Annotated in this window: 50 protein-coding genes (2 of these 50 running past the window's edge); 30 read left to right on the top strand and 20 right to left on the bottom strand. The window is 66.0% G+C overall.

Going from position 1 to position 57,095, the window contains the following annotated elements; translation table 11 throughout:
• The 3 genes in view from AC3WJB_RS15035 to AC3WJB_RS15025 are tightly spaced (at most 1 nt apart) and all read left to right on the top strand, a layout consistent with a single transcriptional unit that may run on beyond the window.
• A protein-coding gene (locus tag AC3WJB_RS15035; RefSeq protein ID WP_492682952.1) for an ABC transporter permease crosses the window boundary here: on the top strand, positions 1-1,019 show its 3' portion. 202 nt of this gene lie to the left of the window's left edge; only the last 1,019 of its 1,221 coding nucleotides appear in the window; its start codon lies beyond the left edge, outside the window; it ends in the stop codon at positions 1,017-1,019.
• Positions 1,019-2,326, top strand: coding sequence for an ABC transporter permease (locus AC3WJB_RS15030; protein ID WP_492682950.1), 1,308 nt, complete (start codon positions 1,019-1,021; stop codon positions 2,324-2,326). The genes AC3WJB_RS15035 and AC3WJB_RS15030 overlap by 1 nt, the downstream gene beginning before the upstream one ends.
• A gap of 1 nt (position 2,327) precedes the next feature.
• Positions 2,328-3,557 carry an ABC transporter permease gene (locus AC3WJB_RS15025; protein ID WP_492682948.1) on the top strand — a complete coding sequence of 410 codons (1,230 nt, stop codon included), beginning with the start codon at positions 2,328-2,330 and terminating at the stop codon, positions 3,555-3,557.
• Between the two features lie 26 nt (positions 3,558-3,583).
• Here AC3WJB_RS15025 and AC3WJB_RS15020 read toward each other — a convergent pair whose 3' ends face one another.
• Together AC3WJB_RS15020 and AC3WJB_RS15015 are read right to left on the bottom strand one after the other, a co-directional pair.
• The gene (locus AC3WJB_RS15020) at positions 3,584-3,826 is read right to left on the bottom strand and encodes a type II toxin-antitoxin system HicA family toxin (RefSeq protein ID WP_492682946.1); all 243 of its coding nucleotides are present in this window, start codon (positions 3,824-3,826) and stop codon (positions 3,584-3,586) included.
• Complete coding sequence (locus AC3WJB_RS15015) at positions 3,823-4,029, bottom strand: hypothetical protein (protein WP_492682944.1); 207 nt, start codon at positions 4,027-4,029, stop codon at positions 3,823-3,825. Before AC3WJB_RS15015 ends, AC3WJB_RS15020 begins: the two co-directional genes overlap by 4 nt.
• A gap of 58 nt (positions 4,030-4,087) precedes the next feature.
• Here AC3WJB_RS15015 and AC3WJB_RS15010 point away from each other — a divergent pair, with 58 nt between their 5' ends.
• The 9 genes from AC3WJB_RS15010 (at position 4,088) to AC3WJB_RS14970 (ending at position 16,324) form a co-directional block, all read left to right on the top strand.
• Positions 4,088-5,425 carry an ABC transporter permease gene (locus AC3WJB_RS15010; RefSeq protein ID WP_492682942.1) on the top strand — a complete coding sequence of 446 codons (1,338 nt, stop codon included), beginning with the start codon at positions 4,088-4,090 and terminating at the stop codon, positions 5,423-5,425.
• 10 nt (positions 5,426-5,435) lie between these two features.
• Complete coding sequence (locus AC3WJB_RS15005; RefSeq protein WP_492682940.1) at positions 5,436-6,680, top strand: ABC transporter permease; 1,245 nt, start codon at positions 5,436-5,438, stop codon at positions 6,678-6,680.
• A gap of 76 nt (positions 6,681-6,756) precedes the next feature.
• Positions 6,757-8,082: an ABC transporter permease gene (locus AC3WJB_RS15000; protein ID WP_492682938.1), complete on the top strand. Its 1,326-nt coding sequence runs from the start codon at positions 6,757-6,759 to the stop codon at positions 8,080-8,082.
• A gap of 13 nt (positions 8,083-8,095) precedes the next feature.
• Positions 8,096-9,355 (top strand): ABC transporter permease, encoded by a 1,260-nt coding sequence (locus AC3WJB_RS14995; RefSeq protein ID WP_492682936.1) that lies wholly within the window; start codon positions 8,096-8,098, stop codon positions 9,353-9,355.
• A gap of 81 nt (positions 9,356-9,436) precedes the next feature.
• The gene (locus tag AC3WJB_RS14990; protein ID WP_492682934.1) at positions 9,437-10,762 is read left to right on the top strand and encodes an ABC transporter permease; all 1,326 of its coding nucleotides are present in this window, start codon (positions 9,437-9,439) and stop codon (positions 10,760-10,762) included.
• A gap of 73 nt (positions 10,763-10,835) precedes the next feature.
• Positions 10,836-12,056 (top strand): ABC transporter permease, encoded by a 1,221-nt coding sequence (locus tag AC3WJB_RS14985; RefSeq protein WP_492682932.1) that lies wholly within the window; start codon positions 10,836-10,838, stop codon positions 12,054-12,056.
• A gap of 128 nt (positions 12,057-12,184) precedes the next feature.
• The gene (locus AC3WJB_RS14980; RefSeq protein ID WP_492682930.1) at positions 12,185-13,525 is read left to right on the top strand and encodes a sigma-54-dependent transcriptional regulator; all 1,341 of its coding nucleotides are present in this window, start codon (positions 12,185-12,187) and stop codon (positions 13,523-13,525) included.
• Positions 13,526-13,574: 49 nt separating this feature from the next.
• On the top strand, positions 13,575-14,957 hold the full coding sequence (locus AC3WJB_RS14975) for a sensor histidine kinase (RefSeq protein ID WP_492682928.1): 1,383 nt from the start codon (positions 13,575-13,577) through the stop codon (positions 14,955-14,957).
• Between the two features lie 86 nt (positions 14,958-15,043).
• Entirely contained in the window at positions 15,044-16,324 is a 1,281-nt protein-coding gene (locus AC3WJB_RS14970; RefSeq protein WP_492682926.1) for a threonine/serine exporter family protein, read from the top strand.
• An 82-nt stretch (positions 16,325-16,406) separates the two neighbouring features.
• Here AC3WJB_RS14970 and AC3WJB_RS14965 read toward each other — a convergent pair whose 3' ends face one another.
• The 3 genes from AC3WJB_RS14965 to AC3WJB_RS14955 form a co-directional block, all read right to left on the bottom strand.
• Positions 16,407-16,730: an H-NS histone family protein gene (locus AC3WJB_RS14965; RefSeq protein WP_492682924.1), complete on the bottom strand. Its 324-nt coding sequence runs from the start codon at positions 16,728-16,730 to the stop codon at positions 16,407-16,409.
• A 241-nt stretch (positions 16,731-16,971) separates the two neighbouring features.
• A complete protein-coding gene (locus AC3WJB_RS14960; protein ID WP_492682922.1) occupies positions 16,972-18,669 on the bottom strand; it encodes a proline--tRNA ligase in 1,698 nt (565 codons plus the stop codon).
• A 91-nt stretch (positions 18,670-18,760) separates the two neighbouring features.
• Positions 18,761-19,210, bottom strand: a complete 450-nt coding sequence (locus AC3WJB_RS14955; protein WP_492682920.1) for a DUF4124 domain-containing protein — start codon at positions 19,208-19,210, stop codon at positions 18,761-18,763.
• A gap of 107 nt (positions 19,211-19,317) precedes the next feature.
• Between AC3WJB_RS14955 and AC3WJB_RS14950 the strand changes: the two genes are divergently transcribed.
• Genes AC3WJB_RS14950 through rimI form a run of 3 tightly spaced genes read left to right on the top strand, consistent with a single transcriptional unit; the run spans position 19,318 to position 21,104 of the window.
• Positions 19,318-20,088, top strand: coding sequence for a CDP-alcohol phosphatidyltransferase family protein (locus AC3WJB_RS14950; protein WP_492682918.1), 771 nt, complete (start codon positions 19,318-19,320; stop codon positions 20,086-20,088).
• Complete coding sequence (locus AC3WJB_RS14945) at positions 20,085-20,582, top strand: hypothetical protein (protein ID WP_492682916.1); 498 nt, start codon at positions 20,085-20,087, stop codon at positions 20,580-20,582. Before AC3WJB_RS14950 ends, AC3WJB_RS14945 begins: the two co-directional genes overlap by 4 nt.
• Positions 20,583-20,588: 6 nt before the next feature.
• A complete protein-coding gene (gene rimI, locus AC3WJB_RS14940) occupies positions 20,589-21,104 on the top strand; it encodes a ribosomal protein S18-alanine N-acetyltransferase (RefSeq protein WP_492682914.1) in 516 nt (171 codons plus the stop codon).
• A gap of 51 nt (positions 21,105-21,155) precedes the next feature.
• On the opposite strand, the gene AC3WJB_RS14935 is transcribed toward rimI, so the two are convergent.
• Positions 21,156-23,975: a valine--tRNA ligase gene (locus AC3WJB_RS14935; RefSeq protein ID WP_492682912.1), complete on the bottom strand. Its 2,820-nt coding sequence runs from the start codon at positions 23,973-23,975 to the stop codon at positions 21,156-21,158.
• A 431-nt stretch (positions 23,976-24,406) separates the two neighbouring features.
• On the opposite strand from AC3WJB_RS14935, the gene AC3WJB_RS14930 reads away from it, so the two are divergent.
• On the top strand, positions 24,407-26,197 hold the full coding sequence (locus tag AC3WJB_RS14930) for an FAD-binding oxidoreductase (RefSeq protein ID WP_492682910.1): 1,791 nt from the start codon (positions 24,407-24,409) through the stop codon (positions 26,195-26,197).
• Here the strand turns inward: AC3WJB_RS14930 and AC3WJB_RS14925 are convergent.
• The gene (locus AC3WJB_RS14925) at positions 26,181-27,284 is read right to left on the bottom strand and encodes a T6SS phospholipase effector Tle1-like catalytic domain-containing protein (RefSeq protein ID WP_492682908.1); all 1,104 of its coding nucleotides are present in this window, start codon (positions 27,282-27,284) and stop codon (positions 26,181-26,183) included. The genes AC3WJB_RS14930 and AC3WJB_RS14925 overlap by 17 nt on opposite strands.
• A gap of 240 nt (positions 27,285-27,524) precedes the next feature.
• Between AC3WJB_RS14925 and AC3WJB_RS14920 the strand changes: the two genes are divergently transcribed.
• From AC3WJB_RS14920 to AC3WJB_RS14910, 3 genes are read left to right on the top strand one after another with little or no spacing between them, the layout of a single operon-like run.
• Entirely contained in the window at positions 27,525-28,364 is an 840-nt protein-coding gene (locus tag AC3WJB_RS14920; protein WP_492682906.1) for an isocitrate lyase/PEP mutase family protein, read from the top strand.
• 43 nt (positions 28,365-28,407) lie between these two features.
• Positions 28,408-28,872 carry a carboxymuconolactone decarboxylase family protein gene (locus AC3WJB_RS14915; protein WP_492682904.1) on the top strand — a complete coding sequence of 155 codons (465 nt, stop codon included), beginning with the start codon at positions 28,408-28,410 and terminating at the stop codon, positions 28,870-28,872.
• Positions 28,873-28,903: 31 nt separating this feature from the next.
• Positions 28,904-29,500, top strand: a complete 597-nt coding sequence (locus tag AC3WJB_RS14910; protein ID WP_492682902.1) for a DNA-3-methyladenine glycosylase — start codon at positions 28,904-28,906, stop codon at positions 29,498-29,500.
• 48 nt (positions 29,501-29,548) lie between these two features.
• On the opposite strand, the gene AC3WJB_RS14905 is transcribed toward AC3WJB_RS14910, so the two are convergent.
• The 5 genes from AC3WJB_RS14905 to AC3WJB_RS14885 all read right to left on the bottom strand — a co-directional run bounded on the left by AC3WJB_RS14905 (position 29,549) and on the right by AC3WJB_RS14885 (position 32,671).
• Positions 29,549-30,025 carry a hypothetical protein gene (locus AC3WJB_RS14905; protein WP_492683229.1) on the bottom strand — a complete coding sequence of 159 codons (477 nt, stop codon included), beginning with the start codon at positions 30,023-30,025 and terminating at the stop codon, positions 29,549-29,551.
• 74 nt (positions 30,026-30,099) lie between these two features.
• Positions 30,100-30,414 carry a cell division topological specificity factor MinE gene (gene minE / locus AC3WJB_RS14900; protein WP_492682900.1) on the bottom strand — a complete coding sequence of 105 codons (315 nt, stop codon included), beginning with the start codon at positions 30,412-30,414 and terminating at the stop codon, positions 30,100-30,102.
• 5 nt (positions 30,415-30,419) lie between these two features.
• Positions 30,420-31,235 (bottom strand): septum site-determining protein MinD, encoded by an 816-nt coding sequence (gene minD, locus AC3WJB_RS14895; protein WP_492682899.1) that lies wholly within the window; start codon positions 31,233-31,235, stop codon positions 30,420-30,422.
• A 45-nt stretch (positions 31,236-31,280) separates the two neighbouring features.
• Positions 31,281-32,054 (bottom strand): septum site-determining protein MinC, encoded by a 774-nt coding sequence (gene minC / locus AC3WJB_RS14890; RefSeq protein WP_492682898.1) that lies wholly within the window; start codon positions 32,052-32,054, stop codon positions 31,281-31,283.
• Positions 32,051-32,671 carry a GNAT family N-acetyltransferase gene (locus AC3WJB_RS14885; protein ID WP_492682896.1) on the bottom strand — a complete coding sequence of 207 codons (621 nt, stop codon included), beginning with the start codon at positions 32,669-32,671 and terminating at the stop codon, positions 32,051-32,053. The genes minC and AC3WJB_RS14885 overlap by 4 nt, the downstream gene beginning before the upstream one ends.
• A 182-nt stretch (positions 32,672-32,853) precedes the next feature.
• Between AC3WJB_RS14885 and AC3WJB_RS14880 the strand changes: the two genes are divergently transcribed.
• The 7 genes from AC3WJB_RS14880 to AC3WJB_RS14850 all read left to right on the top strand — a co-directional run bounded on the left by AC3WJB_RS14880 (position 32,854) and on the right by AC3WJB_RS14850 (position 41,526).
• Positions 32,854-34,101 (top strand): sensor histidine kinase, encoded by a 1,248-nt coding sequence (locus tag AC3WJB_RS14880; RefSeq protein ID WP_492682894.1) that lies wholly within the window; start codon positions 32,854-32,856, stop codon positions 34,099-34,101.
• Positions 34,102-34,261: 160 nt separating this feature from the next.
• Positions 34,262-34,903, top strand: coding sequence for a response regulator (locus AC3WJB_RS14875; protein WP_492682892.1), 642 nt, complete (start codon positions 34,262-34,264; stop codon positions 34,901-34,903).
• 261 nt (positions 34,904-35,164) lie between these two features.
• Positions 35,165-36,577 carry an SRPBCC family protein gene (locus AC3WJB_RS14870; RefSeq protein WP_492682890.1) on the top strand — a complete coding sequence of 471 codons (1,413 nt, stop codon included), beginning with the start codon at positions 35,165-35,167 and terminating at the stop codon, positions 36,575-36,577.
• A 178-nt stretch (positions 36,578-36,755) separates the two neighbouring features.
• Positions 36,756-37,706 (top strand): ABC transporter ATP-binding protein, encoded by a 951-nt coding sequence (locus AC3WJB_RS14865; RefSeq protein ID WP_492682888.1) that lies wholly within the window; start codon positions 36,756-36,758, stop codon positions 37,704-37,706.
• A complete protein-coding gene (locus AC3WJB_RS14860) occupies positions 37,703-38,437 on the top strand; it encodes an ABC transporter permease subunit (RefSeq protein ID WP_492682886.1) in 735 nt (244 codons plus the stop codon). The genes AC3WJB_RS14865 and AC3WJB_RS14860 overlap by 4 nt, the downstream gene beginning before the upstream one ends.
• A 3-nt stretch (positions 38,438-38,440) precedes the next feature.
• On the top strand, positions 38,441-40,348 hold the full coding sequence (locus AC3WJB_RS14855; RefSeq protein ID WP_492682884.1) for a Gldg family protein: 1,908 nt from the start codon (positions 38,441-38,443) through the stop codon (positions 40,346-40,348).
• Positions 40,349-40,647: 299 nt separating this feature from the next.
• Entirely contained in the window at positions 40,648-41,526 is an 879-nt protein-coding gene (locus tag AC3WJB_RS14850) for a cytochrome c oxidase assembly protein (RefSeq protein ID WP_492682882.1), read from the top strand.
• 31 nt (positions 41,527-41,557) lie between these two features.
• Here the strand turns inward: AC3WJB_RS14850 and AC3WJB_RS14845 are convergent, their stop codons facing one another.
• Entirely contained in the window at positions 41,558-42,064 is a 507-nt protein-coding gene (locus AC3WJB_RS14845) for a copper chaperone PCu(A)C (RefSeq protein WP_492682880.1), read from the bottom strand.
• Positions 42,061-42,702, bottom strand: coding sequence for an SCO family protein (locus AC3WJB_RS14840; RefSeq protein ID WP_492682878.1), 642 nt, complete (start codon positions 42,700-42,702; stop codon positions 42,061-42,063). Before AC3WJB_RS14840 ends, AC3WJB_RS14845 begins: the two co-directional genes overlap by 4 nt.
• 154 nt (positions 42,703-42,856) lie before the next feature.
• Here AC3WJB_RS14840 and AC3WJB_RS14835 point away from each other — a divergent pair, with 154 nt between their 5' ends.
• Positions 42,857-43,510, top strand: a complete 654-nt coding sequence (locus tag AC3WJB_RS14835) for a rhomboid family intramembrane serine protease (RefSeq protein WP_492682876.1) — start codon at positions 42,857-42,859, stop codon at positions 43,508-43,510.
• 13 nt (positions 43,511-43,523) lie between these two features.
• Here AC3WJB_RS14835 and rapA read toward each other — a convergent pair whose 3' ends face one another.
• The 6 genes from rapA to trxA form a co-directional block, all read right to left on the bottom strand.
• Entirely contained in the window at positions 43,524-46,376 is a 2,853-nt protein-coding gene (rapA, locus tag AC3WJB_RS14830; protein ID WP_492682874.1) for an RNA polymerase-associated protein RapA, read from the bottom strand.
• Between the two features lie 232 nt (positions 46,377-46,608).
• Positions 46,609-48,744: a M13 family metallopeptidase gene (locus tag AC3WJB_RS14825; RefSeq protein WP_492682872.1), complete on the bottom strand. Its 2,136-nt coding sequence runs from the start codon at positions 48,742-48,744 to the stop codon at positions 46,609-46,611.
• Positions 48,745-48,856: 112 nt separating this feature from the next.
• The gene (locus AC3WJB_RS14820) at positions 48,857-49,567 is read right to left on the bottom strand and encodes a DUF502 domain-containing protein (RefSeq protein WP_492682870.1); all 711 of its coding nucleotides are present in this window, start codon (positions 49,565-49,567) and stop codon (positions 48,857-48,859) included.
• A 156-nt stretch (positions 49,568-49,723) separates the two neighbouring features.
• Entirely contained in the window at positions 49,724-51,691 is a 1,968-nt protein-coding gene (locus tag AC3WJB_RS14815; RefSeq protein WP_492682868.1) for a chloride channel protein, read from the bottom strand.
• A 131-nt stretch (positions 51,692-51,822) separates the two neighbouring features.
• Complete coding sequence (locus AC3WJB_RS14810; RefSeq protein ID WP_492682866.1) at positions 51,823-52,878, bottom strand: tellurite resistance/C4-dicarboxylate transporter family protein; 1,056 nt, start codon at positions 52,876-52,878, stop codon at positions 51,823-51,825.
• 254 nt (positions 52,879-53,132) lie between these two features.
• Positions 53,133-53,996, bottom strand: a complete 864-nt coding sequence (trxA, locus tag AC3WJB_RS14805) for a thioredoxin (protein ID WP_492682864.1) — start codon at positions 53,994-53,996, stop codon at positions 53,133-53,135.
• Between the two features lie 125 nt (positions 53,997-54,121).
• Here trxA and AC3WJB_RS14800 point away from each other — a divergent pair, with 125 nt between their 5' ends.
• The 3 genes in view from AC3WJB_RS14800 to AC3WJB_RS14790 are tightly spaced (each overlapping or abutting the next) and all read left to right on the top strand, a layout consistent with a single transcriptional unit that may run on beyond the window.
• On the top strand, positions 54,122-54,754 hold the full coding sequence (locus AC3WJB_RS14800; RefSeq protein ID WP_492682862.1) for a paraquat-inducible protein A: 633 nt from the start codon (positions 54,122-54,124) through the stop codon (positions 54,752-54,754).
• Positions 54,751-55,404 carry a paraquat-inducible protein A gene (locus AC3WJB_RS14795; RefSeq protein ID WP_492682860.1) on the top strand — a complete coding sequence of 218 codons (654 nt, stop codon included), beginning with the start codon at positions 54,751-54,753 and terminating at the stop codon, positions 55,402-55,404. Before AC3WJB_RS14800 ends, AC3WJB_RS14795 begins: the two co-directional genes overlap by 4 nt.
• A protein-coding gene (locus AC3WJB_RS14790; RefSeq protein ID WP_492682858.1) for a PqiB family protein crosses the window boundary here: on the top strand, positions 55,397-57,095 show its 5' portion. Its footprint extends 23 nt past the window's final position; 1,699 of the gene's 1,722 nt are visible here — the first part of the coding sequence; the start codon lies at positions 55,397-55,399; its stop codon lies beyond the right edge, outside the window. The genes AC3WJB_RS14795 and AC3WJB_RS14790 overlap by 8 nt, the downstream gene beginning before the upstream one ends.

Raw genomic sequence — 57,095 nt, 5'->3', positions numbered from 1 at the left:
TCGCCGCCGCCGATGTGCCACGCAATCTCGTCGCGCTGCGGGAGATTCCCGGGGTCACCGCCGCTGCCGCGATCAACATCGTGCCGCTCAGCCAGAGCGGCTGGAACTCCAACGTCGCGACCGGGCCGGGCGAGCTGCTGGAGAAGAACACCCCCAACGTCGCGCAGTACCTGTTCTCCAGGGGCGGCCCGGAGGCGCTCGGCATGCGCCTGCTGCGGGGGCGGTTCTTCGATGACGCCGAATATGCGGACAGCCAGCTTGGCGTGAGCTACCTGCCGGGCGGGCACGTCGCACTGGTCACGCAAAGCCTGGCCGAACGCCTGTGGCCCGGCCAGGACGCACTCGGCAAGCAGGCCTGGATCGGCAACGACAACCACTACACGGTGGTTGGCGTGGTGGCCGACATCCTGCGGCCCGACCGCAACGGCGAGGGCGCGGCTGGCTTCCATTGGGCGATCTTCCTGCCGCTGAGCCCGTCCTCCGTGCTCAGCACCTACATCGTGCGCAGTGCGCCCGGCGAGCGCGGGCGCGTGTTGCGCGATGGGATCGGGAAACTTGAGGCGCTGTCGCCGAATGCCGTGGTCAAGGGCGAGAGTTTCACCGAGGTCCGCGACAAGTACTTCGCCGACACCCGCAGCATGGTTGGCATGCTGGCCCTGGTGTGCGTGGTGATGCTGGCGGTGACCGCCTTCGGCATCGTCGGCCTGACCAGCTTCTGGGTCGGCCAGCGGCGCCGGCAGATCGGCATCCGCCGCGCCCTGGGCGCCACGCGCGGCCACATCATGCGCTACTTCCAGGCCGAGAATTTCCTGTTGACCGCCGCCGGCGTGCTGTGCGGCATGGCCCTGGCCTTCGGCATCAACCTGTACCTGATGCAGCACTACGAGATGCAGCGCATGCCGGCCTACTACCTGCCTGCGGGCGCCGTGGCGTTGTGGCTGTTGGGCCAGCTCGCGGTCATGGGTCCGGCACGCCGCGCCGCCGCCGTGCCGCCCGTGGTGGCCACGAGGAGCGGCTGATGTTTGCCTACTACCTCGATCTCGCGCTGCGCAGCCTCAAGCGCAACAAGGCGCTCACCGCGCTGATGGTGCTGGCGATCGCGCTCGGCATCGGCGCGGCCATGACCACGCTGACCGTGCTGCACGTGCTTTCCGGTGACCCGCTGCCAGGCCGCAGCGGCACGCTGTATTACCCGCAGGTCGATCCGCGCGACAACAGCGGGCTGTTTCCTGGCGCGGAACCGCCTGAGCAGGTCACCCTGATCGATGGCCAGAACCTGCTGCGGGCCAAGCGCGCGGACCGCCAGGCGCTGATGACCGGCGGCTCGGTGCCGATCCAGCCTGATTCCTCGACGCTGGACCCGTTTTACGTGGAGGCGCGTTACACCAGCGCCGATTTTTTCCCGATGTTCGACACGCCGTTCCTGTATGGCCAGGGTTGGAACGCCGCCGATGACGAGGCGCGGGCGCGCGACGTGGTGATCAACAGCGAGCTGAACCAGCGGCTGTTTGCCGGCGCCGACAGCGTGGGACGCACGCTGCGCATTGCCAACACCGCGTTCCGCATCGTCGGCGTGCTGGATCACTGGGCGCCCAGCCCGCATTTCTACGATCTCAATGCCGGCTCCTATGGCTATACCGAGCAGGTATTCGCCCCGCTGCAGACGGCGCTGGGACTGCACATGGACCACAACGGCTCCAACGATTGCTGGGGCAATGGTGCCGGCGGCGTAGGACGCATCTACCCGTCGGAGGAGTGCGTGTGGCTGCAGTTCTGGGTGCAGCTGGATACTCCGGCCAAGGCCGCGGCCTACCGGCAGTTTCTTGTGCGCTATTCGCAGCAGCAGAAGGACCTGGGACGTTTCGTGAAGGCGCCGAATGTGCGTCTGCGCAATGTGCGGCAGTGGTTGGCATTTGAACGCGTGGTACCCGACGACGTGCGCCTGCAGACCAGTCTGGCGTTCGGCTTTCTGCTGGTGTGCCTGGTCAATACCGTGGGCTTGATGCTGGCGAAGTTTCTGCGCCGCGCCGGTGAACTCGGCATACGCCGCGCACTGGGAGCGTCGAAGCGAGCGTTGTTTACGCAGTTGCTGGTGGAGTCGGGGGTGGTGGGACTGGTTGGCGGCGCGGGTGGCCTGCTGTTGGCGCTGCTCGGCCTGTGGCTGGTGCGACACCGGCCATCCGACTATGCGCCGCTCGCGCATCTGGATCCGACGATGCTGCTGGTCACCTTCCTGCTTGCGGTGGGCGCCAGCCTGCTGGCGGGCCTGTTGCCGGCATGGCGTGCCTGCCAGATCACCCCGGCCCTGCAATTGAAGAGCAATTGACATGGAATGGCGCCCCATACTTTCCACTTTGCGCCGACACCGGATCCCGGCCAGCCTGCTGGTCCTGGAGATCGCGCTGACCTGCGCCATCGTGTGCAATGCGGTGTTCCTGATCGGCCAGCGTTTGCAGCACATGGACATGCGCACCGGCATCGACGAGCACGCGCTGGTGCAGATCCAGTTGGCCGAGATCGAACCGTCGCCGGACATCTACGCGCGGGCCAGGGAGGATCTCGCCGTGCTGCGGCAGGTGCCGGGGGTGCAGGCGGCGGCGTTGACCAACCAGCTGCCGCTCGGGAGATCCTCCTCGAATTCGAGCATCAAGCTCGACCTTGCGCAGCGCCAGCCCACGCTCAACGCCGGCACCTATTTCGGTCTGGATCTGACGCAGACCATGGGTGTGCGCCTGGTGGCGGGACGGCACCTGCAGGCGGATGAAGCCACGAACGCGGACATCGTGCTGAAGGCGCTCGCCACGGGCGACACCAAGCAGCTGCCGGCGGTGACGGTGATCACCCAGGCCATGGCGCAGCGCCTGTGGCCGGGGCAGAACCCGCTGGGCAAGACGCTCTACATCGGCCCGGTCGGCGTGCGCGTGGTCGGTGTGCTGGCTGACCTGGCGCGCGCCAATGCGTACGACGATGCCACCGCGCATTACTCGATGGTCCTGCCGCTGTTCATGGGCGCCGGCCAGGACCAGAGCTACATCATCCGCACCCGTCCGCAGGATCGCGAGGCCGTGCTCAAGGCTGCGGTCGCCGCGCTGAAGAAAGCAGACCCGCAGCGGGTGGTGACCAGGCAACAGACCTACGACCAGGTACGCAGCAAGTTCTTCGAGAACGACCGTGCCATGGCCGGCATCCTGGTCGGCGTGATCATCGCGCTGCTGACGGTCACCGCGCTCGGCATCGTGGGTCTGGCGAGCTTCTGGGTCGCGCAGCGCCGGCGCATGATCGGCGTGCGCCGCGCGCTGGGCGCCACGCGCCGCAACATCCTCAACTACTTCCAGGCCGAGAACTTCGTGCTGGCCACGTTCGGCATCGTGCTCGGCATGGTGATGGCCTACGGCATCAACCTGTTCCTGATGCTGCACTACGAATTGCCGCGGCTGCCGGCCGTCTATTTCCCGGTCGGCGCCATCGTGCTGTGGGTGATCGGGCAACTGGCCGTGCTTGGCCCGGCACTGCGCGCTGCCGCGGTGCCGCCGGTGGTGGCGACGAGGAGCGTGTGATGACGGTCAGGATGCCGGTGGCGGATCTACCCGAACAAGATGCGGACCAGCGCGGATTTCTCCACGCGGTGATGCGCCGCAACTTCGGCAAGGATGGCATTGAGGGTGCCCGGCTTGATGGGCGAATGGTTCGGTATGGTGACCGAATGGGTGCTTGGGACGGAGCAGGTCACGCGCAGGTGCGAGCCGCTTTGCCGGGTGACGCTGTAACCGAGTACCGCAAGTGCTTTCACCAATTGCCGCGCATCAACATCACGCGGCAGCTTCATGCCGCCAGCACTTCGTCCCGGACGAAATGCAGCCGGATCAACTTTGGCCCGGTGCCTTCATCGAAATGGCAACGCACTGCGTCGCGAACGTTGTCGCGCAGTTCGTCGAGGGATTCGGCTTCGGTGAAGATCGCGTGGCCCAGCGCACGGGCCATGTATCCACCCTCGTCCGCCTCCTCGACCTGGAAAATGACTTCGCTCATGTTCCACCTCATCAAGGCCTCTGAGTCTACTTCAAAGCCGATGGCGGGGGAGCTGTAAATGTTCGGCTATTACCTCCACCTGGCGTTCCAGAGCCTGCGGCGGAGCCCGGGGCTGACGGCGTTGATGATGTTGTCGATCGGCTTCGGCGTGGCCGCCTCGATGACCACCTGGTCGGTATTCCGTGGGGTGTCGGGTGATCCGATTCCGTGGAAGTCGTCCCGGCTGTTCGTGCCACAGATCGACGCCTGGGGGCCGGTGCAGATGTCCGGGCAGGGCGCGCGCAGCGAGGGCTACGAGCCGCCCGATGCCCTGGTCTACACCGATGCCATGGCGCTGATGCACGACCATCGCGCCCGCCATCAGTCGGCGATTTTCGCCGTGGCGCCCACGGTGTTGCCGGCGGGCGCGGGGCGCAGTCCGATCCCGGCCCTCGGCTTCGGCGTGTACAGCGAATTCTTCCCGATGGTGGACGTACCGTTCCGCTACGGCGGCAGTTGGCAGGCCGGCGACGACACGGACGGCGGCCCGGTGGTGGTGATCAGCGCCGCACTCAACCAGCAGGTGTTCGGCGGCGAGGACAGCGTGGGCCGCAGCATCGACATGGACGGCAAGGACTATCGCGTAAGCGGCGTCATGCAGCCATGGAATCCGCAGCCGATGTTCTTCGACGTCGTCGACACGGGCGGTTTCGGCGGCAACGGTCCCGACGTTTTCGTGCCGTTGCAGCGGGCCATCGCCAACGGCATGGAGAACGCCGGCGCGGTGAACTGCCCGAAGGGCGTGCAGCCGGGTGCGGGCTACGCCGGCCTGCAGCGTTCGAACTGCGTCTGGCTCGCCTTCATGGCCGAGCTCGACGACGCCGACGCCGTGCGCGCGTACCGGCAGTACCTCGACCACTACGCGCGTTCGCAGCAGGACCTCGGCCGGTTTGCATGGCCTCCGAACAACCCCCTGCGCGACGTGCGCGCTTTCATGGCCTTCGAGCAGGTGGTGCCGCCCGACACCCGGGTATCGCTGCTGGTCGCGCTGGGCCTGCTGCTGGTGTGCCTGGTCAACACCATCGGTCTGTTGCTGGCCAAGTTCCTGCGCCGCAGTGGCGAGATCGGTGTGCGCCGTGCACTGGGTGCATCGCGCCGGGCGATCCATGTGCAGTTTCTCACCGAGGCCGCCGTGGTCGGAGTCGGTGGTGGTGTCCTGGGACTGGTGCTGACCGCCATCGGTGTGCTCGGTGTGAACCAGGTGTTGCCACCGCGGCTCGCCGATCTGGCACGCATCGATCCGGCCTTGTTCGTGCTCACGGTGGTGGTGGCGATTGCCGCCAGCGTGCTGGCAGGCGTGTATCCGACCTTGCGTGCGGCGCGCGTGCAGCCCGCATGGCAGCTGAAGAGCCAGTGAGGATGCGACCATGAGCCTCCATCCCACGCTTTCCGCATTGCGCCGGCACAAGGCCGGGGTATTGCTGATCGTGCTGCAGATGGCCTTGACCTTGGCCATCGTATGCAACGCCGTGTTCGTGATCAGCCAGCGCGTCGAGCGCGTGAACCGTCCCACCGGCGCGGTCGAGGAGGGCCTGATCCGGATTTCACAAAGCTGGTTCGGCGCGCCCACCGGCACGGATGCCGCGTCGGTGGAAAAGCTCGATGCCCTGCAACGCGCGGATCTGGCCGCGTTGAGGAACCTGCCCGATGTGCAGGACGTCGCCGCAGCGACCAGCATGCCGCTGCAAGGCATGATCTACAGCGGTTCCCTCAGCCTGAACCCCGCGCAGACCGGGGTGACGGTGAACGCCGCCTACTATTACGGCGACGAACGCCTGCGCCCGGTACTGGGTCTGCGCTTGATCGCCGGACGCGATTTCACGGCCGGCGAGATCCTGCATCACCCGCTCAGCAGTGATGTCGTGGCGCCGGTGGTCATCGTCAGCAAACCCGTCGCGGACCAGCTGTTCCCTACTGGCGATGCACTGGGCAAGACCATCTATCAGGACGGCAAGCCGGCGACCATCGTCGGTATCGTCGAGCGGCTGCAGACGCCGACCACGGCCAAGTGGGGCAGCACCTGGGAGTACAACTCGGTGCTGGAGCCGGTGCGCCTGGACGGTGCTTCCGCCAGCTACGCGGTACGCGCGAGGCCGGGCCGCGAGCAGGCGGCCATGCGTGAGGCGCGCAAGGCGTTGCTGGCGGTCGATCCGTTGCGGGTGATGCCGGAGAGCTGGGGTATCCAGTCGCTGTCGGAGATCCGCGGCAAGGCTTACCGCGCCGGTCGCGGCATGGCGCTGGTGATGGCCACGGTCTGCCTGATCCTGCTGCTGGTGACCGCCGCCGGGATCACCGGACTCACCAGTTTCTGGGTCGAGCAACGGCGCAAGCAGATCGGCGTGCGGCGTGCGCTCGGCGCCAGGCGGATCGACATCCTGCGCCATTTCCAGGGCGAAAACCTGTGTATTGCCGCTGTCGGTGCGGGGCTGGGCGTGCTGCTCGCCGCCGGGCTCAATCTCTGGCTGATGACGCACTACGAGATGCAGCGCCTGCCCTGGGCCTGGGCAGTCGCCGGCATCGTGGCCCTGCTGGCCATCGGCCAGGCGTCGGTATGGGTGCCCGCGCGCCGTGCATCCAGGGTGCCGCCGGTGGTGGCGACGCGAAGTGTGTGATGCGTGAACCCTCTCTCCCGGCTTTGCCGGAGAAGAGGCGGAAGGTGGAGAGGAAGTTCAAACAAGGGAGCGGATCATGTTCGGCTACTACCTCGATCTCGCGCTGCGCAGCCTGAAGCGCAACAAGGCGCTCACTGCGCTGATGATCTTGACCATCGGTTTTGGCGTCGCCGCGTCGATGACGACGTGGTCGGTGTTCCGCGCGGTATCGGGTGATCCGATACCGCAGAAGTCCGCGCAGTTGTTCGTGCCGCAGATCGACAACTGGGGACCGACGGGCCACGAGCCGGGCAGCAACAGTACCGAGCCGCCCAGCGCCATGAGCTACACCGATGCGATGGCGCTGATGCGCGCGCATCGCGCCAAGTACCAGGCGGCGATGTACCAGATTGCCGATTCGGTCGCCCCGAAGAACACCAGCCAGTCTCTGACGCTGGTTTCTGGCGAAGCCGTGGGCAGCGAGTTCTTCCCGATGCTGGATGTGCCGTTCGCGTATGGCAGCGGCTGGAGCGACACAGATGACGCGAACCGCGCCCAGGTCGCGGTGATCAGCAGCCAACTCAACGCAATCTTGTTCGGCGGCGGCGACAGCGTCGGCAAGACGCTCACCTTCGGCCAGCACGACTACCGCGTAGTCGGCGTTACCGACGACTGGCATCCGCGGCCGGTGTTCTATGACGTGGTGAATACAGGCGGTTTCACCCCATTGGCCGCCGACATCTTCCTGCCGTTCGACACCGCCATCGCCAACGACGCCAACATCAACGGCAGTACCAATTGCAACAAGCCGCCGGCGGAGTCGGGCTTCAAGGGCCTGCAGAAATCCGAGTGCGTGTGGATTTCCTTCATGGTGCAACTGGATGACGCGGCGGCAGTCCGCGACTATCGCCAGTTCCTGGTCAACTACTCGCTGGAGCAACAGCGTGCGGGCCGTTTCAACTGGCCGCCCGAGGTGCGCCTGCGCGGGCTGATGGCGTGGCTGGCCGAGCGGCACGTGGTGCCGTCGGATACGAAGGTTTCGCTGTACGTCGCGGTAGGCCTGCTGCTGGTGTGCCTGGTCAACGTGATGGGCCTGCTGCTGGCCAAGTTCATGCGCCGCAGCGGCGAGATCGGCGTGCGTCGCGCGTTGGGTGCTTCGCGCGGCGAGATCTACCGCCAGTTCCTGGTCGAGGCCGGCATGGTCGGGCTGGCGGGCGGCGTGCTGGGGCTGGCGCTGACCTGGCTGGGCATTGCCGGTGTCGGCTGGGTGATGCCGCCGGAGATTGCCGTGCTGGCGCACATGGACGTGTCCTTGCTGGCCACCACGCTGGTCGTCGCGATCGTGGCGACGATGCTGGCCGGCCTGTATCCCACCTTGCGCGCGGCGGCGGTGCAGCCGGCGTGGCAATTGAAAAGTAATTAGGAGGACACGTCCGATGAAATTGCCACCGATCATCGCCGCATTGCGGAAACACAAGTCCGGCGTCGTGCTGATCGTGCTGCAGATCGCGCTGACCCTGGCGATCGTGTGCAACGCGGTGTTCATCATCGGCCAGCGCGTCGCCACCGTGCAGCGGCCGACCGGCATGGACGAGCAGAACCTGTTCGTGATCCAGCAGCAGATCGTCAACGCGCCGACCGGCAACGATGCGGCGTCGCTGGAGCGGCGCTACGCGATGATCCGCAGCGACCTCATGACCCTGCGCGGCCTGCCCGATGTGGATTCGGCGGCCCCGGTCCGATCGCTGCCGTTGCTGCAATCCTCGAACAATGGCGGGGTCGGATTGCAGCCGAACCAGAACCACGGCACAGCCACAAGCACGTTCTACGGCGGCGATGAGCAGCTGCTGAAGACCTTGGGCGTGCACCTGGTCGCGGGCCGTAATTTCACCGCCAGCGAAATCACCCACGGCGACCACGGTGGCGACTACGAGCCGCCGGTGGCCATCGTCACCAAAGCGCTGGCGGACAAGCTGTTTCCCGCGGGCGATGCGCTGGGCAAGGCCGTGTACTTCAACGGTGGCGCCACCCCGACGACCATCATCGGCATCGTCGCGCGCCTGCAGACGCCCAACGTCGGCTGGGGGAGCGACTACAACTGGAACTCGACGCTGGTGCCGACGTTCCCCAACGACACCTATACGCGTACCGCGGTGCGCGCCAAGCCGGGCCAGCTTGATGCGGCCATGCGCGATGCCCGCCGGGCTCTGGTTGCGGCCAACCCGCAGCGGGTCATCCGCAACGGGTTCGCTGGCTTCATCGGCATCTATCCCTACTCCGACATCCGCGCGCGTGCCTATCGCGCCGACATCGGCATGGCAATCCTGATGGGCGTGATCTGCGTGGTCCTGCTGTGCGTCACCGGTGCCGGCATCGTCGGACTCACCAGCTTCTGGGTCGGCCAGCGGCGCAAGCAGATCGGCATCCGCCGTGCGCTGGGGGCGACACGTACCGACATCCTGCGCTACTTCCAGGCCGAGAACCTGTTGCTTGCCGGAGTGGGCGTGGTGCTTGGTGCGATTTTGGCGGTGGGCCTGAACCTGTGGCTGATGCAGCAGTTTGCGATGGACCGGATGTCGCTGCTGTACGTGCTGGCCGGCGTGGTCGCGCTGCTGGCGCTGGGGCAGGGCGCGGTGTTCGCGCCGGCGCTGCGCGCCTCGAAGGTGTCGCCGGTGGCGGCGACCAGGAGCGTGTGATGTACAGCGGCGCGAAGAATGTTCTTGAACCCTTTTCCCCGATGCAGGGGGAAAGGGTGGTTGCACTGACGGAGTGAAATCATGCTTGCGTACTACCTCGACCTGGCCTTCCGCAGCCTGAAGCGCAACAAGGTGCTCACCGCGCTGATGGTGCTGGCGATCGCCGTTGGCATCGGCGCCTCGATGACCACGCTGACGGTGATGCACCTGTTGTCCGGCGATCCGCTGCCGGGCAAAAGCGCGCAGCTCTTTTTCCCACAGGTGGATCCCACCCCTGCCGATTGGAACAACCCGAGGCATCCGCTCGCCATGATGGACGATCGCTCCGCGGTGGATCTGTGGAGCGCGCATCGGGCGGATCGCCAGGCACTCATCGTGCAAAGCCCGGTAAAGGTCAGCGCGCCTGGCGCGGACCGGGCGCCGTTGATGTTGTCGATGCAATCCACCACCTCGGACTTCTTCCCGATGTTCGGCGCGCCGTTCGAATACGGCGGCGCCTGGACGCCAGCGGACGAGACCGGTCGGTTGCGGGTGGCGGTGATCTCCAGCGACCTCAACAACAAGCTGTTCGACGGCAACAACAGCGTGGGCAGGAATCTGCGTATCCGCGACAGCGACGTGCGCATCGTGGGCGTGCTGAAGCCCTGGCGGCCGCATCCGATCTTCTACGATCCGGTGGGCAGCATTACCGGAAACATGGCCTCCACGGGTTTTTACGGCCAGCCGGAAGACGTGTTCATGCCATTCTTTGCCGGCCTCGAAGTCAATGACGGCAATTTTTTCCAGTACACCTGCTGGGGCGGCGGCGCGTCGACGCCGGGACATCTGCGGGAATCGCCGTGCCTGTGGGTCGCGCTGTGGGTGCAGCTGGACAGCGCGGCCAAGGTGGCCGGCTATCGCGCGTTCCTCGACAACTACGCCGAACAGCAGAAGACGCTCGGGCGTTTCGCCAACACCGATACCCGCATGCTGGATTTGATGCAGTGGCTGGATCATCAGCAGGTGATTCCAAAGAACGTGAAACTGCAGGCCTGGTTGGCATTCGCGTTTCTCGCCATCTGCCTGTTCAACACGGTGGGCCTGCTGCTCGCGAAGTTTCTGCGCCGCGCCGGCGAGATCGGCTTACGCCGTGCGCTGGGGGCGTCGCGCCGGTCGGTATTCGCGCAATGCCTGACCGAAGCGGGCCTGATCGGCTTCGTCGGTGGCGTGGGGGGCTGGCTGCTGACGCTGGTCGGCCTGTGCCTGGTGCGCCGGCAGCAGGCGCCATATGCCGACCTGGTGTACATGGACGTGTCGATGTTCGTGGTCACCTTCGCGCTGGCCGTCGCGGTGAGCCTGCTGGCCGGTGCGCTGCCCGCGCTGCGCGCCAGCCGCATCGCGCCGGCGCTGCAACTCAAGACCCTGTAGTGCGCTGCCCCTGCGCGTGAAAGCGGCCATCCGTAGCCGCACCACTCACAAGAGCTTATCCAGGACACCTGTCATGCAAATCCAACCTATCCTTGCGGCACTGAAGAAACACAAGCTGGCGACCTTCCTCATCGCTATGGAAATTGCGCTGGCCTGCGCGGTATTGGTGAATGCCGTATTCCTGATTGCCGGCCGGCTGTCGGCCATGCAGATCGACAGCGGCGTGGACGAGGCCGCGCTGGGCACCATTGTGGTCACGGGTTTCGAACCCAGCCAGGCAGCCGATCTGAATGCGCGGATGGTCACGGGCCTGCAAGCGGTTCCCGGAGTGGAATCGGTGCACGTGATTTCATCGGTACCCTTCGGCCCGCAGGCGGGCGTTTTCGGCACCACGCTGGACTCGGCCGGCAAGCAGGCCGGCGCGGTGATCGAAGGCTACCAAGGCGGCCCGGGTACGCCCGAAGCCTTGGGCTTGCGGCTCGTGGCCGGGCAGATGCCCTCCGCAGACGATTACCAGCCGATACCGGAGCAGGGCTATTTTCCGTCATCTTCCCGCGTGCTGATCACGCGGGCGCTCGCGGAAAAATTGTGGCCAGGCCAAGACCCGCTGGGCAAGGTGCTGTGGAGCACGCCATACCAGTTCCGCGTGACCGGCGTGGTCGCGAACCTGTCGGTGTCGCAGTACACCGAAAATGGCGAGCGCGGCGCCGGATGGTGCATGTTCGTGCCGACGCAACCCGGCGGGCTGCTTGCCGGCACCTACCTGATCCGGGCCCAGCCGCAGGTCCTGGAACGCGTGATGACCGAGGCGCGCGCCGCGATCCGGAAGATCGCGCCCAACGTGGTGCTCAACCATGACGACAGCCACACGATTTCGTTCCTGCGGGACCGCTTCTTCGCCACCGACCGGTCGATGGCGGGCCTGCTGATCGGTGTCATCGTTGCCCTGCTCGGCGTCACCGCCTTCGGCATCGTGGGGCTCGCGAGTTTCTGGGTGGCGCAGCGGCGCAAGCAGATCGGCATCCGCCGCGCGCTGGGTGCATCGCGCGTGGACATCCTGCGTTACTTCCAGACCGAGAATTTCCTGATCGTCACGTTCGGGATCGTCGTGGGCATCGTGCTGGCGGTCGGGATCAACCTCGCGTTGATGAAATGGTTCGAAGTGTCGCGCCTGTCGTCATGGTACCTGCCGGTCGGGGCACTGGCGTTGTGGTTGCTGGGGCAACTGGCGGTGCTCGCCCCTGCCTTGCGCGCTGCGGCGGTGCCCCCGGTCGTCGCCACGCGCGGCGTGTGAAAACCGGGGTCAGAGTGCATTTTCGGCGGAGGTGACCTGAACCACCGATACCGGCGTCGAAAGTGCACTCTCGCCCCGGTTTTGTCACCATGACCATCTGTCGCCATCCGTCCACCAGGTAAGCAGACATGCGTACGGTGCTGATCATCGATGACAACCCGGCCGTCGGCGAAGCCCTGTCGCTGGCGCTGTCGCTGAACGAGATCTCGGCGCGCACGGCGGCAAGCCCGGAAGAAGGGCTTGCCCTCCTGGCGCGCGAACACGTCGACGTGGTGATCCAGGACATGAACTTCACCGCCGATACCACTTCGGGCAAGGAGGGTGAGGCCTTGTTCCGCGCCATTCGCGAGCAACACCCGGACCTCCCGGTGATACTGCTCACCGCGTGGACCCACCTGGAAACCGCGGTGGAGCTGGTGAAGGCCGGCGCAGCGGATTACCTGGCCAAGCCCTGGGACGACAACAAGCTGCTGACCGTGGTGGAAAACCTGCTTGAGCTGGGGGAATCCACGCGCGCGGCGACGCACGCACGTCGCGAGCAGCGCCGCCGGCGCGAGGCGCTGCGGGAGAAATACGACCTCGACGGCCTGGTATTTGCTTCCAACGGCATGGCGCGCACCCTGGAGCTGGCCTGTCAGGTCGCGCGTTCGGACGTCCCGGTGCTGATCACCGGCCCGAATGGCAGCGGCAAGGAGCGCATCGCGGCGATCGTGCACGCCAATTCGGCGGTGAAAGACGGGCCATTCGTCGCGGTCAACTGCGGTGCCTTGCCGGGCGAGCTGATCGAGGCGGAGTTGTTTGGCGCCGACGCTGGCGCCTACACCGGGGCCAACAAGGCACGCGAGGGACGGTTCGAGCTGGCTAACGGCGGCACGCTGTTTCTCGACGAGATCGGCAATTTGCCGCTGGCTGGGCAGATGAAGCTGCTGCGCGTGCTGGAAACCGGCGAGTACGAGCGCCTCGGCTCCGGACGCACGCGCCGCGCCAAGGTCCGGGTGTTGTCGGCGACGAATGCCGACCTCAAGGCGATGATCAAGGCCGGCACGTTCCGCGAGGACTTGTACTACCGCTTGAACGTCATCGAGGTGAATCTGCCCCCGCTGGCCGAGCGCGGCGACGACATCCTGCCGTTGGCCGAGCATTTCCTTGCCGGGCGCGCCGAACTGGGCGATGCCGCGCGCGAGGCGCTGCTCGACTATCCCTGGCCGGGGAACGTGCGGGAGCTGAAGAATGCGATCGAGCGCGCGGCGCTGCTGGCCGGTGGCGGGACGGTGGTGCCGGAGCTGTTCAATCTCGCGTTGGACCATGCGGCCGTGCCACGCAGCCTGGACGAGCCGAGTCGCGAGGCGGTGGAGGCCGCGTTGCGTGGGGCCGATGGCGTGGTCAGCCGCGCGGCGCAGGATCTCGGCTTGTCACGCCAGGCGCTGTATCGACGCATGCAGCGCTACGGACTGGATGCATCGACTTGAGCGGGCGCGGCGTGCAGACCGGGCTGCGGGAAGGAGTGGGGATACTCCAATGAGATTGGCCGTGATCTCCCTGCAAACCCGTCTGGCCCTGCTGTTGGCGGCGGCGGCACTGGTGGGCGCCATGGTCTATACCGGCGTGACCCGTTGGCCGCTGCCACAGCTTTTGGCTGCGGTGCGCGCGGGCGTGGGCGTGGACCGCCAGCCGGCCATACCGATCGGCATTTATGCCGGCTTGCTGGTCAGCGCCTTGATCGTCCTGGTCCTGTCCTGGTGGTTTGCGCACGTCGCCATGGCGCCGGTGGTGCGATTGTTGCGGGCGCTGGAAGGCTCGGTGGCCAGCTATCGCGATGGCGATTTCAGCCTGTCGATCGCGATTGACCGCCGCGACGAGCTGGGCCGGCTGATCCGCATGCACAACGAGCTGGGCCAGACCTTGCGTGAGCAGCGCCAGAACCTGGTGCAGCGCGAACTCCTGCTGGACACCGTGGTGCAGAACACGCCGGTGGCCCTGGTGCTCACCGATGCGGTCGGCCGTGTCGCCTACGCCAATATTGCCGCACGGCACCTGTTCAACGATGGCCGAAGCCTCCTCGGCCTCGACTTCATGCAGGTGTTGTCCGGTGCGCCGGAAGGCTTGCGCGATGCGGTGGCGGCCGGTGGCGATGCCCTGTTCAGCGTAGAAATGGACGGCAGCGAAGAGCGCTTCTACCTGTCCCAGCGGGCCTTTCGCCTGCAGGGCCGGCCGCATCGCCTGCAGTCGTTCCGGCGCATGACGCGCGAGCTGTCACGCCAGGAGGTGGCCACCTGGAAACGGGTGATACGCGTCATCAGCCACGAATTGAACAACTCCCTGGCGCCGATTTCCTCACTATCGCATTCTGGTGCGGAGCTGGCGCGGCGCGGCGACGTGGCGCGCCTGCCGGGCGTGTTTTCCACCATTGGCGAGCGGGCCCAGCACCTGCACGATTTCATTGCCGGCTATGCGCGCTTTGCCAAGCTGCCGGCGCCGCAAGTGGCCGCCGTCGACTGGGGGCAGTTCGTGAACGCGCTGGTCCTGCAATGTTCGTTTCGCCAGCTTGGGCCGTTGCCGGTGCACCCAGGGTACTTCGATGCCGTGCAGATCGAGCAGGTGATCATCAACTTGGTCAAGAACGCGCACGAGGCGGGAGGGCCAGCCGAGGAAGTCACGCTGGCGATCGTCGAGCACGGCCGAGAGTGGCACATCGAGGTATGCGATCGCGGCAGCGGCATGACCGACGTGGTGCTCAAGCAGGCCTTGTTGCCGTTTTATTCGACCAAGCGTTCGGGCACGGGGCTGGGGCTGGCCTTGGCGCGCGAGATCAGCGAGGCGCACGGTGGGCGCGTGCTGCTCGCCAATCGCGAAGGCGGCGGCTTGCGGGTCAGCCTGTGCCTGCCCAAATTCGCCGGCTGAGACGATGGCTCACCTATACTGGCAACTCCAGCGATTTTGCGGATACGCACGATGCGTTGCGTCCTGGTGTCGGTGAGCCACGCGGCATGAGCACGGGATTTCCCAAGCCGCCGGGGCCGCTGACCGCGACGGACGCCCAGACGCGCATCAGCTTCCTGCTCGAACTTGCCCGACGCCTGCATCAGTACGGCACGAGTTCGCCGCGCCTGGAGATGGCGGTGGCGGGTGCTGCGCAGGCCCTTGGCCTGGTGGCCGACGTGTGGTCCAGCCCGACCGCGCTCATCGTTTCCTTTGCCGATGCCGCCCATGGCGATGAAGGGCTGGCACAAAGCACGCAGGTGATGCGCATGCCGGTGGGGGAGGTGAACCTGGCGCGCCTGTGCGAGGCCGACACCATTGCTGACCGGGTCATTGCCGGCGAGCTCGATCTGCGCGAGGGCTTTCGCCGTCTGCGGGCACTGTCGCGTCCCGAATCCTGGCGCTCGCATGCGGCCATGGTCCTCAGCTACGGGCTGTCGGCCGCCAGTATCGCGGCGTTGTTCCTGCACAGCGCGTGGGCGGACCTGGTGGTGGCCGGAGCGATCGGCCTCATCATTGGCTGGATCACTGTATTGTCCGCGACCCGGCCACGCCTGGCGGTGGCCAGCGACCTGATCAGCGCGATGGTGGCGACGACAGTGGCGACGGTGATCAGTGCATTCGTGGTGCCGCTGGCGATCAAGTCGGTGGTGTTGTCCGGCCTGATCATCCTGATCCCGGGCATGTCGCTCACCACTGCAGTGCGCGAGATTTCAAGCCAGCACCTGGTGTCCGGCATGGCCCGCCTGGGCGGGGCCATGGCGACCCTGCTCAAGTTGACGTTTGGCACCGTGGCGGCAGCGCAGGTCTGTGTGGCGGTTGGCATCCATGCGCGTGATTATGCCCTGCCGCCATTGCCGGCATGGACTGATTTTCCGGCCTTGCTGGTGGGTGCGGTGGCGTTTGCCATGCTGTTCCGTACCGCTGCCCGCGATTATCCGGTGGTGATTGTCGCGGTGGCGCTGGGATATGTCGCCACGCGCTGGGGCGGGCTTATTTCCGGATCCCTTCCGGCGGCTCCGTTTGGCGTCTTCATCGCCGCCTTGCTGGTCGGGGCCATGGCCAATCTGTATGCGCGGTTTGCCCATCGGCCTGGGGCCGTGATCCGCGAACCTGGCATTCTGCTGCTGGTACCGGGCAGTGTAGGTTTTCGCAGCATGTCATTCCTCATGGAACACGACACGCCGCTCGGCCTCGACACCGCGCTGCTGCTGTTCACTCTGCTGGTGTCCATTGTCGCCGGCTTGATGTTTGGCGATCTGCTGGTTTCCGCCCGCCGCTCGCTGTAGGGCAATGGGAAAAGTCCGCGGTCCGCGCATGAAAAACGCCGGCACGGGGCCGGCGTTTCCGTTTGCGTAAATGGCGTCGCGCTCAGATCGCCAAGTCTTTTTCTTTCTTGCCCGCCTTCAATGCAGCGCTGAACCAGTGCGGGCGCTTGCCGCGGCCGGACCAGGTCTGCGTCGGATCGGCCGGGTTGCGATATTTCGGCGGTACCGGGACGCCGGCACGCTTGCTCTTGCCGCGCGCATGCCCGAATACGTCTTCAAAGGTATAACCCTCGGCTTTCAGCAATGCGTGCACCTTCTCACGCAATTTTGTGACGCGTTCCTTGCGCAGCTCCACCTGACGGACCTGCGCCTTGCTGATCAGTTCGTTGAGCTGCGCGTTGTTGAGGCTTTTGATGTCAACTGCCATGTGCCACTCCCGGCTGGATATGTGATTTGCGGATTTGCATTGGACAATCGCCGCCTGCGTTGGCTTTCGCATACCCGCAGGGTCACTACGTACAGATTTTCGCCCATTCGTGGAATGGTTGTAAAGGGCCAGCACGGTGCCGGGGCAATGCTGATAATGATCCGGGTATCTCCTGCGGAAAGTATGAATCAAATGTGAAAGCAAATGAAACGCCCGTTTACATGCATTAGTGCCGACTGACTCAGCCGAGGAGGGCAAATAACTGTTCCTCACTGAGAGTCTGGCTGGTCTCTGCTTCGCGGGCGCGATATTCCAGCGTGCCCGCCGCGACGCCACGCTCGCTGACCACGATCCGATGTGGGATGCCGATAAGCTCCATGTCCGCGAACATGGCACCTGGGCGCAAGCCGCGATCGTCCAGCAATACCTCGATGCCGCGTGCCTGCAATGCTTCATATAAGGCCTCGGCAGTGGCGCTGACCTCGTTGGCCTGGCGCGAATTGATGACACAGATGACGACGCGCCATGGAGCCATTGCGGTCGGCCAGATGATGCCCTTGGCATCGTGGCACTGCTCGATCGCCGCGGCGACGATGCGGCTGATGCCGATGCCATAGCAGCCCATGCTCATGACACGGTTGTTGCCGGCATCGTCCAGCACCGTGGCATGCATGGCCTGCGCGTACTTGGTGCCGAGCTGGAAGATGTGCCCGACCTCGATCCCCCTGGCGACATGCAGTCGGCCGTGGCCATCGGGGGACGCGTCGCCCTCGACCACGTCGCGCAGGTCGGCAACCCGGGTGATGCGGGCGTCGCGGTCCCAGTTCGCGCCGGTGAAATGCTGCCCGGCGACATTGGCGCCGCAGACGAAGTCAGCGAGCACGGCGGCGTCGCGATCGACGATGACGGAGACCTCTGCCGGCAGCCGCACCGGGCCGATGAAGCCGACGGTCGCGCCGGCGATCGCGTGTACTTCCTCTTCGCTGGCGAACGCGACTTCACCGCCCAGTTCGGGGAGTGCGGCGGCCTTGATTTCGTTGAGCGTGTGGTCGCCACGCAGGCACAGTGCCACTAGGCCAGCGGGCCCGCGGAGCAGCAGGGTCTTCACGCATTGGCTCGCCACCACCCCAAGCAGGGCGGCGACTTCGTCGATGGTGCGCTGGGTCGGCGTAGCCACCAGCTCGAGCGCTGCATTTGGCAGCGGACGGGCCTGGACTGGCGGCAAGGCTTCGGCTTTTTCCAGGTTGGCGGCGTAATCGGAGCCATCGGAAAAGGCGATGGCATCCTCCCCGGAATCGGCCAGCACCTGGAATTCGTGGCTGGCGTTGCCGCCAATGGCGCCGGTGTCGGCCTGCACGGCGCGAAAGGTCAGGCCGAGGCGGCTGAAAATGCGTGAATAGGCCTCGTACATCACCGCATAGGTTGCGGCCAATGACTCGGTACCGAGGTGGAACGAGTACGCATCCTTCATCAGGAACTCGCGCGCACGCATTACACCAAAACGCGGCCGGATTTCGTCCCGGAACTTGGTCTGGATCTGGTAGAAGGTGATTGGCAGTTGCTTGTAGCTCTTGAGTTCGTTGCGCGCGAAATCGGTGATGACTTCCTCGTGCGTGGGGCCGAAACAAAAGTCCTGCTGCTTGCGGTCCTTGAGCTTGAGCAACTGGTCGCCGAATTTGTCCCAGCGGCCGCTCTCCTCCCACAATTCGCGCGGCTGGATTGCCGGCATGAGCATTTCGATGGCGCCGGCCCGGTTCATTTCCTCGCGCACCACGTTTTCCACCTTGTGCAGCACGCGCAATCCCAATGGCGACCAGATGTACATGCCGGCGGCGAGCCGGCGGATCATGCCTGCGCGCAACATCAACTGGTGGCTGACGATTTCCGCGTCGGCAGGCACCTCCTTGACGGTTGCCAGGTGGAATTGGCTCAGGCGCATGACTCGACTTCCGGCAGGGAGAAAGCGCCCATTGTAATGGCAGCCGGCGGCGCGGCAGGGTGGCGTCCTGCGATGGGCGGTGCGGATGCCGCTATTGGGAGTTCTGGCAATACCGCTGGTATTGCGTTTCCGTCGAGCTCAACTGTGCCTGGCGCTGGTTATTTGGCAGCACCACGTCCACGCCATCCTTGTTCACCACCAGCGGCGCACTCCCGCGGAGTTGGGCCAGGTTTGCGGTCAGCGTCGCGCACATTCGGGCGCGGTTGTCCGGGGTGTCGGCCGTGGGCGCTGGCGGTACCGTCGTCGCCGTCGTCGTGCCGGCCTCGGCGTCCGCTGCCGTCGTCGCCGTGGCTGCCGCGGGGGATGTGCCGGCTGGCGTCGTGCTCGTGCCGGCCAAGGATATTTGCTTGTAGTGGACGCCTGCTTCGGGCGGGCTTTCCGAGTAATGCACCGTGCCGCCGGCGTCAGTCCAGCTGTAGATCTGGGCAAACGCCAGGGGTGCCAACATCAGCAAAACGATGGCAAGAGGCAAACGCTGCATGGGTGGCTCCGGCAATTGCGGGCAGGTGGCACTCTTGTTAGCACCAGTGGGCACCGGACTCAAGACCCGATGGTCTACACTTTGCGCACTAGATCACGGATAAGCCCATGGGCGTTTCAGTACCGGTCAACCCGCCTCGGCACAAGGGCATCTACCTGCTGCCGAACCTGTTCACCACGGGGGCAATGTTTGCCGGTTTTTTTGCGATCATCGCCGGCATTGACGCGCGTTTCACCGAGGCTGCCGTGGCCGTGTTCGCCGCTGCCTTGCTTGATGGCCTGGATGGACGCGTGGCGCGGCTGACCGGCACGCAGACTGATTTTGGCGTGCAATACGACTCGTTGTCGGATCTGGTGAGTTTTGGTTTGGCGCCGGCCCTGGTGATGTATACGTGGTCACTTTCGGCACTGGTCCATTACGGCGAACCCTGGGGCAAGGTGGCGTATGCGGCCGCCTTCATCTACGCCGCTTGCGCCGCATTGCGCCTGGCGCGCTTCAACACCCAGGTGGGCGTTGCCGACAAGCGCTATTTCCAGGGCTTGGCCAGTCCGGCCGCGGCTATCGTGTGCATGTCTTTCGTGTGGAGCGCGGAAAAGACCGGGTATACCGGGGCGGAGCTGTGTTTTGTCACGCCGTGGATTGCGGTGATCGTGGGCTTGCTCATGGTCAGCCGCTTTCGCTATTTCAGCTTCAAGGCGCCGCCGGGTGGCGAACGCGTGCCCTTTGTGTGGATGGTCGTCGCCGTGCTGCTGTTGGCGCTGCTGGTGCTGGATACGGCGCGGGTGCTGCTGGTCGGCTTCACCGTGTACCTGCTTTCCGGACCGGTATGGACCATTTGGAGCCTGGTGGCGCATCGCCGCGCGCGGCGCGCCAAATGAACGTGCGCAGCTGCACCCCGGTGGATGCGGGCCATCGGGCACGGGTGTTGCGCGCGCTGGGGCTCGTGCCATGGACCAGGCGGACGCGGCCGCAGCTGGAGCGGGCGGATGGGGTGACCGGGATGCAGGGATTGCAGTCGGCGCCGGCCCCCGGCGTGGCCTGTGTGATCGTGCTGGCTGAGCATTGCAGCCCAGCCGCGCTGGATCTGCTGGGGCGGGTGATGCGAACGGGAGGGCCATTGTTGGCGCGTGCCGGGCGCATCCAGGCCCATGCGGGCAAGCTGGACCGGGTGCCGGCTGCGGCGACCTATCTCGTGTTTGGTGCGGCGCAGGCCGAAATATTGCGGCAAAGCCTGCCCGCGGCGCTTGCGGCTTCCGCATCCCTGGTGGTGGTGGACGAGCTGGCCGCCGTGCTTGCCGAGGGGCGCGCCAAGCAACGTTTATGGGTGGCATTGCGCGGCTTGCGCGCCAGGCTGGCTGCGCCAGGCGCCTGACAACCCGTGGCCAGCGTACCCAAGCCGCAGCCCAGGATACGTGCCATGTGCCCGGGCGACGTGGCGGCGGTCAGTGCCATGGAAACCGCGTCCTATGAGTTCCCGTGGACGGCGGGTATTTTTTCCGACTGCCTCAAGGCAGGGTATTCCTGCTGGGTGCTGACTGTGGACGAGATGACCGCAGGCTACGGCATCCTGTCCATTGGGGCCGGCGAGGCGCACGTGTTGAATCTTTGCGTGGATCCCTCGCGGCGCAGTCAGGGGCTGGGCTGGTACCTGCTCGCGCGGTTGCTGGATGTCGCGCGCTGGCATCACGTGCAGCGCATCTTCCTGGAAGTCCGGCCGTCCAATCTGCACGCCATCGCGCTTTACCACGCTGCCGGTTTCGCCGAGATTGGCCGGCGTTCGGGCTATTACCCCGCACGCGGCGGTCGCGAGGACGCGATCGTGATGGCGCGCGACATGGGGTCCGAGATGGGGTCCGAGATGGGGTCAGGTAGATTTCTCGATCCCCTTTGCTGAATTTCCCAGCGGCTACCGGTCGAAAAATGTACCTGACCCCGTTTCCACAGTTCAGAGTCTTTCCGCCTGCGTGCGCAGGCCGTTCAGCGTGACGTTCCAGTCGGCGATGCGTTGGTGCTCCTGGGCGACCACCTCGGCCGGCGCGTGGGCGAGGAAGTTGGCATTGCCGAGCTTGCCTTCGCACTTCCTGATCTCGCCTTCGACACGGGCGATTTCCCTGGCCAGGCGGGCCCTTTCTGCATCGAGATCAATGAGGCCGGCGAGCGGCAGCAGGATGCGCAGGCTCCCGACCACCGCGGCCGCTGAGGCGGGTTCGGTGGCACCGCGGTCGATCCACCGGGGTGCTTCGGTGTGCGCCAGGAAGCTGATCTGCGGTGCGAACTTCCCGACCCGCGCCCGGTCGTCGGCGTCGCCATCGGCGAGCAGCAGGGGAATGGTCTTGGCCGGGGAAATATTCATTTCCGAACGAATCCGGCGGATGCCGGAGAGCGCGCTCTTGAGCCACTCGATCTCCGCCGTGGCCTTCTCGTCCGCCGTATAGTCCGCTGCCACCGGATACGTGGATTCGATGACCAGCCCTTGCCCCTTTTTCAACTCACACCAGATTTCCTCGGTGATGAACGGGATGATCGGATGCAGCGCACGGAGCACGGCCTCCAGCACCGCCAGCAAGGTATGCCGGGTCGAGGCAGCGGCCGCGACATCGTTTCCGTTCAGCGCTGGCTTGGACAGTTCCACGAACCAGTCGCAGTATTCATTCCAGACGAACTCGTAGAGTGTCTGGGCGAGGTGGTCGAAGCGGTAGCTGGCAAAGTGTTGCCCGGTTTCGACCAAGGTCTGCCGCAGGCGGGTGAGGATCCAGCGCTCGGCCTCGGTGGCCGGTACGCCGCCAGCCAAGGGCTCAGGGACGGCTTCGTCCCCCACGTTCAGCATCACGAAACGCGCCGCGTTCCACAACTTGTTGCAGAACGCCTTGTAGCCTTCGGCGCGCTTCAAGTCGAAGTTGATGGTGCGGCTGTAACTGGCCAGCGCGGCGAAGGTGAAGCGCAGTGCGTCGGTGCCGATGGGCTTGATGCCTTCGGGAAATTCCTTGCGGATGCGCCTTTCCACCTTGTCGCGCACCTGCGGCAGCAGCAGCGAGCGGGTGGACTTCACCACCAGCGCCTCCAGCTCGATGCCGTCGATCAGGTCCATGGGATCGAGCGTATTGCCCTTGGACTTGGACATCTTTTGGCCTTCCGCATCGCGCACGATGGCGTTGATGTAGACCTCGCGGAACGGTATGCGGCCGGTGAAGTAGCGCGTGGTCATGATCATGCGCGCGACCCAGAAGAAGATGATGTCGAAGGCGGTGACCAGCACCGCGCTGGGCAGGAAAACCTGGTCCTGCACCCAGTTAGCCACGATCTCGCCACGTTCATTCCTCTCCGGGCCGTCGGCCGGCCAGCCCAGGGTGGAGAACGGCCACAGCGCGGAGGAGAACCAGGTGTCGAGCACGTCATCATCCTGGCGCAGCATGCCGACCGGCGCGGTACCGGCGTGCGCGCGCGCGTCGGCTTCATCCTCGCCGACGAAGATGTTGCCGCCCTCGTCGTACCACGCCGGGATGCGGTGCCCCCACCAGAGCTGGCGGCTGATGCACCAGTCCTGGATGTTCTCCAGCCACTGGGTATAGGTGTGTGCCCAGTTCTCCGGCACAAACTTGATGTCGCCGCTGCGTACGGCCTCGAGCGCCGGTTCGGTGATCGCCTTGCGACCGCCTGGACGGCCATCTGTCTGGACATCCGTGGTCAGGTCGACAAACCACTGGTCGGTCAGCATCGGCTCGATCACCGCATCCGAGCGCTGGCTGACCGGCACCTGCAGCTTGTGCGCCTTGGTTTCCACCAGCAGGCCGGCGGCGTCGAGGTCGGCCAGCACCTGCCTGCGCGCCTCGTAGCGGTCGAGCCCGCGATACTTCTCCGGTGCGTTGTCGTTGACGGTCGCGGCCAGGGTGAAGATGGTGATCATGGGCAACTGGTGGCGCTGGCCGATCGCGTAGTCGTTGAAGTCGTGCGCCGGCGTGATCTTCACGCAGCCAGTACCGAAATCGCGGTCCACGTAGTCATCGGTGATCACCGGGATCTCGCGTCCGGTCAGCGGCAGCCTCAGCGTCTTGCCTACCAGGTGTGCGTAGCGTTCGTCCTGCGGGTGGACGGCCACGGCCACGTCGCCAAGCATGGTCTCCGGCCGTGTCGTCGCCACCACCACGCTGTCCGTGCCGTCGACGGTCGGGTAACGGATTGACCACATGTGGCCGTCGCGCTCGACGTTGTTCACCTCCAGGTCGGAGATGGCAGTGCCCAGCGCCGGGTCCCAGTTCACCAGGCGGTTGCCGCGGTAGATCAGCCCGGCGCGATACCAGTCGATGAACACCTTGCGCACGGCGGCGGAGAGTCCGGCGTCCATGGTGAAGCGCTCACGCGACCAGTCCGCCGTGGCACCGAGCCGGCGCATCTGCCGGGTGATGGTCGAGCCGGATTCCTCCTTCCAGTGCCAGACGCGTTCGATGAAGGCCTCGCGACCAATGTCCTGCCGGCTCGTGCGTTCGGCGGCGAGCTGATTCTCCACGATCTTCTGCGTGGCGATGCCGGCGTGGTCGGTGCCCACTTGCCACAAGGTGTTGCGGCCGCGCATGCGCTGGTAGCGCACCAGCATGTCCATTATCGTCTGTTGGAACGCGTGTCCAATGTGCAGCGTGCCGGTCACGTTTGGTGGCGGCAGCAGGATACAGTAGGGCTCGCCCTGGCCCGACGGCTGGAATGCCCCGCTGGCCTCCCAGCGTGCATACCACTTGGCCTCGATCGCGGCGGGCTCGAAACTTTTTTCCATGGGGCAGGGCTCGGTGGCGCGCGCAGGGCGCGCACTCGGTGGGTGGCAAAAGCGTAATTGTACGGTCACCGCAGGGCACTGCCAAAACACGTGCCGAAATCGGCGCGGTCCCGATCGGGCCGCACCTGGCCGTGCGCGGCTCCCGCGAAGCGTCGGCATTTTGCCGCGTATCATCGGAGGCGTGGTGCTTCAGCTTGCCTCACCTCGACTCGCCGCGCCGGCGCAATCGTCGACGCAGGTCCTCGACTGGAAACTGCCATGTCCACAGCGTTCCCATACCGCATGCCGTCGATCAGTTGCATGGACCCAGCTCGCTGTGGCGGGCGACGCCCAGACCCGGGCGGATCGCTCCGCTTGCCAGTCCGCGGCGTCACGCACGATCATGGGGCCGCATGATGAGGCGGCGGACGTTGCTGAAGTGGGTGGCCGGCATGCCCCTGTTCGCCGGGCTGCTGCCGGATTTGCGTGCATCCACACCCGGAGGTGCGGCTCCTACGGGGAAACTGTTCCGCCGCGTGCGGCCCGGAACGCCAGGCTGGCCTTCCGCGGCCGAGTGGGAAAGCCTGAACGGGCAGGTTGGTGGCCGGCTGATGAAGCTGACGGACCCGCTGGCCGCCTGTCGTAACGATGCATTCGGCAAGGCGTGCGGCGGTTTCTTCGCCTCGATACGCAATCCGTACTACATCCTCGACCATCCGGCCCTGACCCAGGCTTCGGGCTGGGCGGATGCCTGGAGCTCGCAGCCGAGCGCCTATGCCGTCGCGGCCAGGCATGCGGCTGATGTCGCGGCAGCCGTGGATTTCGCGCGTACGCACCGCCTGCGACTGGTGGTCAAGGGCACGGGCCACAGCTACCAGGGCACATCGAATGCCCCGGATTCATTGCTGGTCTGGACGCGTGCGATGGACGACATCGTGCTGCACGATGCCTTTGTGCCGAAGGGCTGCGCCGGCAGCGTGGCAGCACAGCCCGCGGTGACCGTCGGGGCCGGACAGATCTGGGGCCATACCTACAACGCGGTGACGACCCAGGCCGGGCGCTACGTGCAGGGCGGTGGCTGCCTGACCGTCGGCGTGGCGGGCCTGGTCAGCAGCGGCGGTTTCGGCAGTTGGTCAAAAAACTACGGGATGGCCGCGACCAACCTGCTGGAAGCCGAGGTCGTCACCGCGGATGGCGAGATCCGCACGGTCAATGCCCGCACCGATCCGGATTTGTTCTGGGCACTCAAGGGCGGTGGTGGCGGCAGTTTCGGGATAATCACGCGGCTGACCCTGCGCACCCATGAGTTGCCGGAATTTTTCGGGGGAGTCAACGCGACCGTGCAAGCCAACTCAGGCGCGGCGTATCGACGTCTGATCGGGCGCTTCCTCACGCACTATCGCGAGCACCTGTTCAACCCGCATTGGGGCGAGACCGTGCATTTCCGCGGAAATAACCAGTTTCGCGTCAGCATGGCGTTTCAGGGTTTGAACCAGGCAGCGGCTGAAGCAGCATGGAAAACGTTCTTCGACTTTGTCGTGGGGGCGCCGAAAGATTACGTGATCACGAAGCCACTGCAGGTCATCGCTGTACCGGCGCGAATGATCTGGAATCCAGAGGCACTGAGGAAAGTGCCGGGCCTGGTGGTAGCCGATCCACGTCCGCATGCGCCGATCGACAACATCGTGTGGGCTGGCGATGCGGACCAATCTGGCCAATACATCACCAGTTACGCCTCGGCCTGGTTGCCGCAGGCGTTGCTGCGTCCGGACCGCCGGCAGCTTCTGGTCGATGCCCTGTTCGGCTTTACGCGCGAATCCGGCTTGAGCCTGCATTTCAACAAGGGTTTGGCCGGTGGCCGAAAGTCGGCGGTTGCGGGTGCCGGTGACACGGCCACGAATCCCGTGGTGATGGATGCGTTCGCGTTGGCCATCAGCGGCGAGAGCGCGCCGCCGGCGTTCCCCGGTACCCCCGGTCACGAGCCCGATCTGAAGGCCGCGCGCGCCGAGGCCAGGACATGCGCCAGCGCGATGCAGGCCTTGTACAGGATCGTTCCTGACGCTGGCTCCTATGTTTCCGAAAGTGATTATTTCCTGCGCGACTGGCAGCAGGCGTTCTGGGGTCCGAATTACGCCCGCCTGATGGAAGTGAAACGACGCTATGACCCCGAAGGCCTGTTCACCGTGCACCACGGCGTGGGCTCCGAGGGATGGAGTGCTGACGGCTTCACCCGGAGTGGATGACGGGCCCAGCCACGCGCGACGCGGCCAAGGCCTGGAGCAAGGAGGGCGGCCGATAGGTCGGGTCGGCCTGCCAGCGCTGCCATACCGAGTCGTCGACGGTCTCGTTGACCGAGCTGCCGACCACGCGGTCCACCGGACGGCTGAACCAGCGGTATAGCCCGGACAGGAATTCCCGGTAAGAGTTGCGCGGCACGCCGGTCCACGCATCCGCCACCGGAACGAACGGGGCGGCGAAGACCAGGCCGCAGTCCATTGCCTTGCGTTGCAGCCAGGCCAGGGATAGGTCTGGCAGGGGATCCGGTGCGCGCCCGGCACCGTCGTGGGCATAACCGCCGCCGACGTCGGCATGTGCGCCGATGAACCAACGCTGTTCGATTTCGATCTGTTCGCGTTTTTTTATCATCGGTGATTCCCCGGGCGCGAGCGTCGCCGGGTTGCGGGTCCACAACGTCGGGCCGAAGTCCGCCCGATGCTCATCCAGGGCCAGTGCCTGGTACGCACACCGGACGATGCGGCTGAGCTCGGTGTCGTGGAAGCGGTAGCGGGCACGGGCAAACGGAAACCATGCAGCGACGTCGGGTATGCCGAGTCGACCGACGGTCTCCCACACGCCCATGTAATGGATGTCGGTTTCCTCGGCGTGCTCGGCGCGGAACGCAACCGCGGCCTGGTCACCCGGCTTGACCGTCGCGTCGCGATAGAACGTGTACGCGGCAGCGACGTCACGCCGGTCGATCGCGGCCCGGCCGGCCCGCCGCCACAGTCCGCATTTACGGATCATGCCGCCGAGGCTGCGGGCGGTGTACGCGCCGCGGCTGTAGCCAATCAGGTACAAGCTGTCGCCTGCCTGCCAGGTGTCGCACAGCCAGCGATAGCCGTCCTTGATGGTGTCGGCAAAGCCGTAGCCGAACGCGCCGCCGAGCCAGTGACCGATGCCGGGCTTGACGCCGACGCCGGGCAGGTAGTTGGCCAGTTGCGGCACGCCAGTGGCATCGTGCGCCGGGATCAAACGCCACAGGCGCTCGACGTTGGTGTGCGACTCGGGCTTGCTCCAGGTCCCGTCGCACAGCAGGACCAGCCTACGCATCATCGTGCGCCGATTTCGCTGGGCGCGGACTCACCCCCGGCAGGCCGCCAGCGGGCTGCCTACGGTCCGCTCGCCGAGGGAATGGCGAGGGCGGCATGGTGGCGAACCTGATATTCGTCATGGCTGTGACGACCCGATCGTGGCTTGATGGCTGGTATCTGGACTGGTCCATTTTTTGGCGCCTACGGCGCGGGCGCAAGCGGCGTACGCTGGGCAGTGGTTTTTGACGAGGGAAATCCGATGGACAGGGAAGCACAGGCAGGGCGCGCCGAACAGCTGCGGCGCATGCACCACGGCCCGCACCCGCTGCTGCTGCCGAACGCATGGGATGCTGGCAGCGCGCGGCTGTTTGAAAAGCGCGGATTCCCCGCTGTGGCCACGACCAGCGGTGGCGTGGCCTGGTCGCTGGGGTACCAGGATGGCGAGCAGGTGCCGCTGGAGGAAGTGCTGGCCGTGGTGGGGCGCGTGACCCGCACCTGCAGCGTGCCGGTGACCGTGGACTTTGAGGGCGGCTACGGGGCGACGCCGGCGGCGGTCGGCGCTTCGGTGCGCCGGGTGATCGAGGCGGGCGCCGTCGGCATCAATATTGAAGACGGCACGCCGGGGCATGGCCCGCTGCGGCCGCTCGACGAGGCCGCAGCGCGCATTGCGGCGGCACGCGCTGCCGCCACGGCGAGCGGCGTGCCCCTGGTGCTCAATGCGCGAGTCGACCTGTGGCTGCATGAGGTCCCCGCCGCCGAGTCGCCGGCGCGCCTGGACGCTGGCCTGCGCCGTGCCCGCGCCTATCTGGCCGCGGGCGCCGACTGTATTTACCCCATTGGCCTGCATGAGCGCGAAGAGCTGGCCAGCCTGGTGCGCGCGCTCGGCGCCCCGGTGAACGTGATTGCCGGTCCCGGCATGCCCGCGCTTGCGGAATTGGCGCAGATGGGCGTAGCCCGCGTGAGCACCGCGACCCGCTTTGCCACCATGGCCTTTGGCGTCGTCGCTCAGGCGGCCGCGGAGTTGCGTGCCAGCGGGCGTTTCGACGGCCTGGTTTCGAGCTTTACCTACGACGATGCGCAACGCTTGTTCGCACGTTGACCCTTCCGCCCGCCTCTCCATCGATTCGACCAAGGAGTCACCCATGCAAGCCCGTCTCGACTATGCCCATGCCGCACCGGCCGCATTCAAGGCCATGCTGGCGCTGGAAGCGACCGTGCACCAATCCAGCCTCGAGCCTACGCTGATCGAGCTCGTGAAGATGCGTGCCTCGCAGATCAACGGCTGCGCCTATTGCCTGGACATGCACAGCCAGGACGCGCGCGCCGCCGGCGAGACCGAGCAGCGCCTGTATCTGCTCCCGGCGTGGCGGGAAGCGCCTTTCTACAGCCCGCGGGAACGCGCCGCGCTGGCCTGGACCGAGGCGCTGACCCAGGTGTCGACCGACGAGGTGTCCGATGCACTGTATGCGCAGGTGCGCCAGGAGTTTTCCGACCAGGCCATGGTGGAGCTCACCCTGGCGATCATCGCGATCAATGGCTGGAACCGCCTGTCGATCGGTTTCCGCTCCCAAGCCGGGACCTACGTGCCGCCGGGCCAGGCGAAATGATGCAGGGGGCATTGGGTGGAGTGCGCGCGTGATGGCGCGCACACGCAGGGTCAAACCGCTGTCACGCGCGTTCTACCGCCGCGACTCGCGCGTGGTGGCGGTGGAGTTGTTGAACAAGGTCTTGCTGGCGGCTGACGGCCGCAGTGGCCGCATCGTCGAAACCGAGGCCTACTGCGGCTCACTCGATCCCGCGGCGCATGCCTATCGCGGCAAGACCGCACGCAATGCCACGATGTTCGGTCCGCCCGGCCATATGTATGTGTATTTCAGCTACGGCATGCACTGGTGCGCCAATGCGGTGTGCGGCGAAGTGGACGAGGGCGTGGCCGTGCTGCTGCGGGCGCTGGCTCCGCTTACCGGCCTGGAAGCCATGCGTGCGGCGCGGCCCAAGGCGCATCGCGACCGCGACTTGTGCAGCGGGCCGGCGCGTTTGACCCAGGCGCTCGGCATTACGGGGGTCCTCGATGGCAGCGACCTGGTGACTGGCGCAGGCGGCTTCCGCATCCTCGATGACGGTACCCCGCCACCCGCGCAGCCGGTGGTGGGCAAGCGCATCGGCATCAGCCAGGCCGTGGATGAACCGTGGCGCTGGTACGTGCCCGACGACCCCAACGTCTCCAGGCGTTGAAGTCGGGCCGCCTGTGGCTGGCTGCCGCGCCATAGCGGCACGTGCCAGTCAGGCGGCCGATGGTTCCGTGGCGCGCACGTTGCACGGTAACGAATGCGCGCGCAGGAAGGCCTGGGCCTCGCCCGCGTCCTGGGTGAACCAGGCTTCGGCGCTGCCGAGCCGGAACGAGTAGCCCCAGGCGTCCATGTCGCGCATCAGGCGTGCGCGCCCGACGCCCGGCAATTCGTCGGCCAGCAGGATCTGCAGATAGCAGGTCGCGTCTTCTTCCTCGACGGAGTCGGTGGCGTCGGTGTGCACGCGCTCACGACGCTCTGGCGGCAGCACGATGAGGTGGCAGGCCTCGTGCAGTACGGAATGGATGGGGGTGTCCTCGCGCGCATACACCGTGCTGCCGATCACGCCAGCCTCGGGCTCGCCCCAGTAACTGCCGGGAATGGCCGCATCGGCAGCGATGAGCTGCAACTCGAGGCCGTGGCGGGCAAGCAGCGCCGCCATCGTCTCCCGGCCCACGTCCCCAAGGTGCATGACGGCGGGGTCATCGGGGCGGTCGCGCGGTGCGGGCGAATCGGGGTGCATGCAGGATGTCGCCGTTGGGCCGCTCAACGGCCCTTGGATTTCTTGCCGCCGGCCTTGCCCGGCTTGCCGATATGCGCGTCCGCCGGCTCGGCTCCGGCCAGGGTCACGGACAGCTCCAGGATCTCGTGATCGGCGCCGCGCTCGACGTTGATGTTGATGTCTTCAAGCTGCACGTGCACGTACTTCTTGATCACTTCCAGCAGTTCATTGCGCATCATTGGCAGATAGTCCGGAGCGCCGCGCGTGGAGCGTTCCTGGGCCACAATGATGCGCAGGCGTTCGCGCGCCACCGAGGCGGTGGGTTCCGGCCTGCGCTTCAGGAAATCGAGTATGCCCATCGTGATCAGCCCCCGAAGACGCGTTGCAGGAAGCCCTTCTTGGGCACGTCGATAAAGCGCATGGGGCGCTCCTCGCCAAGGATGCGTGCGACCGTATCGCTGTAGGCCTGCCCGGCCTGGGACTGGGCGTCGACGATTACCGGAATGCCGTTGTTGGACGCGGTGAGCACGTTGGCCGACTCGGGGATCACGCCGATCACGTCGATGCCGAGGATTTCCTCGACATCCTTCACGCTGAGCATTTCCCCGATTGCCACGCGCTGCGGGTTGTAGCGGGTCAGCAGCAAATGCTGGCGCACCGGATCCTGCCCGCGTTCCGCGCGTCGGGTCTTGCTGGCCAGCAGGCCGAGGATGCGGTCGGAGTCGCGCACCGAGGACACCTCCGGGTTGACGACGACGACGGCCTGGTCGGCGAAGTACATGGCCAGGTGCGCGCCCTTCTCGATGCCGGCGGGCGAATCGCAGACGATGTACTCGAAGCCATCGGCAGCCAGGTCGTCCAGGACCTTCTCCACACCTTCGGCATGCAGCGCGTCCTTGTCGCGGGTCTGGCTGGCGGCCAGCACGTAGAGGTTGTCGTAGCGCTTGTCGCGGATCAGGGATTGCTTGAGCGTGGATTCGCCGTGCACGACGTTGACGAAATCGTAGACCACGCGCCGCTCGCAACCCATGATCAGGTCGAGGTTGCGCAGGCCCACGTCGAAATCGATGACGGCGACACGCTTGCCGGCCATGGCCAGGCCAGTGGCCAGCGAGGCACTGGTCGTGGTCTTGCCCACCCCACCCTTGCCGGAAGTGACGACAATGATCTCAGTAGCCAATGGCCCTACTCCGCGTGGTGGTATGTGGTGGGGGACTATGCTCGGTCACAGTCTGGCCAACAACAGTTTTTCGCCATCCAGCCAGCATTGCACGGCGTGGCCTTCCAGGTCGTCGGGAATCTGCTCGAACACCCGGTACTGGCCGGCGATCGCCACCAGTTCGGCGTGGAATTCGGACACGAAGATCCGCGTCGATTCCGCGCCCTGGGCACCGGCCATGGCCCTTCCACGCAAGCTGCCGTAGACGTGGATATTGCCATCGGCAATCACTTCGGCGCCATTGGCCACTGCCCCGGTGACGATCAGATCCCGGTCGCGAGCGTACAGCTGTTGTCCTGAACGCACCGAGCCTGCATGCAGCATCGCCAGGCGGGGTTCGTCCGGTGCCGATGGCGGCGGCGCGGGCTCAGCGGCAGGCTCGTGGGCTTTTGCCGCGGCGGCCGTGCTCGCCGCCGGCCTGGACGTTTCTTCCCGCGCCGGCTCGTAGGCGGCACGGAACTTGGCGATCAGAGGCAAGCCGACGCGCTCGGCCAGGCCGGCGGTCTCGCTGGTGCCGTAGGCGATTCCGGCCGGAAGCATGCCGGCGCGGCGCACGGCGTCAAGCAGGGCGAGCACCGTGGTGTCATCCGGTAGTTGCAGTAAATTGCCAAGGTCGAGGACCACAGCGGCACGCCCAAACATTTGCGGCGCCGCCTGCACGCGCCGCAGCAACTCGTCGTGCAAGGCCGTGGCGTCGGCGCGGCGCACCTGCACACAGGCCATGCCGACCTGGCCGAAACGCAATTCGCAGGCATCGCTGGAGGCTTGCCGGGTCTTCACTGCTCGCCGTCTCCTACGCGCCGCGGCGCCTCGACGACGGCTGCACCAGGCCGGGCGCGCTCGGCGAGCCATGGCACGTCCGGCAGGCCGCCATGTTCCAGCCAGGTGTCGCGAACATAGGCGTAGCTTGGCAACTCGCGCGCCAACAGGCTCACCTTGGGCCCGTCCTTGCCCATGCGTTGCTGGCTGACTTCCTGGAAGCCGTAGGTGCCGTGGAATAGCAGGACCACGTCGTCGCGCGGTTCGAGGAACACCTCGCAGGCCAGCAACGGGACACGCACCTCGGCGTAGCTGTGCACGTCGCAGTAGAACACGCGGCCCAGGCCGTGGCGGCGGTAGGCGTTGGCGATGACGATACGATCGATGTATACGAACTGTGGATAATGCTTGACGAACCAACGATAGTTCGGGCTTGAATAGGTGCTGCCCTCACGTAGTGCGATGAGGAACCCAGCCAGATGACCATCGATTTCTGCCACGCGAAAATATTCGGCGGACTCGTAAAAGTAGCGCAACTGCGCCATGTCCATGGCGAGGATGGAGCGGCCTGCGCCATTGTTGAGCGCCAATACGGCATTGAGATCCTGCTCACGCACGTCGCGGATCGCGAGGGCCATTCGTTGCTCCGCATGGATGGACATCGGCGCGAGGCCGACTGCCGGCCTCGTGCAGGTCGGCATTATGCCATGCGCCGGCAACGCCTATCGCGGCACACCGGTGCGTCGTCGCTCCGTGGCGCATCGCGGCCGGCCTCTACGCGGGTTCCATGCGGCTGGCACGCCGTGGCGGTAAGCCAGTGATGCGCAGCAATGGGCGACCGCATCTCAATCATGTGCGGGTATTGCGCTATACGGGACTGTTCACCTACTTGTGCTGCAGCGTGCCGCTGTGGCAAGGCAGCTGGGGGCTCGAGCACGCCAGCGCGTGGTGGAGCAGTCCGACGCAGTCCGGCTGGTTTGTTTCCTATGCCTTGTTTGGCGTGGCCTATCTCGCCCTCACCAGCCGCCGCATGGCCACGCAAGCCTCGATCTGGCGCCAACTGGCCCGGTTGGCCGGCCTATTGCTGCTCACCGGTTCGGCCATCGCGGTAGGCTGGTTCAGCCAGAGTGGCCTGTCGGCCATGCTCATGCTGGTGATTGCCGTGGTCTTGCCCTGGCAGATGCCGATGGTCACCGGCCTGGTCTGGCTGCTGGTGCAGAACCTGCTGCTGATCCCGGTGATCGCCAGCTATGTCGGCTGGACGCCGGGTATGGCCATCCTGCAGGTCTGCGTGTATCTGGGCTTGTCCGCACTGGTGTTCTTCACCTCGACCGTGGCCCACCAGCAGACCGAGCAGCGTGAAGCGCAGCGGCGCCTCAACGCCGAACTGCACGCGACGCGGGCCTTGTTGGCTGAAACCAGCCGCCTCAACGAGCGCATGCGCATCGCCAGGGATTTGCACGACCTCGTCGGCCATCACCTGACCGCGTTGAGCCTGAATCTGGAGGTCGCCAGCCACCTGACCAACGAGGAGGCCCGAGTGCACGTGTGCAAGGCGCAGAGCACGGCCAAGCACCTGTTGGCCGATGTGCGTGAAGTGGTCAGCGAGCTGCGCCAGGACGATGCCATCGACCTCACCAAGGCCTTGCGCAGCCTGATCAACGGCGTGGCGGGGCTGGCCGTGCACATGCAGGCGCCGCCCCGCTTCAGCCTGGAGGATCCACGCCGGGCACTGGTGTTGCTGCGCTGCGCGCAGGAAATCATCACCAATACCGTCAGGCATGCGGACGCGCGCAATTTGTGGCTGGAATTCGTCTATCCGCAACCTGACCTGCTGGAGCTGCACGCCCGCGACGACGGCCACGGCGCCGAGCGCATTGCGCCAGGCAACGGCCTCTCCGGCATGGGCGAGCGCCTGGCCGAGTTCGGTGGCAGCGTCAGTCTGGATGGTGGCGCAGACAAGGGTTTTGCCTTGGTCGTGCGTCTGCCGCTGGACGGCCGTGAGCCGAATGCACCTGCCACGCCGACCGCCCTGCACGAGGACGCATTGGCCCTGGGCCTGCCCTGACCGCTGGCCGCCGCTGCTCGGGGCGCGCAGCGTGATTGCCGTCCAGTGCTGCGTTTGTCCTCACAGGCCGCGCCTGGGCCGTTATGCTTACTGCAAGATCATGGTTGCGCCTGTAACCCATGGCGCTGTCTCCGCCGCTTGCGCTCGTTGAGGGACCGTAATGATTTCGGTATGTCTGGTCGACGATCAGAACCTGGTTCGCCAGGGCGTCCGTTCATTGCTCGACCTGGACAAGGACATCCGCGTCGTCGCCGAATGCGCCGATGGCAACGAAGCCATGCGCGATATTCCCAGGGTCAAGCCGGACGTGGTCCTGCTCGACCTGCGCATGCCCAACATGAGCGGCCTGGAAGTACTGCGCGGGCTCTCGGCGCGCAATGCGCTGCCGCCGACCATCATCCTGACCACGTTCGATGACGATCAGTTGGTGCTGCAGGGGATCAAGGCGGGTGCCAGGGGATACTTGCTGAAGGACGTTTCCCTGCAGCAACTGGTCGAGGCGGTGCGCATCGTGGCCGCTGGCGGGTCCCTGGTTGCCCCCATGGTCAACCAGCGCCTGACCGCCGGCGTGGCCCGCATGCAGAACCACTTTTCCAGCCTGGAGCATCCCGATCCCCTGACCGAACGCGAGACAGAGATCCTGCGCCTGCTGTCCGGCGGCTTCAGCAACAAGGAGATCGCCAATTCACTGCGCGTGGCCGAAGGGACGGTAAAAAACCACGTTTCCAACATATTGTCGAAACTCGGCGTGCGCGATCGCACCCGTGCCGTGCTCAAGGCGCTGGAGCTGGGGATTGTCTAGACGGCCATCATGCTGCCGACGAGGCAGGGGTTGGACATCCGCGCCGGGGGGGCCGGGTGCGCCGGACGGTCGCACAAAAGCCGCCATTGATTTGGGCGGCGATATTGCATTGCGCGATGGCGTTCCGGCCCGTGAACCGGTACCATCCGTAACCTTGGTACGTGTCGACCCTTCGGTACGGCGCTCTTGGGGACTCTCGGGGGCTCGCGTGGGTGCTGATTCAACAACTTGGTATTGCGTAGACGCTCGGAGAACTCTGGAATGATGCGTTTCCTGGAATTCATTGTGGCTTTGATCATCGTCGCCATTGCTGCGGTGGTGTTCGGCGTGTTGAGCCCCAGCAGTGGCCACGTCGAGCGCTCGGTGACGGTCGGCAAGGACTTGCGGCAGGTATACGACGTGCTCGACAACATGCGCCGCCTGCCCGACTACGCAACCTTGCGTGCGGACGACCGCAACATCAAGTTCGACCTCAGCGGCAAGCCGTTCGGCCCTGGCTCGAAGATCAGCTGGACCAGCAATTCCTTGAACGTCGGCAATGGCTCGCTCACCATCGTCAGTGCAGAACCGAAGTTCGACGAAGTCGATGATTCGACGACCAATGCCAAGATCGTGTGGGATCTGGAAAACGACTGGCGCGGCCAGGACAAGCAGTTCACCCTCGGCCTGGCGCGCGATGGCAGCCGTGGAGAATTGACCGAGCTCACCGTGGCGTACGACGTCAAGTACGGCTGGAACCTGATGGATCGTTTCAGCAACCTGTACATCCATGGCAAGCCCGACACGTTCATCCAGGGTGCGCTCAACAACCTGCAAAACGTGGTCGCGGCGATCCCCAACGTCGACTACAGCGGGCTGACCCCGGCCATCGTGCAGACCAAGCAGCAGCCGGTATTGCTGGTTTCCACCTCGGCGCCGCGGACCGGTGGTCTCGAAGCCGTGCATGACGCGATTGCCGCGGCCGTCGGCAACATCCAGGCCGAGGCGAAGAAGCTGAAGGTCAACATCATCGGGCCGCGCATCGTCACCACCACCAATTATGGCGACCAGACCTACTCCTTCGACGTCGCCCTGCCGATCGACACCAATACCCTGACCCTGACCAAGGACGGCGAACCCCAGGAGCTGACGCCGCCGAGCCCGCCGTCGCTGACGCCGGCCGAGGAGCCCGCTTCCGACAGCACCAGCCCGGAGGCCGCAGGTACCAGCGCCGTGGCCGAGGCAGCGCCGGTCGTGGGCAGTCGTGACGCGCGCGGCCGCCTGGTGATTGGCAATGGCGTGCTGGGCGAACTCGCGTTTGGCGACAATGCACTCACCGCGCCGTGGACCGGGACCTTTGCCGGCGTGGCCACGATTCGCGATCAGCTGCGCGCCTACGCCCAGACCCACGGCTATACGTTTGATGTGGTCGTCCATCCGCCGTACGACATCCAGACGAGTGCCGATGTGGTTGGGCCGAAGGGCGACCTGATTTCCAAGGAGCGTTACCAGATTTACCTGCCGCTCGAGAGTGCTCCCGAGCAGACCCCCGAGCAGGAGGCTGGCCTGGTGCCGGAACCGGCGCCGGCGAGCACGGCAGCCCCGGCCGAAGCGGCCCCGGTGGCTGGAAACGCCGACAGCAAGAAGGCCAACAGCAAGAAGGCCGGGAGCAAGAAAGGCGGCTCCAGGAAGTGATCCGCACCGGTCGGCCCACGCATCTGGCGTGGGTCGACCAGGTTCTCGCGTGCTTCGACCCGGGTCGCCGCTGCTTGCGGTCTGCCCCTGATCATCGCCGACCGCCGTCGGCCGACGCGCTGGGCAGGGTGCGGGGGTGGCGTGCCGATGCGCGCTCGCCTGATGCGGTGCGACGGGCATGATCGAGACCGACCAGCTGACACGGTGCTACGGCAACCTGACCGCGGTAGATGCACTGAGCATCCGCGTGGAGCCTGGTCAGGTACTGGGTCTGCTTGGCCCGAACGGCGCCGGCAAGTCCACCGCCATGCGCATGATCGCCGGATTCCTGGTGCCGACTTCCGGTACTGCGCGCGTCTGCGGCCACGACATCCTGCGCGAGCCCCTCGCGGCCAAGCGCGCGCTCGGCTATCTACCGGAAGGCGCGCCGGGTTATGGCGAGATGACCGTGCGCGAGTTCCTGCACTTCATCCAGCACGTGCGCCGGCTGCAGAGCGAGGCGGACTGGCGGCGCTTTGATGAGGTAGTCCAGCAGCTGCAACTGGAGGAAGTCCTCGACAGCTGCATCGATACCCTGTCCAAGGGCTTGCGGCGCCGCGCCGGCTTGGCCCAGGCAATCCTGCACGATCCGCCGGTATTGATGCTGGATGAGCCGACCGACGGTCTGGATCCGAACCAGAAGCATGCCGTGCGCCAGCTCATCGACGTCATGGCGCGCAACCGCACGATCCTGATCTCCACCCATCTGCTGGAGGAGGTCCATGCGCTGTGCAACCGCGTGGCGATCATCGCCCACGGCCGCCTGCTGGCCGATGCCACGCCGGCCGAGTTGGAGCAGCAGTCACGCTACCACGGCGCGGTTTCGTTCAGTGCATCGGGAAGCGGCATGGCGCAGGAAATGCTGGGGCGCCTGCCGCAAGTGGCGTCCATCGAGGTCGATCCGCTGGACGGCCGCACGACGGTGTTTCCAAAGCCGGGCGAGCGCATTCTCGGGCCGGTACAGCAGCTGCTGCGTGAGCAAGGCCTGGAGGTATCGGAAATCCAGCTCGAGAGTGGCCGGCTGGACGAGGTGTTCCGTCATATCACCACGGCTGGCGACGCGGCCGCGCCGACGGAGCAGGTGCCGTGAGCCCGGTGACCGCGGTGCTGCGGCGCGAATTGCGCAGCTACTTCGTCACCCCCGTGGCCTACGTGTTCCTGGTCATGTTCCTGGTGCTGAGCGCCGTCCTCACCTTCTTCGTCGGGGACTTCTACGAGCGCGGGCAGGCCGACCTGCAGCCGTTTTTTGCCATGCAGCCGTGGCTGTACCTGGTCCTGGTGCCCGCTGTCAGCATGCGCATGTGGGCGGAGGAAGCGAACGCCGGGACGCTGGAGCTGCTGCTCACGCTGCCGGTGACCCTGGCCCAGGCCGTAGCCGGAAAGTTCCTGGCGGCTTGGCTGTTCATCGGCCTGGCGCTGGTGTTGACGTTCCCGCTGTGGATCACCGTCAACTATCTCGGGCCGGCCGACAACGGGGTGATCGTGGCCGGCTACGTCGGCAGCTGGTTGATGGCCGGCAGCTTCATCGCGATCGGTGCATGCATGTCGGCGCTGACCCGCAGCCAGGTGGTGGCGTTCATCCTCACCGGGCTGGCCTGCACGTTGTTCGTGCTGATCGGCTTGCCGCAGATCGTCGACTTGTTCCGCGGGCCAGTCATGGGCAAGCTGGTGAAGGGTATCGCCCACCTGTCCATGCTGCGCCACTTCGCGGCAATCTCGCGCGGCGTGCTGGACCTTCGCGACTTGTTGTACTTCGTGCTCACCACGTTTGGCTGGTTGCTGGCCGCGGTGCTGTTGCTCGATTGGAAGCGGACGCGCTGAGTGATGGACCTGCTGCCCCGACGCGATCGACCATCGTCCCTGCGACACGCCCGCCGCAGCACGTGGCTGCTGGGGTGGCTGGCCTTGCTCGTGCTGGTGTCGGTGCCGCTCATCATCGCCAGCAGCCGTTGGTTGCCAAACTGGCGCGTCGACCTGACTGCCGATCGCCTGTATACCCTGACCCCGGGTACGGTGCACATCATCGACCAGCTGCAGACGCCGCTGCACTTGACCTTGTATTTCTCTGCGCACGCCGCGCGCGATCTGCCGCAGTTGCGCAGCTATGAACTGCGCGTGCGCGAGATGCTCCAGGAGATGGTGGCACGCTCGGACGGGCGCATCCACCTGCAGTGGGTCGACCCGGTGCCGTATTCGGACGACGAGGCCAGCGCGCAGAGCAGTGGCCTGATTGCGGCAAGCGGCGGCAGCAATGGCGAGCGGGTGTTTTTCGGCCTGGCCGGAAGCGTCGTTGCCAGCGATGCCAACGTCGCCCCGGATCAGGTGCCGGCACGGAGCTTGTCCATACCGTTTTTCGATCCGTCCCGGGAAGCGTTCCTGGAATACGACATCGCACGGCTGCTCTACGAGCTCGACGAGACGCACAAGCCCAACGTCGGCGTCATCAGCTCGTTGCCGGTGGCGGGCGATCCAGGGCACGGCGAGCCGCCATGGACGATCATGCGCCAGCTCGACCGGCTGTTTGCCGTGCACATGCTTGATCCCGACACGCTCAAGCAGGTCGACCCCGACGTACAGGTGCTGCTGGTGATCCAGCCCAAGCACCTGTCGGTGGACGCCCAATATGCGATCGACCAATACCTGATGCGTGGCGGGCACGTGATCGTGTTTGTCGATCCAGACGCCGAGCTCGATACTTCGCCCTATGGGCCGGGCAGCCTGACGGTGCCGGATCATGGCTCGGACCTGCCGCAGCTGTTCAAGGCCTGGGGCGTGGTTTACGACCCGGGGCAGGTCGTGCTGGACCGGTCACTGGCCCTGCCCATCGAGCTGGACGGCCACAGCCTCAAGCACCCGGCGATGCTCAGCCTCGGCACCCGTGAGCTCAACCTCGCCGATCCGATCACCGCCAGCCTGCAGAATGTCAACGTCTCCACTGCCGGGCACTTCGACCTGGCGGTGGGCGCGCAGACGCGGCTGGTGCCGTTGTTGCAGAGCAGCTCCGACGCGATGCTGGTACCCACGCAACGGGTGCTCGATGCGAGCAACGACCCCAGCGCCCTGTTGCAGAACTACCAGCCTGGCGATGCCAACTATGTGCTGGCAGCCCAGTTGCGCGGGCCGTTGGTCAGCGCCTTTCCCGGGCGTGCGGCGGAGTCCGGTTACCAGGCACGAGCCGTCGATTCGGCCCGGGTGATCCTGGTTGCCGACACCGATCTGCTGAGCGACCGCCTGTGGGCCGAGCCGCAGACCGTGCTCGGCCAGACGATGCTGCGTATCTTTGCCGACAATGGCGATTTCGTGACCAACATGGTGGATAACCTCAGTGGCTCGTCGGCCCTGCTGTCGATTCGCAGTCGTGCCACTTCACGCCGTCCGTTCACGCGGGTGCAGGCCTTACGCAATGTCGCCGATCGCAAGTTCCTGCAAAAGGAGCGCGAGCTCGAGCAGGAGTTGGCCGAGATGCGCCAGCGGATCGACGCATTGCGCCCTGGCAGTGGCGGTGGTGCCGGCACCGAGCAACGCCGCGAGATCGAACAGTTCCGCCAACGCCAGCTGGCAATCACCACGGAGCTGCGCAGCGTGCAGCACCAACTCAACGACGAAATCGATGCGCTTGGGCTGCGCATCAAGATCATCAACATCACGCTCATTCCATCGCTGCTGATCTTGTTTGGTCTGGTCTACGGCTGGCGCCGCACGCGCCGCAGCCGTCGCCGCCGTCGCCGCTGAGGGCCGCCGGCAGCCGCTGACGTTTTCGTCGAAGTTCCAAAGCGCCCCCCTCACCCCGACCATCTCCCCCGACGATGAAGCTGTCGGCGAGTGGGGTGTGATGCAGCCACCAGAGGCCGGGCGCCGCGTGGACTTGCCTGTGGCGAAACAGCGCGCCTCGATCCCGCCGAGAGGCTGCGGACGTCCGGGCCATGCGGGTTTGGCGCGCTCCCTCGCAGCAGCCCGTCCGGGCGCGAAGGCGAAGGCAGCGCGGCGGGCGGCTATGATGGGGGGATGAGTGTGGCGGATTGGTCGGTGCGGTGATGGCGAGCGTGTTGAAGTGGGTGGAACCGTGGGAATTTTCGTGGGTGTTCCTGGCCACGTTCATTCTTGCCGGCGTGCTGTACCTGCGCGGCAGCCAGCGCCTGCGTGTCGGGACCTGGCGCCGCGTGGCGTTCTGGAGCGGCATGGCGATCATCTACCTGTCGCTGCAGACCTACCTCGATTTCTACGCCGAGCACGAGTTCCTGGTGCATCGGGCACAGCAGTTGTTCCTGCATCACCTCGCCCCGCTGCTGGTGGTCGCATCCTTTCCCGCCGTGGTGCTCCGCGCCGGCTTGCCGCTGAAATGGCGCCTGCGTTGGCTACGTCGGGTGCGCCGGTCCTGGCCTTGGCGTGCGGCCACCGGCGTGCTGCTGAATCCCGCGGTGGCGACCGTCCTGTTCATCGCGTTCATCCTGATCTGGCTCGTTCCGCGCATGCAGGAACTGGCCATGCTGGACTGGCGCATCTACCGTTTCATGAATTGGAGCATGCTGATCAGCGGCTTCGCCTACTGGTCCCTGGTGCTCGACCACCGGCCGCACCCGCCGGGGCGCATGCAGGCGGGAATGCGCGTGTTGTCGCCAGGCATCACCATGGCGCCGCAGATGCTGGCCGGCGCCATCATCACGTTTTCCAAGTCGGACCTGTATCCCATTTTCGAGATTTGCGGGCGCGCGCTCACGCTCAACGTGATCACCGGGCAGATGATAGGCGGGCTGATCATCTGGGTGCCGTCGGCCATGCTGGAAACGCTGGGTGCGATGCTGGCGTTGCGACAGTGGTTGCGCCTGTCGCGCAATGGCCGGCTCTCAAGCCGCCGGCGGGCCGGCGCGGCCATGCGCGGGCCGGTGAACCGACACCTGGCCTCGGATTGACGGGGCAGCAGCGCCGCCACGGACCGCGCCCTCAGGGTGAATCGGGGCCGAGCGCGTTGGCCGGGCGGGTGCGGAAATCCACCGGCAACGAGCTGCCATCGCTGAATTCGAGCGTCAGCCGCACGAGCGTGCCGGGTGCGACGGGTGCGATCGCGTGCATCAGCATTAGGTGATAGCCGGCCGGCGCAAGCACCACCTGGCCGTGCGCGGGGACGGCAAGTGACTCGAGCCCGCGCATGTGGCTCATGCCGCCGGACATGGAACTCTGGTGCAGCATCACCTGTTCGTAGCTCGTGCTTTTGGCCCCGGTCAGCTCCACGGCCTGGTTGCCGTCGTTGCGCAAGGTGACGTAGGCGCCGGCTGGCAGCGTTCCCGGCAAGACGCGGATCCAGGCCCGGCTGGCGTGCACCTGCTCGGCCGCGGTCGCGGCGTGCAGGCTGGCGGACGGCAGCAGGCCGGCGAGCAGCCATGCAGCGGCCAGAAGCCAGACACGCCCGCGCAAGATACTGACGATGCCGGCGATGCGGTTCCGGTTCATGGCTTGGCTTCCTGGCCGATCAGCAGGCGCAGGTCGTGGACGATGTCGTCCTGGGCGGCGGCCGGGCTGGCCAGCACGCGCGCGCGACCCTGGGCGTCGAAAATGTACACGCCGGCGCTGTGCGATACCTCGTAGTCACCGTTGGCCTGGTCCGGTTCACGGCTGAACGCGGCGCGGTAATCCTTGGTGAGCCGTTCCAGTGCGCGTGGACTGCCGGTGAGGCCGACGGCGCGCGGGTCGAAGGCCGTGACATACGAGTGGAGGATCGCCGGCGTGTCGCGCGCCGGATCGACCGACACGAACAGGATACGCGCCCCTTCGGCGAGTGGCCCCAGCCGCTGCATCACCACGTGCAGGTGGGCCAGGGTGAGCGGGCAGACGTCGGGACAATGCGTGTAGCCGAAGTACAGCAGCACGACCTTGCCCAGGTAATCGCTGGCAGTGACCGCCTTGCCCTGATCGTCGGTAAGTGAAAACGAAAGGTCGGGCATGTGTCCGCTGAGGTTGGTCAGGCGCAGCGGCAATGCATCTGAACGCTGGCAGCCAGCAAGCGTGAGCGCGGCGAGCAAGGCCACGCACGCCAACAGCAGGAGCGAGTGGAGCGGGCGACGACGTCGGGGCAGGTGGGACGATTTCACGGCATTCATCGCCCGCAGCATACGACATTGCTGCACGCCAGGCTTGCATACGGCGCACATGCGCCGTGGCCCGGTGCGCCGGCGCCCGTCATGCCGTGTGTTTGCCCTCATGCGGCCGCGCTCGCTACGCTGTCGCTTTGCCGGAGTCTGCCTGATGTCCTTCGACCTGCCGTCGGTCACGCGCAACCTGCTGATCGCCAACGTGGTGGTCTTCCTGCTGCAGCAGGTGGCGGGGGACACCCTGATGGCTTATTTTGCGTTGTGGCCCTGGGGACCGGATCGGGTGTTCCAGAGCGCCAGCGGCCTGGTCTCGATCGGTTTCCGCCCCTGGCAGCTGGTGACCTATGCCTTCATGCACGGCGGCTTCACCCACATCGCGTTCAACATGATCGCCTTGTTCATGTTCGGTGGCGCCATCGAGCGCACGTTCGGCACGCGCAATTTCCTCGTCTACTACTTCGTCTGCGCGATTGCCGCGGCCGTTGCGCAACTGCTGGTGCTGTACTACTTCTCGCCCGCCAAGTTCTTCCCCACGCTTGGCGCCTCGGGCGCGATCTTCGGGTTGCTGCTGGCGTTCGGCATGCTCTACCCGCACGAGAAGATCTACCTGATGTTCCTGCCCATCCCCATGCCGGCATGGCTGTTCGTTATTGGTTACGCGGCGGTGGAGCTGGTCATGGGTGTCACCGGGACGCAGGCCGGGGTGGCGCATTTCGCGCACCTGGGCGGCATGTTGGCCGGCATCGTCATGATCGAATACTGGCGTGGCCACCTGCCAATCAAGCCCAAGCGCCAGCTGTGGCGTTGAGCGCAGCCGCGCTTCAACGCAGGCGCAGGAAATCCGGGCTGACCACGAAGCGCACCGCGTCCAGCCGCAGGCGCGCGGCGGGCAGGGCTGCCAGCACCTCGCTGCGCTCGACGCTGAGTGCGTTGATTTCGCCGGCGCTGATCGACGGATTGACCGCGCGCAGGGCCACCAGTCGCGCAAGTTCCGCGTCGAGCGTGGCCGCGGCCTGGGCCAGGGCAGCTTCGATCACCGCCGTGGCACGCGCGCCGGCCAGGCTCTCGGCGCGCTCGAGCATCGGGGGCACCAGGCGTGCGAGCACCTTGCGGTAACGCGAGCAGTCGATGTTGCGTGCCGGCGCGCGTTGCAGCGCCAGGGCGCTGGGCTGAAACTCAGCGCGCTCGGCCAGTCGCGTGTCCACGGTGACCAGCAACGGCTGGGTGGCGAGAAAGCGCTCGATGTCCAGGCGCCGGTCGGCCACGCATTCGAGCAGGTAGACCACTTGCAGCAAGGCGGTGTGCGGCGGCAGCGCGTCGTCGATCATGAACGCGGCATTGCCCAGCTCGCTGGACAGGGCCAGGTCGAGCGCCCCCAGGATCAGCGGATGATCCAGGCGCAGCAGCGGCAGGTCGTCCCGGCCCAGTGCGATTTTGCGCTCGAAGGTGACCGACATGGGCCCGTCGGTAAACCCGGGCAATGCATCGGTGGAGAGGTATTGCGGGTCGAGCCGGGTGATCTCGCCGCCCAGGTCCTCGGCATGGATGCCGAAGGCCTCGAGCAGGCGTTGCACGAAGGCATCGCGCGCCGGGTCGGCATCCTCGCGCGCGAAGGCTGCGGCCAACTCGTTGGCGTGGGGATCACGGCTGGCAGCCAGCTCAAGCAAGTGGTCGCGGCCGCGGCGGATCAGCTCGGTGGCGCGTTCGTGGCTGGCTCGGGTGGCGCCGAGCAGTGCATCCAGCTCCTGGTCGCGGCTGTCGTCCCCGCGCGCATGTTCGTCGGCCAGGCGGGTCAGTGGCTCAGCGTAGGTACGCAACAATTCGCGCGCATCGGCCGGGCTGCGGCGGAACGCGTCCATGCCCTCGTCGTACCAGCGCGCGAGCACGTGCTGGGCGCTGTCGGCGACCAGGAGGATATGGATGTCGATGGCGTGTTGCTGGCCGATGCGGTCGAGCCGCCCAATGCGTTGTTCCAGCAGGTCCGGGTCGAGCGGCAAGTCCCACAACACCAGATGATGGGCAAACTGGAAGTTGCGGCCTTCGGCGCCCACCTCGGCACACAGCAGCAGGCGGGCGCCATCGGCCTGGGCAAAGTAGGCCGCGTTGCGGTCGCGCTGCACCAGGCCCAGGCCTTCGTGGAAGCGCGCCACGCGCACGCCGCTCTTCTGGCGCAGGGCATCCTCGAGCGCGCGTACCTTGGCCTGGCTGCGGCAGATCAGCAGGAATTTGTCGTCCGGATAAGTCTCCAGCACGGCGATCAGCTGGTTCACCCGCTGGTCGGCGTGGTAGTCCAGGTCGATGGCTGCCGGCGGCTGTTCCACGTCGGCGTGGAACTCGGTGAGCAGGGCCTGGCGCGCAGGCGCATCCCAGTCGCTGGCGGCGGCAATGTGCCAGTGCGGGATGCGTTGCGGGAAGCCGCCTACCCCGGCGCGGGTGTTGCGGAACATGCTGCGGCCGGTGCCGTGGCGGTCGATCAGTGCCGCCAACAGGGCGTCGACGTCCGCGGGTGCATCGGCGGCGGCCAGCTGTGCGGCCAGTGGATGGTCGCGGCCCAGCGCTTCGACCAGCATCGCTCGCTGCTGCCCATCCAGCGTGGCGCCCGCGATCAACTGGTCGGCCAGGGCGGAGAGCGCGAGCCAGGTGTCGGCTTCCAGCAGGTAGTGGTCGAGGTCGGTGTAGCGCTGCGGATCGAGCAGGCGCAGCCGGGCAAAGTGACCGCTGCGCCCAAGTTGCTCGGGGGTGGCGGTGAGCAGGATCACGCCGGGAACCAGGCCCGCCAACTGCTCGACCAGCAGATAGCGTGGGCTGGGCGCCCCCGGCGCCCAGGCCAGGTGATGCGCCTCGTCCACCACCAGCAGATCCCACGGCGCGCTCAGCAACTGTCGCGTGCACTTGGCCGAGCCCTGAAGGAAATCGAAACCGGCAATGACCAGCTGCTCGTCCTCGAACGGGTTGCCGGTCTGGTCGGTGTCGGCGTTGGTCGCGTCCGGCCCTTCGCAGCGCTCGCGGTCGTAGATCGCGAAATTCAGGTTGAAGCGCCGCAGCATCTCGACGAACCACTGATACACCAAAGCATCGGGCAGCAGCAGCAACACGCGCGCGGCGCGGCCGGTGGCGAGCTGGCGGGCAATGATCATGCCGGCCTCGATCGTCTTGCCGAGGCCCACTTCATCGGCCAGGAGGACCCGCGGCGGGCGTCGCATCGAGGCGATGCCGGCCACGCGCAACTGGTGTGGGATCAGGCCGATGCGGGCGCTGGACAGGCCCCAGGTTGGCGAGCGGTGGCCGGCAGCGCGGCGTTGCAGCGCCTCGAGCCGCAGCTCGAATTGGGCCACGCTGTCGGTGCGCCCGCCGATCAGGCGGTCATTGGCGCGGCTGACGCTTTGTTCGTCGTCGAGCTGGCCTTCCTCCAGCTCGCGTCCCTCTCCGCGGTAGACCAGCAGCCCGTCGTGGACCTCGACGCGCTCGACCAGGAAGGCAATACCCTTGCCGCAGACGCGCTGCCCGGCGCGAAACTCGCCGCGCAGCAACGGCGCCGACTCCAGCGCGTAAGGGCGCAATATCCCGGATTTGGCGAACAGCACCTGCACCGTGCGGCCGTCCACGCGCAACACGGTGCCGAGGCCGAGTTCGGGTTCGGCAGAGGAAATCCAGCGTTGGCCGGGGACAAACATTGGACCGCCTGGTTACCGCGCAAAGGGGGGACGAATTATCCGCCCATGCGGCTGCGGTGCCTAGGAGCATGGACGGTAGAAGCCGCCCAGGCTGCAAAGCCCCGGGCGTTTCTACCGCCCAAGCTACCAGGCGCCGAGGTCACGCGCCTGGCGTGGTGTGCGTCCACAGACGAAGCGCCGCGCTCGGGGCGCGGCGTTTGTCCATGGACCTGGCATGGGTGCCTGTGGCGTGCTACCAGATCTTCACCTGCTTGTCCGCCGGGCGGATCATGGCGTCGCCCGGCTTGCACTGGAATGCCGCCGCGAACGCCGGCATGTTCGAGGGCGCGGCGATTGCACGCAGCGCATTCGGTGCATGCGGGTCAGTGTTGAGCGAGAGCAGTGCCTGCTTGTCGCGGATGTGGCTGCGCCACACGCGTGCCCAGTTCAGGAAGAAGCGCTGGTCTTCGGTATAGCCGTCTATTTTCTTCCCGGCTTCCTGGGGATGTGCCTTCAGCGCGGCCTGCAATGCATCGTAGGCGACATTCAGGCCGCCCAGGTCGGCGATGTTCTCGCCCAAGGTGAGCTTGCCGTTGACGTGGGCGTCCGGGTGGTCCTTGAGTGGCGTATAGGCGTCGAACTGCTCCACCAGTTTCTGCGCGCGGGCGTCGAATTTCTCGCGATCCGCCTTGGTCCACCAGTCGACGTTGTTGCCGGCGCCGTCGAACTGGCTGCCCTCGTCGTCGAAGCCATGGCTGGCTTCGTGGCCAATCACTGCGCCGATGCCGCCGTAGTTGACGGCATCGTCGGCCTTGGCGTCGAAGAACGGCGGCTGCAGGATGGCGGCCGGGAAGTTGATGGTGTTGTCGGTCGGGTTGTAGTACGCATTGACCGTCTGCGGCGTCATGAACCATTCCTTGCGGTCCGTCGCCTTGCCGATCTTGCCGATGTCGTAGTCGTAGTTGAACTTTGCCGCGGCCATGACGTTGGCGTAGTAGTTGCCCTGGTTGATCGTGAGGCCAGACCAGTCGCGCCACTGGTCCGGATAGCCGATCTTCGGCAGGAAGGCCTCCCACTTGGCAATCGCCTTGGCCTTGGTCTCCGGGCTCATCCACTCCAGGTTTTCGATGCGCGCTTTCAACGCGTTGCGGATATTGTCGACCAGTTCTTCGGCGCGGGCCTTGGCCTCGGGCTGGAACACCTTGGCCACGTAGAGTTGTCCCAACGCCTGACCCATGCTGCCATTCACCGCCGCCAGCACCCGCTTCCAGCGTGGCTTCTGCTCCGGCTGCCCGGCCAGGGTCTGGCCGTAGAAGGCGAAGCGCGCGTCTTCAAGGGGCTTGCTGAGATAGGGTGCCGCATCGTCGATGGTATGGAAGCGCAGATAGGCGCGCCATTGCGCAATGGGCGCCTTGGCCAGCAACTGGTCGAACTCGGCGAAGAACTTCGGCTGCGACAGAGAGAATCCGTCCTTGATCGTGACGCCCTGCGCGGCGAAGAACTTCTCCCAGTTGAAGTGCGGCATCAGCTTGTCGGCCTGGTCGATGCTGACGAAGTGGTACTGGTTGGCCGGATCGCGCAGGTCCTGCGGTGCAAACGAGGCTTTGGCCAGGCTGGTCTCGAACGCTAGTACCGCATCCGCCTGGGTCTTGGCCGCGCTGGCCGGTGTGCCGGTCAATTCAAACATCCGGGCGACGTAGTCGACGTAGGCTGCGCGCTCCTTGGCGTATTTCGCGTCGAGGTAATAGTCCTTCGTCGGCAGGCCCAGGCCGCTCTGGTTGGCGTAGCCGATCTGGGTGTCGGCGTGCTGGAAGTCCGCGCCGGAGCCGAACTGGAATACCTGCATGTCGCCGTCGACGAAACTGCTGATGAGGTAGTTGGCGACGTCGCTGCCGTTGTCCAACGCCTCGATCGCGGCAAGCTTGGGCTTGATGGGATCGAAGCCGGCCTTTTCGATCGCCGCCGTGTCCATGCCGGATTGATAGAGGTTGCCGATCTTCTGCCCGATGGAGCCCGGTTTGGCTTGGGTGGCGCCGTGCGCGGCCGCCTCGGCGATCTGATGCTGCGTGTTCAGGCTGGCTTCGACCAGTTCGTCGAACGCACCCCAGCGCGTGCGGTCAGGTGGGATGGGGTTGGCTGCGATCCATTTTGCATTCACGAAGCCATCGAAGTCCTGACAGGGGTTGATTGCCGGATCAAGTTCGCCAACATCGAAGATGCCCTTTTCAGCGGCAGCCGTGGCGGCCGATGCGCTGCTGGCCGCGGCTGGGGTACTGCTGGCGACAGGCGGCGCCGCCGCGGACGATGGCGACTCCTGCTTGCCGCAGGCCGTCAGGGCAAGGGTGATGCTGGCAGCCAAGGTCAGAATCCTCAGGTGGTTATTCGTCATGGAAGTCTCGATGGTTGGATACGCCTGGAGGCAGGCAAGCGGCGGATGGCCTGTGCGCCATGCGCAGGTCCGTTTTACCAGCACGCACCCTACGCCAGGCGTAGGTGGGGGTTCAAGGCACCTGTGTGGGCGGGTCAATCGGCGGCGATGGCGCGGGGAGATCGCCATCGCGGTTGGTCGCGGCCGCGGCGGCGGGCAGTGTCTCCGGCGCCATGGCGCCGCCGGAAATGATGAAGGCCATGGCCTGGTCCATGGTCCAGTCGGTGGGTGTCAGTTCCTCGAGCGGCACCACTTCCAGATAGCCGCCAGTCGGGTTGGGCGTGGTCGGGATGAACACCGCCGCCATCTCGCGCCCGCTGCCTTCCTCGGGCATCACCCGGGTGACGAAACCGACCACCCGCATGCCGCGACGCGGAAACTCGACCAGCACCACGCGCTGTACGCCGGTCGGCTTGTGTTGCAACACGGCCATGAGTTTCTTCGTGCCGCCGTAAATCGTCTGCACCAGCGGAATGCGGGCGAGCAGGCCGTCGAATGCATTGAGGAAGCGCTGGCCGATGACGCGCGTGGCGATGAATCCCAGCGCATACAGCGCCCCAAGCGTGAGCAGCAACGCGATGATGAAGGTCAATGATTGCGTGTTCAGCGCATCGGCCATGCGTGGCGCCACCAATGCCAACGCGCCGATCAACGCCTCGACCAGCGGCGCGCCAATGCCTGCCAGGAAACCCAAGACGAACTTGAACACCTGCCAGGTCACCCACAACGGGATGAAGGTGAGCAGGCCGGTGATGAGGTAGCGCTTGAAGTGCAGCGAGTTCATGGGCTCATTCGAGAGTTTGCGCAGGCCCAGTGTAGGGGTGCCGCGGGTTCATTTGGCGCCACTGGACCAGGCGTATGGGCCGCGCCGCCACAGCGGGCGATGGCGTCGATCTGCCGTTTGCACGGCATTGTCGACAGAAGGTGGGCCCGGCCGTGCTCAGGGCGTTCTCGGACCGCGCCCATGACCAAACCCGTCGAGGAACTTGCTTGTGGTCGGCCGTGGCTTGTAGCCGTCGTGGAAATGCCGGCGGCGCGACGATTCACGTGCCTCATGCAGGCGTTGCGCATGGGCGGCCAGCACGTCGCCGCGTGTCAGGAAGCCGACGAGCTTGTGCGGGTCGTCCTTGCTGACCACGATGAGCCGGCCGATCTTTTGCGCAACCATGTGGTCGGCGGCTTCGCGCAGCGAGTGGGCTTCGGTCACGGCCACCGGAGGCCGGATCGCCAGCTCGCCGAGTGTCAACGTGTAATGCCATTGCGGATCGAGCAGCGCGCGCCGGGTCAGCACACCGTGCACGCGGCCGGATTCGTCGACCACCGGGAATCCCTGGTGACGCGTCTCCGGGCCGCCTTGGGCGAGCCATGGCCGCACTTCGGCCAGGGTTTGCGTGGTCTTGAGCGTCACCACTTCGCGTGAGCAGACCTGGCCAACGGTCACCTGTTCCAGGTAGTCGGCAGCGTAGCCGGTGGGCACCCTCACGCCGCGTCGCGCGATCTTCTCGGTCATGATCGTGTCGCGCATGAGCAGCGCCGAGATGAGGTACGCCGCGGTGCAGCCGCCCAGGAGCGGCAGCAGGGTTGCCGGTTGGCGCGTGGTCTCGAAGGCAAACACCACCGCCGTCAGCAGGGCCCGCGACGAACCGGCAAAGATTGCCGCCATGCCGACCAGCGCGGCGATGCGCGGGTCGACATTGGCTGCCGGCAGCAGATGGTCGATGCCAATGCCGATCACCGCACCCAATGAACCGCCAATCATGAACAGCGGTGCCAGCGTGCCGCCCGAGGTGCCGCTGCCGAGTGCGATGACCCAGGAGAGGAACTTCAGCATGCCGAACGTGAGCAACATCGTGAGGCCGAACTGGCCTTGCACCAGCGCATCGATGTTGTCGTAGCCGACGCCCAGCGTGCGCGGCTCGATCCAGCCGATGAACCCGGCGACGATGGCGCCGAGCGCCGGCCACCACATCCAGTGGACCGGAAGTCTGGCGAAGCTGTCCTCGACGAAATAGACCGCACGGCTGACCCAGATCGAGGCGTAACCCACCAGGCTGCCAATCAGCACCAAGCCGGCCAAAGCGAGGCCCCCCGGCTCCGGTACATCCGGCATCAGGAATACTGGACCGGCGCCATAACTTGCGTAACGCACACCTACCGCCACCACCGTCGCCAGCGCAACCGGGATCAGCGAACGCGGACGCAGTTCGAACAGCAGCAGTTCGATGGCCAGCACCAGCGCGGATACCGGCGCGCCAAACACTTCGGCCATGCCGGCCGCGGCACCGGCGGCCAGCAGCACCTTGCGTTCGTTTGCCGTGACGCGCAGCAATTGGCCGAGCAGCGAACCCAGCGCGCCACCGGTGGAGATGATCGGACCTTCGGCGCCAAACGGGCCGCCGGTGCCAATCGTGAACGCCGAAGACACCGGCTTCAGCCAGGTCATTCGCGCCGGGATGTTCGATTCGTTGGTGAGGATCTGTTCCATGGCCTCCGGGATGCCGTGGCCCTGGATCGCGCGGGACCCCCAGCGCGCCATGATGCCGGCGATCAGTCCACCGATGACGGGCATCACGATCACCCATGCACCCAGTTGCGTGTTCGTCGGCGACAACACCGATCCCGGTTTGTGCTGCGGCCCGAGCACGTCGGCGACCGTGCCGTAAAAAGTCACATCGGTGATGAGGTTGATGAGCAGCATCAGCAGTTGCGCGATCCACGCGGACACCAGACCGACCACGACCGCCAGCAGGCTGATCCACACGATGCGCCGCGTCACCAGCGTCGATTTGCGCGGCATGTCGGCCGCGTCGAGTGACAGGCCGAGTTCCGGCGCGACGGGCAGCGCATCGGTGCTGCCTGCGGTGCGCACATCGACCGGGCGCTCGGGTGGGGTAGTCGATGAGCTCATGAAGCCAGCATTTGTGCGACGAAAAACCTGTCCATTCTACAGGTTGCGCTGCAACCCGCGGGCTGGCGTGGCGTTGCCTCCGGCGCATGCCACGTCAGGCCGGGCCTCGCGCCTTCCTGGAGCGGCAGGCATCAGCCGGCTGCTACATGGCCGGCCGCGTACAGCCTGCGGTACGCGTGGTGCACGCCGGCAGCGGCGACCAGCAGCCACATGACCAGGCTCACATACACGCCGGCGGCGGGTATCGCCAGCAGGAAGTCGGCGCGCAGCGCATGGGCAAGCTCGTACGTGCCCACCGTGTACATGCCGATCGGAAACACGATGTCCCAATCATCGGTCTCGTACTGGAATCGCACATGTCGGCGCAGATGCCGCCACGCTTCGAGGATGACCAGCAGCGGTATCCACCAGGTCGCCGTCGCCCAGAAAAACATGGTGAAACCTTTCACGAATGGCAGCAGGTCGATGAGCGGTCCACTGGCCGGTGCCTGCGTGACGATGAGGCTGCCAGCGAGCGTGGTGATCGCGAGCGCGCCCATGTCGATCCAATACGGCGGGGTGAATTCGCTGGCGCGCAGTGGAAAGAACACCATGCGGTACACCACCAGCGTGATGATGAGGAGATACAGGGCGGCGCCGAGCATGTACAGGCCGAGTGCCAGGAACCGCAGGTGGGCCGGATCGGCATGGCTGGCGGCAAGCAGGGTGAGCAGCGCCGACAGCGCTTCGGTCGCCACCACGGCAATCAGCCAGCCGCCGTTGATGCTGCGCGTGAAGCCTGGCTTGAAGCGGGCCGTGATCGTGGCGGCGAAGAAAAGATAGGTCAGGGCGGCCCAGGCCGCCGCGCCGACCGCGGCGAGCACGCTGGCGAGTGTGGGTAGCGGCACCACTTGCACGCACTGGCTGCCGAGCACGCACGTGCCGGCGGCAAAGGTGAGGAAACCCGCGCCGCGCGACGGGTTTGCGAAATCGGCGACCAGCTCGCGGCGGAAGTACAACAGCCGGAGCACGGTGAGGGCGAACAACCAGGCATACGCCAGCACGTTGAAGACGAACAATGCCTGGGCAATGTCCGCCATGCCGTGCTGACTGGCATCGATCGACACGATGCCGGTGGCCATCACCAGGGCAAAGCAGCCGGGGTGCAAGTGGCGAGCGCGCGGCAGGATGATGTCGGCAAGCTTCATCGCGGCCTCCGTGGTCGGGCGGCAATGCGCTACATAGTGCACCCGCCAGGCAGGCTGTGATTTTTCCCGCGGCCGGACGAATCATGCGATGGACTGCGGCAAACCCCTGCGTGGCTGAGCGCGGGGTGACGCTGGCGATGCTTCAACGCAGCCGGCGCAGGCATGGAGGCGGCTTGTACAGCATCTCCAGCGGGCATGCCTGGAACGGAAGGCGGGCGGGGCAACCCCGCCAGGGCTGTGCCGGCGGGCGGCCGTCAGAACAGCATCGAGGCCATGCGCCGACGGTAGCGGCCGACCAGGGCGGTATCCTCCAGCGTGGTGAACGCGGCCAGCAGACGTTTCTTGGCCTGGCCGTCGTTCCATTCCGGGGCGTGCTGCAGGATGGCGAGGAATTGCTCGAGCCCGGCTTCCGCGTCGCCCGCGGCCAGCAGGCGTACACCGAGCTGGTCACGGGCATCCCAGTCGTTGGTATCGGCTGCGACGCGCGCTTGCAGGGCGGCCAGATCGGGGGCGCCTTGCGCCGCCTGGGCGAGCTCCAACTTGCTGCGCAGGCGCACGGCGCGCTCGTCCATGGCGAGATTCGCTGGCAGGCTGTCCAGCTCGGCTGCGGCGGCATCGTCCCGGCCGGCCTGTTGCAGGGCGACGGCCAGCTCGAGCTTCAGCCCAGCGTCGTCTGGGGTCTCGGCAATCGCCTGTTGCAGGCGGTTGATGGCCTGCTCGGGCGTCTCGGGCTCGATTTCCCCGGCGGTCGCGGCATCCGCCGCAGGCAGCGGCTGCACGTGCGGGGCCAGGAACTCGCGCACCTGGGCCTCGGGCCGCGCGCCGGCAAAGCCGTCGAGCACCTGGCCGTCCTTGATCAGCACCACGGTTGGGATGCTCTTGACGCCAAACATGGCGGCAAGCTCCTGCTCCCGGTCCACGTCCACCTTGCCCAGCCGAAAGCCGCCGTTGTACTCCGCGGCAAGTTTTTCCAGGATCGGCCCAAGGCTCTTGCAGGGTCCGCACCAGGTCGCCCAGAAATCCACCACGATCGGCGTTGTCAGCGAGGCCTGCAGCACCTCGCCCTCAAAGGTCTCCTGGCGGACTTCAAAAACGTGGGTAGTTGCGGCTTCGCTCACCTGTCGGCTCCTGTGCTTGGCCCCGGTTACATCGGGGCTCGGCGCAGCATATCAAGCGGCTTGCGTGCGGTTCAGCGTCACGCTCGCAGATTTGCGAGAATCGCTGGATCGATCGGCAGCCGACAATGACGAAGGATGGCATGGACTCCGGCGGCTCGCGGCAATTGCTGGTGTGCGAGTACTGCGACACGGTTTACCGCCGCCGCCCCTTGGCGCGCGGCGAAGTGGCCGAGTGCCCGCGCTGCCTGTGCGAGCTCGAGCGCTACCAGTGGCTGAACCCGGCGGTGCTGCTGGCGTTGGTCCTCACCGCGTTGCTGGTCTTCGTGCAGGCCAACATTTTTCCCATCGTCACGCTGGGCCTGAACGGACAGCACAACAGCGTCACCCTGTGGGGCATGATCGTGATCATGTGGCGCGAGCAGGCGCAGGTGGTTTCGGTGCTGACCGCGGCGACGCTGTTCTTTTTCCCGCTGATCAAGATGAGCCTGCTCGGCTGGCTGCTGTGGTTCGCCCGGCTTGGCGCGCGTGCGCCGGGGTTTGCGCGGCTCATGGTGCTGCTGCACTACGTCAATCCGTGGACCATGAGCGAGGTGTTCGTGCTTGGTGCCCTGGTGTCGATCGTCAAGGCGCATGTTTATTTCCAGGTCGTCGCCGATCCCGGCATCTACGCATACGCGGCATTGACGGTGTTGATCACCTTGTTTTCCGGCGTCGACCTGCGCGGCCTGTGGGATCTGCCCGAGTGGGATGCGCCATGACATCGATGCCGCGGGCCATCGACATGGGTGTCATTGCCTGCCGCGTCTGCGGCCTGGTGTGTCGCAACGTGCCGGGCGACCCGATACTGGACGGCGATGGCGTGGGCGACGCCATGGCCTGTCCGCGCTGCGGCGCGGCGCTGCGCCGACGCAAGAGCGCCAGCCTGTCGCGCACGTGGGCGCTGCTGGTTGCGGGCTTCCTGCTGTACATACCGGCCAACGTGTTGCCGATCATGCGCACGGCCAGCCTCAACGAGATCGATGACAACACCATCATCAGCGGTGTGGTGGAGTTGTGGCAGAAAGGTTCGCCATGGCTGGCGGTGATCGTGTTCGGCGCGAGCATCGTCGTGCCCATGCTGAAGTTCGCCGTGCTCGCGTTGCTTGCCACCACCGCGCAGCGGCACAGTCGGTGGGCATTGACGCAACGTGCGAGACTCTACCGGCTGGTGGAACTGATTGGCTACTGGTCGATGCTGGATGTATTTGTCGTCTCGCTGCTTACCGGACTGGTGCGCTTCAACGTGCTGAGCCGGGTCGAGCCCCTGCCGGGGGTGATTTTTTTTGGCCTGACCGTGGTGTTGACGATGCTGGCGTCCATGAGTTTCGACCCGCGCTTGATGTGGGATGGCAGTGACACGGATGAGTGACGAGACTTCCGGACGTGAATTCGCCGACGGGCTGCCCGAGCCGGTCGTGGTGCGCCGTCGCTCACATGCCGCGCTGGTGTGGCTGGTGCCTGCGCTGGCAGCCGTGGTCGGCATCGGCCTGGTCGTGCACAACTGGCTGCAGGCCGGCCCTGAGATCACCATCAGCTTCCAGAGTGCCGAAGGCCTGGACGCTGGCAAGACCCAGGTGAAGTACAAGAACGTGGTGATCGGGCGCGTGCAGACCATTCGGCTGAGCGCCGATCGCAGCCAGGTGCGGGTCAAGGTCGCACTGGAGAAGAACGCCGAGAGTTTTGCCACCAAGGACACGCGCTACTGGGTGGTGCGGCCGCGCATCGGCCTGGGCGGCGTGTCGGGCGTCGGCACCTTGTTGTCCGGCGCCTACATTGGTGCTGACATCGGGGACTCGAATGTATTCCAGGACGAGTTCAACGGCATGGAGACACCGCCGCCGGTCGCCCATGGCGAGCCCGGTCGCAGCTTCATCCTGCACAGCGACGACCTGGGCTCGCTGGACATCGGCTCGCCGGTGTACTTCCGGCGCATCCAGGTTGGCCGTATTGCGTCCTACGACCTGGATGCGGACGGCGACGGTGTCACCCTGCACGTCTTTATCGACGCGGCGTACCAGAAATACGTCACCACCGACAGCCGGTTCTGGAATGCCAGCGGGGTCGATGTGTCCGTCGGCGCCGATGGGCTGAGCATCAACACGCAGTCGCTGGCCACGGTCCTCGCCGGCGGTGTCGCATTCCAGGATCCGCCCGGCCCCCGGCGCGACGAACCTGCAGCCGAAGATGCGAGTTACAAGTTGTTTGCCAACCGGGCCACGGCCATGGCCCCGCCGGACGGCGAGCCGTATTACATCCGCATGCGCTTTGGACAATCGGTGCGCGGCCTGGCGGTGGATGCGCCCGTGGAGTTCCTCGGGGTGAATTTTGGCAAGGTGGTGTCGGTGCGCCTGGATTACGACGAGCACACCCAGCGCTTCCCGGTCGTGGTCGGCGCCGTCATTTATCCGCAGCGCCTCGGTTCGGCCTACGACAAGCTGATGGCGCAGGCCAGTGTCGGGGGCAGGAAAGTCGAGTTGCCACAACTGCTCGCCGGGCTCATCGACCATGGCCTGCGCGCGCAGGCGCGCACAGGCAACCTGCTTACCGGCCAGTTGTACGTTGCCTTGGATTTCGATCCACATGCACCAAAGACTACGTTTGATCCCGCAGCCCGGCCGCTCACGGTGCCCACGGTGGCCGGCAGCCTGGACAAGCTCCAGGAGCAGATTGGCGGCCTGGTCAGCGAGTTGTCCAAGGTGCCGTTCGCCAGCATCGGGCGCAACCTGGACCAGAGCCTGAGTGCCCTGAGCGCGACGCTCAAGCAAGTGAACGGCGAAACCTTGCCCGAGCTGGGCTCGACCATGCGCGGCGTGCAGCAGACCATGGGCACCGCGCAGGACGCCTTGTCTGGCGACTCGCCCTTGCAGCAGAACCTGGGCGTCACGCTGGAGCAGCTGCAGCGCATGGCGCGCTCGCTGCGCGTGTTGACCGATTATCTCGGTGCACATCCGGAAGCGCTGTTGCGTGGCCGGCGTGCCGACCGGAAAGTCGACACGCCGCCAGCGTCGGCGACGCCGCCGGCACAACAGCGGCAGCCGCAGCCGCAGGGTTCGGCACCGT

The sequence above is a fragment of the Rhodanobacter sp. FW510-R10 genome (genome assembly GCF_058781105.1).
The sequence above is the reverse complement of the archived record's forward strand: the minus strand, read 5'-3'. Positions and strand labels throughout refer to the sequence as shown.

Coding starts and splice junctions, on each gene's coding strand:
- AC3WJB_RS15030 (WP_492682950.1), top strand. CDS start 1,019: ATGTTTGCCTACTACCTCGATCTCGCGCTGCGCAGCCTCAAGCGCAAC.
- AC3WJB_RS15025 (WP_492682948.1), top strand. CDS start 2,328: ATGGAATGGCGCCCCATACTTTCCACTTTGCGCCGACACCGGATCCCG.
- AC3WJB_RS15020 (WP_492682946.1), bottom strand. CDS start 3,826: ATGAAGCTGCCGCGTGATGTTGATGCGCGGCAATTGGTGAAAGCACTT.
- AC3WJB_RS15015 (WP_492682944.1), bottom strand. CDS start 4,029: ATGAGCGAAGTCATTTTCCAGGTCGAGGAGGCGGACGAGGGTGGATAC.
- AC3WJB_RS15010 (WP_492682942.1), top strand. CDS start 4,088: ATGTTCGGCTATTACCTCCACCTGGCGTTCCAGAGCCTGCGGCGGAGC.
- AC3WJB_RS15005 (WP_492682940.1), top strand. CDS start 5,436: ATGAGCCTCCATCCCACGCTTTCCGCATTGCGCCGGCACAAGGCCGGG.
- AC3WJB_RS15000 (WP_492682938.1), top strand. CDS start 6,757: ATGTTCGGCTACTACCTCGATCTCGCGCTGCGCAGCCTGAAGCGCAAC.
- AC3WJB_RS14995 (WP_492682936.1), top strand. CDS start 8,096: ATGAAATTGCCACCGATCATCGCCGCATTGCGGAAACACAAGTCCGGC.
- AC3WJB_RS14990 (WP_492682934.1), top strand. CDS start 9,437: ATGCTTGCGTACTACCTCGACCTGGCCTTCCGCAGCCTGAAGCGCAAC.
- AC3WJB_RS14985 (WP_492682932.1), top strand. CDS start 10,836: ATGCAAATCCAACCTATCCTTGCGGCACTGAAGAAACACAAGCTGGCG.
- AC3WJB_RS14980 (WP_492682930.1), top strand. CDS start 12,185: ATGCGTACGGTGCTGATCATCGATGACAACCCGGCCGTCGGCGAAGCC.
- AC3WJB_RS14975 (WP_492682928.1), top strand. CDS start 13,575: ATGAGATTGGCCGTGATCTCCCTGCAAACCCGTCTGGCCCTGCTGTTG.
- AC3WJB_RS14970 (WP_492682926.1), top strand. CDS start 15,044: ATGAGCACGGGATTTCCCAAGCCGCCGGGGCCGCTGACCGCGACGGAC.
- AC3WJB_RS14965 (WP_492682924.1), bottom strand. CDS start 16,730: ATGGCAGTTGACATCAAAAGCCTCAACAACGCGCAGCTCAACGAACTG.
- AC3WJB_RS14960 (WP_492682922.1), bottom strand. CDS start 18,669: ATGCGCCTGAGCCAATTCCACCTGGCAACCGTCAAGGAGGTGCCTGCC.
- AC3WJB_RS14955 (WP_492682920.1), bottom strand. CDS start 19,210: ATGCAGCGTTTGCCTCTTGCCATCGTTTTGCTGATGTTGGCACCCCTG.
- AC3WJB_RS14950 (WP_492682918.1), top strand. CDS start 19,318: ATGGGCGTTTCAGTACCGGTCAACCCGCCTCGGCACAAGGGCATCTAC.
- AC3WJB_RS14945 (WP_492682916.1), top strand. CDS start 20,085: ATGAACGTGCGCAGCTGCACCCCGGTGGATGCGGGCCATCGGGCACGG.
- AC3WJB_RS14935 (WP_492682912.1), bottom strand. CDS start 23,975: ATGGAAAAAAGTTTCGAGCCCGCCGCGATCGAGGCCAAGTGGTATGCA.
- AC3WJB_RS14930 (WP_492682910.1), top strand. CDS start 24,407: ATGCCCCTGTTCGCCGGGCTGCTGCCGGATTTGCGTGCATCCACACCC.
- AC3WJB_RS14925 (WP_492682908.1), bottom strand. CDS start 27,284: ATGCGTAGGCTGGTCCTGCTGTGCGACGGGACCTGGAGCAAGCCCGAG.
- AC3WJB_RS14920 (WP_492682906.1), top strand. CDS start 27,525: ATGGACAGGGAAGCACAGGCAGGGCGCGCCGAACAGCTGCGGCGCATG.
- AC3WJB_RS14915 (WP_492682904.1), top strand. CDS start 28,408: ATGCAAGCCCGTCTCGACTATGCCCATGCCGCACCGGCCGCATTCAAG.
- AC3WJB_RS14910 (WP_492682902.1), top strand. CDS start 28,904: ATGGCGCGCACACGCAGGGTCAAACCGCTGTCACGCGCGTTCTACCGC.
- AC3WJB_RS14905 (WP_492683229.1), bottom strand. CDS start 30,025: ATGCACCTTGGGGACGTGGGCCGGGAGACGATGGCGGCGCTGCTTGCC.
- minE (WP_492682900.1), bottom strand. CDS start 30,414: ATGGGCATACTCGATTTCCTGAAGCGCAGGCCGGAACCCACCGCCTCG.
- AC3WJB_RS14885 (WP_492682896.1), bottom strand. CDS start 32,671: ATGGCCCTCGCGATCCGCGACGTGCGTGAGCAGGATCTCAATGCCGTA.
- AC3WJB_RS14880 (WP_492682894.1), top strand. CDS start 32,854: ATGCGCAGCAATGGGCGACCGCATCTCAATCATGTGCGGGTATTGCGC.
- AC3WJB_RS14875 (WP_492682892.1), top strand. CDS start 34,262: ATGATTTCGGTATGTCTGGTCGACGATCAGAACCTGGTTCGCCAGGGC.
- AC3WJB_RS14870 (WP_492682890.1), top strand. CDS start 35,165: ATGATGCGTTTCCTGGAATTCATTGTGGCTTTGATCATCGTCGCCATT.
- AC3WJB_RS14865 (WP_492682888.1), top strand. CDS start 36,756: ATGATCGAGACCGACCAGCTGACACGGTGCTACGGCAACCTGACCGCG.
- AC3WJB_RS14855 (WP_492682884.1), top strand. CDS start 38,441: ATGGACCTGCTGCCCCGACGCGATCGACCATCGTCCCTGCGACACGCC.
- AC3WJB_RS14845 (WP_492682880.1), bottom strand. CDS start 42,064: ATGAACCGGAACCGCATCGCCGGCATCGTCAGTATCTTGCGCGGGCGT.
- AC3WJB_RS14835 (WP_492682876.1), top strand. CDS start 42,857: ATGTCCTTCGACCTGCCGTCGGTCACGCGCAACCTGCTGATCGCCAAC.
- rapA (WP_492682874.1), bottom strand. CDS start 46,376: ATGTTTGTCCCCGGCCAACGCTGGATTTCCTCTGCCGAACCCGAACTC.
- AC3WJB_RS14825 (WP_492682872.1), bottom strand. CDS start 48,744: ATGACGAATAACCACCTGAGGATTCTGACCTTGGCTGCCAGCATCACC.
- AC3WJB_RS14820 (WP_492682870.1), bottom strand. CDS start 49,567: ATGAACTCGCTGCACTTCAAGCGCTACCTCATCACCGGCCTGCTCACC.
- AC3WJB_RS14815 (WP_492682868.1), bottom strand. CDS start 51,691: ATGAGCTCATCGACTACCCCACCCGAGCGCCCGGTCGATGTGCGCACC.
- AC3WJB_RS14810 (WP_492682866.1), bottom strand. CDS start 52,878: ATGAAGCTTGCCGACATCATCCTGCCGCGCGCTCGCCACTTGCACCCC.
- AC3WJB_RS14800 (WP_492682862.1), top strand. CDS start 54,122: ATGACGAAGGATGGCATGGACTCCGGCGGCTCGCGGCAATTGCTGGTG.
- AC3WJB_RS14795 (WP_492682860.1), top strand. CDS start 54,751: ATGACATCGATGCCGCGGGCCATCGACATGGGTGTCATTGCCTGCCGC.